We start from the raw sequence: 56,718 nt of genomic DNA, 5'->3' as shown, positions 1-56,718 counted from the left end.
CCGGCGCACGCATCGCCTGTGCAACTGCATCAACCGCCGCTTCTGCCTGAATTGCGCGCCCCAGGTTGGTATGCAGCACCGTGCCGGTGAGATTGAACACCGGGCGCAGCGCGCTTTGCAGCGTTTGCGCCAGCCGTCGCCCGGTTTCCTGCGGCCAGTCATCGCACCAGGCCGGCAGCGCCTGCTGCTGACGAATATATTCCCGCGCCTCCTCCAGCATCTGGCGCAGCAGCGCCACCACCTGAGCATGGCCATAGCGGGCCAGCACAGCAGAAAAAGCGGGATCGCGAAGCAAACGGTCGGTGGCCGGCAGCCGGGTGTAAAGCGCACGAATATCGGTAGTCATGAATGGACCTGGCGGTAAGTTATTTACCCCCCTCCCGACGGGAGAGGGAGTCAACAAATCAGCGGTGATTGTAACGTCTCCGGGAGGAAACTGTTACCTGCCTGGGTCAAGTCCTTGGCGGTTCGGTACGGGCAAAACTGGCGCGCTGGAAAAGCGCATCGACCAGCTTAATCAGCTGATGCCGCGTCGCGCACCAGCCGGGCGCAACCCGCCGAAAGTTGAGATAGGCAATCGCGCACGCCGCTGAAATCGTGGCCAGATTGACCTCGTCGATACGCAGACTGCCATCGGCGACATAGGCTTCCAGCGCATCGAGTCCCCGGGTCACTTTCTCCCGCTGGCGCAGCAGCTCGCTTTCTGACTGCTGCGCAGCCGGACGGCTCTTTTCGCGCACCAGCGCCTGCGCCGCCTCCATTACGCCGTCGGCCAGCGCCTCCAGCTGACGCATTTTCAACGCCGCTTTCGGGTCCGCTGGCACCATTGCCGGCGCAGCGCCGAGCTGATCAAGGTATTGCGCGATAATGGGGGAGTCATACCAGCATTCGCCGCCGTCCGTGACCAGCACCGGCACCTTACCCAAGGGATTGTATTTCCCGACGCCGTTCACGTCCTGGTAGGGAAATTCATTGACGAATTCGAAGGGGAGGTTTTTCTCCAGCAGAATGACGGAGATTTTACGCACAAAGGGACTGGTGTAGCTGCCGATCAGTTTCATTACCTGCTCCTTTCGCCAACAAAAAAGTAGAAGCCTGATGGGACAGGCTCTATAGCCAAAATAATTCGAGTTGCAGGACCACAACGCTTTCGACGTTGTTGAACAGCGTTTACGCTGCCCCCACAGGGGCGAGGCCGAAGGCCGAGTAACGCGGCGACGCAGAGAATCCCCAGTCACTTACTCAAGTAAGTGACTGGGGTGAACGAGGACAAATTCGTCAGGAACGAATTTGAACGCTGTTCGCAGCGCCCGTAGGGCAAGGCCCAGGGATGGGCCGAGTATTGCCAACGACCATGCAACTTGAAGTATGACGGGTATAAGTATGGTTCAGGCGCAGGCAAAAGGCAGGTCAGACTTAACGTCAGCCTGCCTTCATCGCAATTAATGATCCAGGTAGAGGTAGTGCATCCAGCTGGTCATGCGCAGCAGGACCTTTCTCATGACCGATACATGGCTGAAGTGGTCGGAATAGACCGCCACCTGAGCATAAATACCGTCCGGCAGCGAGTCGACATCCGCGTTGGGATCCAGCTCAATTGTCGCCAGTACGCCATCGGTTCCCGGTAAGACCGTCAGCGACTGTAATGCCCCTTGAGCCTGGTAAGATCCACCCGGGACCACCGGAAGAATATTGGTCAGCTTGCCATGGAATACCTGGCCCGGCAGCGCGTTAAAGACCACTTCGGCATCATCGCCTGGCTTCAGTCGCAGCAGCGAGTTTTGGCGGAACTGAGCAACAATCTGCCGTTTTTGTTCCGGGATAAAGACCATCACCGGGCGCAGCGGCAGCGCTGCCGCATAGGTGCCGGGACGGATCAGCACCTGGGTAACATAGCCGTTGCTTGGCGCGCGAATAACGGTCTGGTCGAGGTTATATTTCGCCTCCGCTAACTGCGCGCGCAGACTGACAACCTGCGACTGCTCACCGCCCACCATGCTGTCCAGTTGACTCTGAATCTGTGCCTGCTCGGCAACCGATGCTTTTACTAACGCATCCTGCGCCAGATAGTTTTGCCGGGCATTATCGATATCGCTTTCAGAGAACGGGTTGACCCGCGCCTGGCTGCCTTTCAGGTAGCGTTGGTAGTCTTTGTAGAGCCGATCGCGCTCGGCGGAAACACGCACCGTGTTTGCCTGCGCTTCTGAAAGCTGCGCCTTCAGAGTGTTGATGCTGTGCAGCGCGGTCACCAGATCGGCCTGCAGTCTATCTACCCGGGCCTGATAGCGCACGGGATCAATCGTAAACAGGACATCACCCTTATTAACACGTTGATTCGTTTTATCCGTCACGGTACTGACGATACCGGTCACCTGTGGCGTAATGGGAATCGAAATAACCGCCTTTTGTGCAGTAAATGTATAAGGATGGTTATAGTTCATTAATAAAATAAGGGCGCTGACGAGAAATATACCGCCTAATGCCGCCGTGGCGAGAGTCCACTGGTTAACCGGAATGCGAAATATCTTAAAAACCGCCCATGCAATCGCCACATAGGTCAATACAATTAACAGATCCATGATTAGCGCTCCGGGGTCTCTTTATCTGCGGATGAGGGCACCGCACCCAGTCTTTTTTCCAGCTCGGCAACACGTTGTGAAAGCCGATCGATATCGGGATCGCGTTCAGATGGAGGAATATGAGATTTCATTCCCCACCCGCGCTCAGGCTGGTAGAGAGTGGCCCAGATCCACAGGAATGGCCAGATAACATGCAGCGTAAACAGGCTCACCCACCCGGCGGTATGGATGGCATCAGCGTGGGGATGATTACGTTTTTTAGCCATTAAATAGGGAATATCATGAATCGCGATAATTCCATAAAAGAGAACCAGAAAAACGAAGATCAATACACCCAGCGCAAAATAGTTGAGAAACATATGTGCCTCACTAAACACGACGTCAGCTCATCAATGATATAAAATGGTAAGCAACCAAATTAATTAATGAAATTTAAGTAAAAGGAAAATGCACTTATAATTTAAGGCCGGGGAGTATTGTTTTTAGTTATTCTCCTTGCAAGTTTTTAAGCGTGACAAAATATATCCTGAAGAACTATAGACTTATCTTTACATGTTGAGCTTAAGCCACATTCTGACTTTTTTCCATACGGTACGCCGATGATGTTTTTTCATTCTGCAGCCTGTTTACCGACGCCGGCCGCAGTGCGAGCGAGCAGAGTTTGCCGGCGATCACATCCGCAAAATTCAGCGAATTATTTTTTGTGAACAAAGTCACAATATCGAGACAAACTGAAAACAATATTATGTGATGTAATTCACATTAATTAGCCTAATCAGGCGAATTTTGACCCATTGTCTTTTTTTTGCACACCCATTTTGTGATGCACGTCACTACAAATACCTGCCAGATACCTATATTCATGTGATCAGAATCACACTAAAACCCACCGACTGGACAGTTTAACGATTCAGTGCCAGATTCGCTTTATCAATCAGGGTCCGGCGACCTCTGCCGCCATATTCACAACAAGCCTCGGGCTTTTAGCCTACGCGATAAGCAAAACAGAAGAAGGGGTGTTTTATGTCATCCGATATCAAGATCAAGGTGCAAAGCTTTGGTCGTTTCCTCAGCAATATGGTGATGCCAAACATCGGCGCGTTTATCGCGTGGGGTATCATCACCGCATTATTCATACCGACAGGGTGGTTACCGAATGAGACGCTGGCGAAGTTAGTCGGCCCGATGATCACCTACCTGCTGCCGCTGCTTATCGGCTATACCGGCGGTAAGTTAATTGGCGGTGAGCGTGGCGGCGTCGTCGGTGCCATTACCACCATGGGCGTCATCGTCGGCGCGGACATGCCGATGTTCCTCGGCGCCATGATCGCAGGTCCACTGGGCGGCTGGGCGATTAAACATTTTGATAGCTGGGTAGACGGTAAGATTAAGTCCGGTTTCGAGATGCTGGTGAACAACTTCTCCGCCGGTATTATCGGGATGATCCTCGCCATTCTGGCATTCCTCGGCATTGGCCCGGCGGTTGAAGTCCTGTCCAAAATTCTGGCGGCGGGCGTTAACTTCATGGTTGTCCATGACATGCTGCCGCTGGCATCTATCTTCGTTGAACCGGCGAAAATCCTGTTCCTGAACAATGCTATCAACCACGGCATCTTCTCGCCGCTGGGTATTCAGCAGTCTCATGAGCTGGGCAAATCAATCTTCTTCCTGATTGAAGCCAACCCGGGCCCGGGGATGGGCGTACTGCTGGCATACATGTTCTTTGGTCGCGGTAACGCGAAGCAGTCTGCAGGCGGTGCGGCAATCATCCACTTCCTGGGCGGTATCCACGAAATCTACTTCCCGTACGTACTGATGAACCCGCGTCTGATCCTTGCCGTTATTCTCGGCGGTATGACCGGCGTGTTCACCCTGACTATCCTCAACGGCGGTCTGGTTTCTCCTGCTTCCCCAGGTTCTATCCTTGCGGTGCTGGCGATGACGCCGAAAGGGGCGTACTTCGCTAACATCGCGGCCATTATTGCCGCAATGGCCGTCTCCTTTGTGGTCTCCGCCATTCTGCTGAAAACCAGCAAAGTGAAAGAAGAAGATGATATCGATGCTGCGACCCGTCGCATGCAGGATATGAAAGCTGAATCCAAAGGCGCGGCTACTCCGCTGTCTGCAGGTGCCGTGGCTAACGATCTGAGCCACGTGCGCAAAATCATCGTGGCCTGCGATGCCGGCATGGGTTCCAGCGCCATGGGTGCCGGGGTGCTGCGTAAAAAAGTGCAGGATGCGGGGCTGGGCAATATCTCCGTCACCAACTGCGCCATTAACAACCTGCCGCCGGATGTCGACCTGGTGATTACCCACCGCGATCTGACCGAGCGGGCGATGCGCCAGGTGCCGCAGGCCCAGCACATTTCGCTGACCAACTTCCTCGACAGCGGCCTGTACACCAGCCTGACCGAGCGTCTGGTTGCGGCGCAGCGCCATACTGACAACGAAGAGAAAGTCCGCGGCAGTCTGAAAGACAGCTTCGAGGCCGCCGACACAAATCTGTTTAAGCTTGGCGCAGAGAATATCTTCCTCGGTCGCAAAGCGGCGACCAAAGAAGAGGCGATCCGCTTCGCGGGCGAGCAGCTGGTGAAAGGCGGCTACGTTGAGCCTGAATATGTCCAGGCGATGCTGGATCGTGAAAAACTGACCTCCACCTATCTGGGCGAGTCCATCGCGGTACCACACGGCACGATTGAAGCTAAAGATCGCGTCCTGAAGACCGGCGTGGTGTTCTGCCAGTATCCGGAAGGGGTTCGCTTTGGCGAAGACGAAGATGACGTAGCCCGTCTGGTTATCGGTATCGCGGCACGCAATAACGAGCACATTCACGTGATTACCAGCCTGACTAACGCGCTGGATGATGAGTCGGTGATTGAACGCCTGACCCGCACCACCAGTGTTGAAGAAGTGCTGGCGCTGCTGAAAGGCACCAAAGCGTAAACGGTTCCGGCCACGCCGGGAGACGAATCACCCTCTCTCTCTGACTGGAGAGAGAGGGTTCGGGTGAGGGGCAAGCCTCACCCGAACCCTCTCAGGTAAAAACATTAATGAAGGTTAATACTATGAATGCATTACATTTTGGCGCAGGTAATATCGGACGTGGCTTCATCGGCAAATTGCTGGCTGACGCGGGGATCGCGTTAACATTCGCCGATGTGAATCAGGTGGTACTTGACGCCCTGAATGCCCGTCATAGCTATCAGGTTCACGTCGTCGGTGAAAACGAGCAGGTCGATACCGTTTCCGGCGTCAATGCCGTCAGCAGCATCGGCGATGAAGTGATTGACTTGATTGCCCGCGTTGACCTGATCACCACCGCCGTCGGCCCGGTTGTGCTGGAGCGCATTGCGCCGGCTATAGCGCAGGGGCTGGCGAAGCGTAAAGCGCAGGGAATCACCGCCCCGCTAAACATCATTGCCTGTGAAAACATGGTGCGCGGAACCACACAGCTTAAAGGCCACGTGTTTAACGCTCTGGCGGAAGAAGACAAAGCCTGGGTAGAAGCCAACGTCGGCTTTGTCGATTCCGCCGTTGACCGTATTGTTCCCCCGTCCGCCTCTGCGACGCATGACCCGCTGGAAGTGACCGTGGAAACCTTCAGCGAGTGGATCGTCGATAAAACTCAGTTTAAAGGCACTTTGCCGGCGATCCCTGGCATGGAATTAACCGACAACCTGATGGCATTTGTCGAACGTAAGCTATTCACCTTAAACACCGGACATGCTATAACCGCCTACCTCGGAAAACTGGCCGGGCACCAGACGATCCGCGACGCGATTCTCGATGAGAACATTCGCGCCGTGGTGAAAGGGGCGATGGAAGAGAGCGGCGCGGTACTGATCAAACGCTACAGCTTTGATGCACAGAAGCACGCCGCCTACATCCAGAAAATCCTCGGCCGTTTCGAGAATCCGTACCTGAAAGATGACGTTGAGCGCGTAGGTCGTCAGCCGCTGCGTAAACTGAGCGCGGGCGATCGTCTGATTAAGCCGCTGCTTGGTACGCTGGAATATGCTCTGCCGCACGTCAATCTGGTCAAAGGGATCGCTGCGGCAATGCACTTCCGCAGCGAAGAAGACCCGCAGGCGCAGGAGCTGGCAGCCTTGATTAACGAGAAGGGCCCCCAGGCTGCGCTGGCACAGATTTCTGGTCTGGATGCAGCAAGTGCCGTGGTGACCGAGGCCGTTAACGACTACAACGCCACCAAATGAGGCAAGACCTGGCGCGGTACGAACCGCGCCCATTACTACTCCTGTCAGATATGCAGGCAATAATGGAAGAAACACAGGCATTTGAAAACCGCGTGCTTGAGCGTCTGAATGCTGGCAAAACCGTACGAAGCTTCCTGATCGCCACCGTCGAGCTACTCACGGAAGCGGTCAATATTCTGGTGCTTCAGGTGTTCCGTAAAGACGACTACGCGGTGAAATACGCAGTGGAGCCATTGCTGGATGGCGATGGGCCGCTGGGGGACCTTTCTGTACGCCTGAAGCTGATTTACGGCCTTGGGGTGATTAGCCGCGCCGAATACGAAGACGCCGAGCTGCTGATGGCCCTGCGTGAAGAGTTGAATCACGACGGAAATGAGTACAGTTTTACCGATGATGAGATTCTTGGGCCTTTTGGCGAACTGCATTGTGTGACCGCCCTGCCGCCGACGCCGCTGTTTGATGACAGCGACGAAGAACTGCTGGCAATGCAGAAGCTGCGCTACCAGCAGGTTGTACGTTCAACAATGATGCTGTCTCTGACCGAGCTGATTTCCCGAATCAGCTTGAAAAAAGCCTTTCAGAAATCAACGCTCTGACCCGGATTCCACCTGGTCACAAGCCGGCCGGTAAAGCTGCCTGTAATACTCCAGACGACTCAGATACAGCGCCTCTTTGTTCTGCGGAATTTCCCGCGGCACGTTCTGCAAACGCGGGGATTTTTTCAGATACTCCATAAAAGCCTGGCTTGAAGCCATAAAATCAACTGTCTTGTCGATAATACGCGGTACGCCGTCACCGATTTTTGCCATCTCGCCCTCCAGTTTTCAGGGATCATCCTGTAAAGGATTAGCGACAAGCGAGGTCAGGGTTGAGGAAAACGTGCGGTATAGACGACAGACTTCACAGAGATGAAAAACAGGCCACTCTTAGTCATAATATTATTAACATTCATATAATTAGAAATCATTACCTCTGAGACTTCCGCGGAAAAAACGCCGGATTGTGGATAAATGACTACCCACAACAGAAGTCACAGCACATACTATATGTTGTCGAAATCCCTTTATTAATAGATCAAGTCATCATGAAAGAAGTCGAAAAGAATGAAATCAAGCGTTTGAGCGACCGCCTCGACGCCATCCGCCACCAGCAGGCAGACCTGTCTCTGGTGGAAGCTGCGGACAAATACGCCGAGCTGGAAAAAGAAAAAACGACCCTCGAAGCCGAAATTATTCGCCTGCGCGAAGTTCAGGGCCAGAAACTGAGCAAAGAAGCGCAGAAGCTGATGAGCCTGCCGCATCGCCGCGCGATTACGAAAAAAGAGCAGGCCGATATGGGCAAGCTGAAGAAAAGCGTTCGCGGACTGGTGATTGTTCATCCGATGACCGCCCTCGGTCGCGAGATGAACCTCAAAGAAATGACCGGCTTCGCTAAAACCGAGTTCTAATCTTTTAGTCCCGAGGCCTCCCCGGTGGCGCTGCGCTGACCGGGGCTACGGAAACACATTCGCTGCCAGTCGCTGGCCGGACAGGCGTATCAGGCGCCGTGTCCGGGAATCCCCCTCCCTCCCGTGTAGTGCTACGCTCACCGGGGCTACGGAAACACATTCGCTGCCAGTCGCTGGCCGGACAGGCGTATCAGGCGCCGTGTCCGGGAATCCCCCTCCCTCCCGTGTAGTGCTACGCTAACCGGGGCTACGGGAATACATTCGCTGCCAGTCGCTGGCCGGACAGGCGTATCAGGCGCCGTGTCCGGGAATCCCCCTCCCTCCCGTGTAGTGCTACGCTAACCGGGGCTACGGGAATACATTCGCTGCCAGCCGCTGGCCGGACAGGCGTATCAGGCGCCATGTCCGGGAATCCCCCCTCCCTCCCGTGTAGTGCTACGCTCACCGGGGCTACGGAAACACATTCGCTGCCAGTCGCTGGCCGGACAGGCGCTGATTCACCTGTCATTCACATCCATGATCTTTCTCCCTGTCCTATTGGCCCTACCAATTATTTCTTAAACCACTCAACGGTTCACATATCCATCATTTTTAGTCACAGATATATTGCCTGCCAATAACATTTGGTTAACCATTCGTTGTCGTTAACCCTACAACTCAATTTTGGCTGGGCCAGTTTTACAAAAGATGTGATCTGCAAGGAGCGCAGACTCAGCACCACATCTTTGCGGCCCGATGGAGACCTGCATGAACCTCTGGCAACAAAATTACGATCCGGCCGGTAATATCTGGCTCTCAAGTCTTATCGCCTCGTTACCGATTCTGTTTTTCTTTTTTGCCCTGATAAAGCTCAAGCTCAAAGGGTACCTGGCGGCGACATGGACCGTAGCCATTGCGCTGTCGGTCGCGCTGCTGTTCTATAAGATGCCCGTTGACCGCGCGCTGACTTCCGTGGTCTACGGCTTCTTTTACGGCCTGTGGCCCATCGCATGGATTATTATCGCCGCGGTTTTCGTCTATAAAATTTCGGTCAAGACCGGACAGTTCGACATTATTCGCTCGTCGATTCTCTCGATTACCCCTGACCAGCGCCTGCAGATGCTGATTGTCGGCTTCTCCTTCGGGGCTTTCCTCGAAGGTGCGGCCGGCTTTGGCGCTCCGGTGGCGATTACCGCCGCGCTGCTGGTCGGCCTGGGCTTTAACCCGCTGTATGCGGCGGGGCTGTGTCTGATTGTCAACACCGCGCCGGTGGCCTTTGGTGCGATGGGCATTCCGATTCTGGTCGCCGGCCAGGTCACCGGTATCGACAGCTTTGCCATCGGCCAGATGGTCGGTCGTCAACTGCCGTTCCTGACCATCATCGTCCTGTTCTGGATTATGGCGATTATGGACGGCTGGCGCGGTATCAAAGAGACCTGGCCGGCGGTCATGGTCGCCGGTGGCTCGTTCGCCATCGCGCAGTACCTCAGCTCTAACTTCCTTGGCCCGGAACTGCCGGACATCATCTCCTCTCTGGTGTCGCTGGTTTGCCTGACCCTGTTCCTCAAACGCTGGCAGCCGGTCCGTATCTTCCGCTTCGGCGATATGGGCGCCGCCCAGGTCGATCAAACGCTGGCGCGCACCCATTACAGCGCCGGGCAGGTCGTCCGCGCCTGGTCGCCGTTCCTGTTCCTGACCGCCACCGTGACTTTGTGGAGCATCCCGCCGTTTAAGGCCCTGTTTGCTCCCGGCGGGGCGATGTATGACTTCGTCATCAATATCTCCGTGCCATTCCTCGATAAAATGGTGGCCCGCATGCCGCCGGTTGTCAGCGCAGCCACCCCTTACGCTGCGGTGTATAAGTTCGACTGGCTGTCTGCCACCGGCACCGCCATCCTGTTTGCGGCTATACTTTCCATCGTCTGGCTGCGTATGAAGCCAAAAGATGCGCTGGTCACCTTTGGCAGCACGTTAAAAGAACTGGCTCTGCCGATTTACTCCATCGGCATGGTGCTGGCGTTCGCCTTTATCTCAAACTATTCCGGGCTATCGTCGACGCTGGCCCTCGCGCTGGCGCACACCGGCCACGCGTTTACCTTCTTCTCGCCGTTCCTCGGCTGGCTGGGGGTGTTCCTGACCGGTTCAGACACTTCGTCTAACGCGCTGTTCGCCGCGCTGCAGGCAACCGCGGCACAGCAGATCGGCGTCTCCGATATTCTGCTGGTCGCGGCCAACACCACCGGCGGCGTCACCGGCAAAATGATTTCGCCGCAGTCCATTGCCATCGCCTGTGCGGCGGTAGGCCTGGTGGGGAAAGAGTCGGACCTGTTCCGCTTTACCGTAAAACACAGCCTGATCTTTACCTGCATGGTTGGCGTTATTACCACGCTACAGGCCTATGTCTTAACCTGGATGATCCCATGATAGTGATGCCCCGGCGCCTTGCAGACGATGTAGCCCGTCGTGTGCGGGCGCTGATTGAAGAACAGAAGCTGGAGGCGGGCATGCGACTGCCCGCCGAGCGCCAGCTGGCCGCCCTGCTTGGCGTATCGCGCAACTCGCTGCGCGAAGCGCTGGCGATGCTGGTGAACGAAGGCCTGCTGGTCAGCCGCCGCGGCGGCGGGACTTTCGTGCGCTGGCAGCACGAAGCGTGGTCGGAACAGAATATCGTTCAGCCGCTAAAAACGCTGCTTGCCGACGATCCCGATTACAGCTTTGATATTCTGGAAGCCCGCCACGCCATCGAAGCCAGCACGGCCTGGCATGCGGCGATGCGCGCCACCGACGCCGAAAAAGAGCGCATTCGCCTGTGCTTTGAAGCGACCCAGAGCGAAGACCCGGACCTGGCCTCGCAGGCTGATGTTCGCTTTCATCTGGCGATTGCCGAAGCCTCGCATAATGTGGTGCTGCTACAAACCATGCGCGGCTTTTTCGATCTCCTGCAATCCTCGGTCAAACAGAGCCGCCAGCGGATGTACCTTGTCCCGCCGGTATTCGCCCGTCTGACTGAGCAGCACCAGGCCGTGATGGAAGCCATTTTCGCCGGTGACGCCGAAGGCGCGCGTCAGGCGATGATGGCGCATTTAGGCTTTGTCCACGCCACGATTAAACACTTTGATGAAGACCAGGCCCGCCAGGCGCGAATTACCCGCCTGCCCGGTGACCACAATGAAAATGCCAGGGAGAACCCGTGATGATTATTTCAGCCGCCAGCGACTATCGCGCAGCCGCACAGCGAATCCTGCCACCGTTCCTGTTCCACTATATCGACGGCGGCGCCTATGCCGAGCACACGCTGCGCCGCAACGTTGAAGACCTGTCTGATGTGGCGCTCCGCCAGCGGGTGCTGAAGAATATGTCGGACCTGAGCCTGGAGACGACGCTGTTCAAAGAAAAGCTCTCCATGCCGGTGGCGCTGGCACCGGTCGGGCTATGCGGGATGTACGCTCGCCGCGGTGAAGTACAGGCGGCAGGCGCCGCGGATGATAAAGGCATTCCGTTTACCCTCTCCACCGTTTCCGTGTGCCCGATTGAAGAGGTCGCTCCGACCATCAAGCGCCCGATGTGGTTCCAGCTGTATGTCCTGCGCGATCGCGGCTTTATGCGCAATGCGCTGGAGCGCGCCAAGGCTGCGGGCTGTTCAACTCTGGTCTTCACCGTTGATATGCCGACGCCGGGCGCCCGCTATCGCGATGCCCATTCCGGCATGAGCGGCCCGAATGCGGCGATGCGCCGCTACTGGCAGGCGATGACCCACCCGCAGTGGGCATGGGACGTTGGCTTAAACGGCCGCCCGCATGACCTCGGCAATATTTCCGCCTATCTGGGTAAGCCGACCGGACTTGAGGACTACATTGGCTGGCTGGCCAACAACTTCGATCCGTCCATTTCCTGGAAAGACCTTGAGTGGATCCGCGAATTCTGGGACGGCCCGATGGTGATCAAGGGGATCCTCGATCCGCAGGATGCGCGGGATGCGGTGCGCTTCGGCGCCGACGGGATCGTGGTCTCCAACCACGGCGGCCGCCAGCTTGACGGCGTTCTCTCCTCAGCCCGTGCGCTGCCGGCCATCGCCGATGCGGTAAAAGGCGATATCACCATCCTCGCCGACAGTGGTATTCGTAACGGTCTCGATGTGGTGCGCATGATCGCGTTGGGCGCCGATAGCGTGCTGCTGGGCCGCGCCTATCTGTACGCGCTGGCTACCCACGGTAAGCAGGGCGTAGCCAACCTGCTGAATCTGATCGAGAAAGAGATGAAGGTGGCGATGACCCTGACCGGAACCAAAACCATTGGTGAAATCAGCCGCGACTCTCTGGTTCAGAACGCCGACGCGCTGCAAACCTTCAATGCGATTAAGCAGGGTAACGCTGCGTAATCCCCCCGCCCGGCGCTCACCCACAGGGATGAGGGCCGGGCAAATATCTGCTATTCTGCCCGCGCGATTAAGAGCCTAATGAGACAGGGCAGCATGCTGAACATTGTACTATTCGAACCTGAGATCCCGCCAAATACCGGGAACATCATCCGCCTGTGCGCCAACACCGGCTTCAATCTGCATATTATTGAGCCGATGGGTTTCACCTGGGACGATAAACGCCTGCGTCGCGCCGGGCTGGATTACCATGAATTTACCGCCGTTCAGCGCCATCGTGATTATGCTGCCTTCGTGGAAAGCGCCAGGCCGCAGCGCCTGTTCGCCCTGACCACGAAAGGCACACCGGCTCACAGCGCGGTCAGCTATCAGGATGGCGATTTTTTGATGTTTGGCCCGGAAACGCGCGGCCTGCCGGCCAGCATTCTTGATGCCCTGCCGGCACAGCAGAAAATCCGTATTCCGATGATGCCGGACAGCCGCAGTATGAACCTGTCAAATGCGGTGTCGGTGGTGGTGTACGAGGCCTGGCGCCAGCTGGGGTATCCGGGCGCGCTATTGCGCAGTTAGCCTGAGTCATTCCCGGATTGCGGCGCGCTGCGCCTTATCCGGGCGACCCGATGTCACGGGTCCGTAGCCCGGCTAAGCGCCAGCCGGGGGAAAGCAGTAGGGCAGCGGATTCCGCGATAGCGGCGCAGGCGTCCGATCCTCGCTACGCAGGCAGCGCGTTATCGGGATAGCCCGCTTCTAGATACCATCGCCGTACTCAAAGGTATGGTGAATACCATTAAAGTGCTGATCCATATCCATCGCCGGCTTGTCGCTCTCTGGTTTACCGACGATACGCGCCGGTACGCCGGCAGCGGTGGTGTGCGGCGGTACGGGCTGTAGCACCACGGAACCGGCGCCAATTTTCGCCCCCCGACCCACTTCGATATTGCCGAGGATCTTCGCGCCGGCGCCAATCATCACGCCTTCACGGATTTTCGGGTGACGATCGCCGCTGGTTTTACCGGTACCGCCGAGGGTCACGGACTGCAGAATCGACACGTCGTCCTCAATCACCGCCGTTTCGCCAACCACAATACCGGTAGCGTGATCGAGCATAATCCCACGGCCAATTTTCGCCGCCGGATGGATATCCACCTGGAAAGAAACGGAAACCTGATTTTGCAGGAAAATCGCCAGCGCCCGGCGCCCCTGATTCCACAGCCAGTGGCCAATGCGATAGGCCTGCAGCGCGTGGAAACCTTTCAGGTACAGCAGCGGCGTGGAGTACTTATCGACCGCCGGGTCGCGGGTGCGCACGGCCTGAATATCGCAGGCGGCGGAGGCGATCATCTCCGGATCGGCGGCATAGGCCTCTTCCACCACCTCACGAATGGCGATGGCGGGCATAATCGGCGACGCCAGCTTATTCGCCAGCATATAGCTCAGGGCGCTGCCCAGATTTTCGTGCTTGAGGAGCGTTGCGTGGTAAAAACTGGCGAGCATAGGCTCACAGTCGGCCAGAGCCCGGGCTTCGGCTTTAATATTGTTCCAGACGATATCCAGTTCTTCACACGGCATTGCTGACTCCAGGCGATAGCAGAATGACCGGCCAGTTCTACGCTGACCGGGTCATCGAGGTGACAAAGGTTCCTTTAAGCTTAATTGCTGCGCTCGTCCTTGCGTGCGCGGCCTAATAAAGTCAATGCTGCCTCGCGCGCAATTTTTCCGCAATACAATACCTGATAAATTTCCTCGGTTATTGGCATTTCGACACCTAAACGCTGTGCCAGAACGCGAACTTCCTTGGTATTGCGATAGCCTTCAACCACCTGTCCAATCTTATCCTGCGCGCTTTGCACATCCATACCCTGGCCGAGCATCATGCCAAAACGGCGGTTACGCGATTGGTTATCGGTACAGGTCAGCACCAGATCGCCCAGCCCCGCCATCCCCATAAAGGTTTCCGGATCGGCGCCCAGCGCGGTACCGAGACGCGACATTTCAACCAGACCACGGGTTATCAGGGCCGTACGCGCATTGGCGCCAAAGCCGATGCCGTCAGACATCCCGGCGCCAATGGCGATGACGTTTTTCACCGCCCCGCCAAGCTGCACGCCGATAAAATCAGGGTTGATATAGACGCGGAAGCTTTTACCGCAGTGCAGCAAGCGCTGCAGGTCGTCGGCAAATTGCGGCTCCGTGGATGCCAGCGAAATGGCCGTCGGCAGCCCTGCCGCCAGCTCTTTGGCGAAGGTCGGGCCGGAAATAACCGCCAGCGGGATCGTGTCGCCCAGCGCTTCGCGCGCGACATCCTGCAGCAGGCGACCGGTTTCAGCCTCAAGGCCTTTCGTCGCCCAGACCAGGCGCGCATCCGGACGCATCAGCGGTTTAATCTGTCGCAGAACCTCACCAAAGACGTGGCTTGGCACCACAACCAGAATGTCGCGGCTGGCAGCCAGCGCGGCAGACAGATCGCTTTCAAGATGCAGCGTGTCAGGGAAAGGGACGTCAGGAAGGAAAGCGGCATTGCAGCGGTCATGTTGCAGCGTCGCGATATGTTTCGGGTCATGGCCCCAGAGCACAACATCGTGGCCATTTCTTGCCAGCGTGATGGCAAGAGCGGTGCCGTATGAGCCGGCACCGATCACAGTCATTGCAGCATTAAGTGCGTTCATCAGGCATCCTGATGTTGTTCGGCACCTTCGCCAGCTTGCTGCTGCAGATAGTTCATGAACAGCGCATCGAAGTTCACTGGCGCAAGGTTCAGTTGCGGGAAGGTACCGCGAGACACCAGGCTGGTAATGCACTCACGAGCATACGGGAACAGAATGTTCGGGCAGTATGCGCCGAGGCAATGCGCCATCTGGTTGCCGTCAATGCCGTCGATAGAGAAGATGCCGCCCTGCTGTACTTCACACAGGAACGCGGTTTCTTCGCCCAGCGCAGCGGTTACGGTTACGCGCAGCACCACTTCGTAGACGCCTTCAGCCAGCTGGCTGGAAGCGGTGTCCAGATCAAGTTTAACTTCCGGCTGCCAGTCTTTCTGGAAAACTTGCGGCGCATTTGGCGCTTCAAAGGAAATATCCTTGGTATAGATACGCTGGATCTGGAAAGTCATTTCGGTGCTGTTTTGTTCTGACATAGTAAAACCCTTTCGTGTTGTCCTTAAATACGCCTACCCGGCCTGGGTGGACGCAAAATTAGCGCAGCAGGGGATCAAGTCCACCACGTGAATCAAGCGCATACAAGTCGTCACAGCCGCCAATGTGCTGCTCATCAATAAAAATCTGCGGAACCGTCGTGCGACCGCTGCGTTGAATCATCTCTTCACGCTTCGCGGCATTGCCATCAATCGGCAGTTCATTGAACGTTACGCCTTTGCTGTTCAGCAGTGCTTTCGCACGGATACAGAACGGACAGGTCGCTTTGGTGTAGATATCAATATTGGCCATGACTTCACTCCTGTTTTTACCCGCAGGATGTTACGCCGCAGACAAGGCTGCCCCCAACGGATCGCCGCAGCGGGGGAAACCTGACTACGTCATAAAGACGTGGGTAAATTTATTTGCCGCGTACCAGCGGAAGGTTTTCGCCGCTCCAGCCAGCGATGCCTTCTTTCAGTACAAAGACCTTTTCGAATCCGGCTTTATTCAGCGCGCTGGCAGGCTCTTGCGCCTGCATACCGGAACCGTCTACCACTATAATGGGTTGTGCTTTGTGTTTTTCCAACTCACCAACGTTATTTGCCTTGATTTCGGTCGGCAGCAGGTTGATGGAGCCCGCGATATGGCCTTTACGGAAGTCGTCACGCTGACGCAGGTCGACAACCACGGCATCTTCTTTGTTGATCAGACGCGTCGCTTCACCACGGGTAATGACTTTAACTTTCGACATCAGCCCCTTAAAGGTGGTGAACAGCACCGCCACCAGCAGCGCGATCCACGCGATGCTCAGGACGGGGTGACGGCCGACGAATTGCATAATTTCTTGCATGGGGGGTTACAACTCCCGACTAAGTGATAAAAAAACCAGGGAAGGAGTATACCTGTGCATTGCGGCAAATACAGCCAGTGAGCGCGATGTAATGTATTTTCTGCGGCCCGTCACGAAAAAATCCCCTTCCGACGACTTTCGTGCGGGCCCGACGCTCTCTTTCTTTGATCTTTTACGGTGCTTTGAACGATTCAGCTGTAGTAAAATTACGCAAATTTTCTGTCTTTGAGCATGAGGTTGTCGCAATGTCGAATTCTAAAAAGCCGATGGTACTGGTCATTCTGGATGGCTATGGCTATCGTGAAGACCAGCAGGATAACGCGATTTATAGCGCGAAAACGCCAGTCATGGACGCATTGTGGGCGAAACGTCCCCATACGCTGATTGATGCTTCTGGCCTGGAGGTTGGTCTGCCGGATCGCCAGATGGGCAACTCTGAAGTGGGTCACGTTAACCTCGGCGCCGGTCGTATCGTTTACCAGGATCTGACCCGTCTTGATGTCGAAATCAAAGAACGCACGTTCTTTGCAAACCCGGTGCTGACCGCCGCGGTCGACAAAGCCGTTGCTGCGGGTAAAGCCGTGCACATTATGGGCCTGATGTCCCCTGGCGGCGTTCACAGCCACGAAGACCACATTATGGCGATGGTAGAGCTGGCCGCCGAGCGCGGAGCAGAAAAAATCTACCTGCACGCTTTCCTCGATGGCCGCGACACGCCGCCGCGCAGCGCTGAAAACTCACTGGCGAAATTTGAAGAAAAATTTGCCGCTCTCGGTAAAGGCCGCGTGGCTTCCATTATTGGCCGCTACTACGCCATGGACCGCGACAATCGCTGGGACCGCGTTGAGCAGGCATATGATCTGATGACCCTGGCGAAGGGCGAGTTCCAGGCCGACACCGCCGTTGCCGGTCTGCAGGCCGCTTACGCTCGCGATGAAAACGATGAATTCGTGAAGGCGACCGTGATCCGTGCCGAAGGCCAGGCCGATGCCGCGATGGAAGACGGCGACGCGCTGATTTTCATGAACTTCCGTGCTGACCGCGCCCGTGAAATCACCCGCGCCTTCGTCAACGCCGATTTCGACGGTTTCGCCCGTAAGAAAGAGGTCAAACTCGACTTCGTGATGCTGACCGAATATGCCGCCGACATTAAAGTCGCCTGCGCATACCCGCCGGCGTCCCTGGCCAATACCTTCGGCGAGTGGATGGCAAAGAACGACAAGACTCAGCTGCGCATCTCCGAAACCGAGAAATACGCGCACGTGACCTTCTTCTTTAACGGCGGCGTTGAAGAGCCGTTCAAAGGCGAAGATCGTATTCTGATTAACTCGCCGAAAGTCGCAACCTACGACCTGCAGCCGGAAATGAGCTCCGCCGAGCTGACCGAAAAACTGGTTGCTGCTATCAAGGGCGGTCAGTACGACACCATCATCTGTAACTATCCGAACGGCGATATGGTCGGTCATACCGGCGTCATGGAAGCGGCAATTAAAGCCGTTGAAACGCTGGACAACTGCATCGATCAGGTTGCCAAAGCGGTAGAATCCGTCGGCGGCCAGCTGCTGATTACCGCCGATCACGGTAACGCTGAACAGATGCGCGATCCGGCAACCGGCCAGGCCCACACGGCCCATACCAACCTGCCGGTACCGCTGATCTACGTTGGCGATAAAGCCGTGAAAGTCGCCGAAGGTGGCAAGCTTTCCGATATCGCGCCAACCATGTTGTCGCTGATGGGAATGGAAATCCCGCAAGAGATGACTGGCAAGCCGCTGTTCATCGTGGAATAATCCTTCCCCATGAGGGGAAAGGCGACTTATTCAAATACATGGATCGCAACGGCTGTTCGATCCGTCCTTTACGCCAGCGCACTCAGCGCTGGCGTATTGCTGTGCGCCGCACCTGCTCAGGCGGATGACCGCGACCAGCTCAAATCTATTCAGGCCGATATCGCCGCAAAGCAGCGGGCGATCAAGCAACAGCAACAGCAACGCGCCTCCCTGCTTGCCCAGCTCAAAGCACAGGAAGAGGCCATCTCTGCCGCCGCCCGCAAACTGCGTGAAACCCAGGATACCCTGAACCAGCTGAATAAGCAGATTGACGAAATGAACGCTTCAATCGCAAAGCTGGAACGTCAGCGCGCCACTCAGGAGCGTAACCTGTCGGCGCAGCTTGATGCCGCGTTCCGTCAGGGGCCGCATACCGGGATGCAAATGATCCTCAGCGGTGAAGAGGGTCAGCGTAACCAGCGCATGCAGGTTTACTACGGTTATCTTAACCAGGCCCGCCAGGAGACCATCGCCCAGCTGAAACAGACGCGTGAAGAGGTCGCCGCGCAAAAGGCGGAGCTGGAAGAAAAGCAGAGCCAACAGCAGACGCTGGTTTACGAGCAGCGCGCACAGCAGGCAAAACTGGAACAGGCGCGGAACGAACGTAAGAAAACCCTTTCAGGCCTTGAATCGTCTATTCAGCAAGGTCAGCAGCAGCTGGGCGAAATGCGGGCCAACGAATCGCGCCTGCGCGGTCGGATCGCGCAAGCAGAAGCCGCAGCGAAGGCCCGCGCAGAGCGAGAAGCTCGCGAGGCTCAGGCCGTGCGCGATCGTCAGCAGGATGCATCCCGTAAAGGTACCACCTACAAACCGACCGAAAGCGAGCGTTCGCTGATGTCCCGCACCGGCGGTCTGGGCTCTCCGCGCGGTCAGGCCTACTGGCCGGTTCGCGGAACGTTGCTTCATCGTTATGGCGAACAGCTGCAAGGTGAACTACGTTGGAAAGGGATGGTTATCGCTGCGTCTGAAGGTACCGAGGTCAAGGCAATTGCCGATGGCCGGGTGATTCTCGCCGACTGGCTACAGGGCTACGGCCTGGTTGTGGTCGTTGAACACGGTAAAGGCGATATGAGCCTTTACGGCTATAACCAAAGCGCGCTGGTCAGCGTCGGCACTCAGGTCCGGGCGGGCCAGCCGATTGCTCTCGTAGGCAGCAGCGGCGGTCAGGGCCGTCCGTCGCTCTATTTCGAAATTCGTCGCCAGGGTCAGGCGGTCAATCCACAGCCGTGGTTGGGAAGATAAGTTTTGCTTCAATTTCGCAGAATTGCATTCGCGGTAGCCGGTACGCTGGCTATGGCATCGCCGGCATTTGCCGGTAAACTCTCCATTGTTATTGACGACTTTGGCTATCGTCCACAGACTGAAAATCAGGTACTGGCGCTGCCAGCGACCATCTCCGTCGCCGTCTTACCCAACGCGCCACACGCCCGTGAAATGGCGACTAAAGCGCACAATCTCGGCCACGAGGTGCTTATTCACCTGCCGATGGCGCCGCTCAGCAAGCAACCGCTGGAAAAAGATACGCTGCGCCCGGATATGAGCAGCGACGAGATCGAGCGCATCATCCGCGACGCCTATGGCAAAGTGCCGTACGCCGTGGGCCTGAACAATCATATGGGCAGCGCGATGACCTCCAGCCTGTTCGGAATGCAAAAGGTGATGCAGGCGCTGGAGCGCTACAATCTCTATTTCCTCGACAGCGTTACTATCGGCAACACCCAGGCCATGCGCGCGGCGCAGGGTACCGGGGTGAAGGTGATCAAGCGTAAGGTGTTCCTCGATGACACGCAGAATGAGGCCGATATTCGCGTGCAGTTCAACCGTGCCATCGCGCTGGCGCGCCGCAACGGTTCCGCCATTGCTATTGGTCATCCGCACCCCACCACGGTGCGCGTCCTGCAGCAAATGGTCTATAACCTGCCGCCGGATATCACCCTGGTGCGTCCGAGCAACCTGCTGAACGAGCCGCAGGTCGATACCTCAAGGCCCGACAGCGGGCTACCGCCGTCGAAAACGACGCCGCCAACATCGCCGCGTAACCCGTTCCGCGGCGTGAAGTTCTGTAAACCGAAGCATCCGCCGGAGCAGGTATACGCCAGCCGCTTCTTCAGCATCCTGAGCGAAAGTATCCGCCAGAGCCCTCTGGTGCAGTACTACCAGCTGAAATGGCAGGGCTGGGACAACCCAACGAACTAAGCGGATCGGGAATCTGTTCGTTTTTCAGCGGCAGATTCCCGTTTATCTTCAAAGGCATACCAGGCTTTAAAATACTTCATAAAACTGTACAGGGTTGCATATAGCCCGGTCACGGCCCCCACCTTCCCATTCCGCCATGCCCCGCTAAACAGATACCACTTAAAAAAGGCGCCAATCGCGCTGATGATCCCGCGGCCCAGAGAGGGCCTGATCTTCTGATGTTTCACCAGCCGGGTGGTATAACTATTGAGCTTACTAAAGACTTCGTGCAGCGAATAAAAGGTATCGTGACGCACCCGACCCGGGAGTTTGAGGGATCGGGCGTGACCAACCACCTGATCGTCAACCGCGCGGTTGTTAAAGGCCGCCGTAGTACGATTGAATAAGCGAACCGGATAATCCGGCGATGAGACGGGATAAATAGTCCTGACGGGTTCGCCAAGCACATACCAGTAGCGCGGCAGGCGCCAGGCACAGGCGGGGTCGAGATCCTCGCCGGCTTTAAGCCTCAGAATCTCAGCGACAACCTCATTATCGAGAATTTCATCGCTATCCATGCACAGCACCCAGTCATGGCTGGCCAGCGTCGTCGCGTAGTTCATCTGCGCCCCGTGAGCGGTATAGGGGTGATGATGTACCGTCAGCCCAAACTGGCGACAGATATCCAGCGTCGCATCGGTGCTGCCTGAATCCACAACAATGCACTCATCCGCCACCTTCAGGAGCGGAGGTAAAACCTGGCCTAGCAGGCGGGCAGAATTACAGGTCAGTAAGCATACAGAGAGTTTAAGCATGGTGTTTATAAAATTAAACGGTAGTTAAACGAACTGTATAAACGAATAGGCCAAAAATCGATTTAGAAAAAGTGCGTTCACGATGAAGGATCTGTGAAATGTTATCCAAATCTAAATAAAAAAAAGCGCCCGCAGGCGCTCAGCGTATCTCAGCATAAAACCCGGCCGCAGCCGGGCTGCCGTTTTATCAGATTTAATCCCAGCTCAGCACCACTTTTCCGGACTGGCCGGAGCGCATCGCATCAAAGCCCTGCTGGAACTCATCGATGCCAAAACGGTGGGTAATGATCGGTGACAAATCCAGCCCGGACTGGATCAGTGCGGCCATCTTGTACCAGGTCTCGAACATTTCCCGGCCATAAATCCCTTTGATAAACAGCCCCTTGAAAATAACTTTTGTCCAGTCGATGGACATATCCGACGGCGGAATACCGAGCATCGCAATACGACCGCCGTGGTTCATGGTATCCAGCATGGTGCGGAATGCCGGCGGCGCGCCGGACATTTCCAGGCCCACGTCGAACCCTTCGGTCATCCCCAGTTCGGCCATCACATCGGTCAGGCTCTCTTGCGCAACATTCACAGCACGCGTCACGCCCATTTTACGCGCCAGACCCAGTCGATATTCGTTCACGTCAGTAATAACCACATTACGTGCGCCGACGTGTTTCGCGACCGCAGCCGCCATGATCCCAATCGGGCCTGCGCCGGATACCAGTACATCTTCGCCAACCAGATCGAACGAGAGCGCCGTGTGGACCGCGTTGCCAAACGGGTCAAAAATCGACGCCAGATCGTCAGAAATATTGTCCGGGATTTTGAAGGCATTGAAAGCCGGAATGACCAGATATTCCGCGAAACAGCCCGGACGGTTCACGCCTACGCCGATCGTGTTACGACACAGATGTGTACGGCCAGCACGGCAGTTGCGGCAGTGGCCGCAGGTAATATGCCCTTCGCCGGAAACGCGATCGCCAATCTTAAAGCCGCGTACTTCCTGGCCGATACCCACGACTTCACCCACGTACTCATGCCCTACTACCATCGGCACCGGGATGGTTTTTTGCGACCACTCATCCCAGTTATAAATGTGTACGTCGGTACCGCAAATCGCGGTCTTGCGGATTTTGATCAGCAGATCGTTATGGCCGACTTCCGGTTCCGGTACGTCGGTCATCCAGATGCCTTCTTCCGCTTTCAGTTTGGATAACGCTTTCATCTCACGCCCTCAGGCAATCACGCCCAGTTGTTTACCGATGCGGGTAAAGGCTTCTACCGCACGTTCAATTTGTTCAGGGGTATGCGCCGCAGACATCTGGGTGCGAATACGCGCCTGGCCTTTTGGTACCACCGGATAGAAGAACCCGGTGACGTAAATCCCTTCTTTTTGCAGCTCGCGCGCAAAGTTTTGCGCAATCACGGCTTCGCCCAGCATAACCGGGATAATCGCGTGGTCGGCACCGGCCAACGTAAAGCCCGCGGCGGTCATTTTTTCGCGGAACAGGCGCGCGTTGGACCACAGGCGATCGCGCAGTTCAGCACCGGACTCCACCATCTCCAGCACTTTGATAGAGGCAGCAACAATCGCCGGGGCCAGCGAGTTGGAGAACAGATACGGACGCGAACGCTGACGCAGCCATTCAACGACCTCTTTACGTGCAGCGGTATAGCCGCCGGATGCGCCGCCCAGCGCTTTACCTAATGTCCCGGTGATGATATCGACACGGCCCATCACATCGCAGTATTCATGAGAGCCGCGGCCGTTTTCACCGACAAAGCCGACGGCGTGGGAATCGTCGACCATCACCAGCGCATCGAACTGATCCGCCAGATCGCAGACGCCTTTCAGGTTGGCGATCACGCCGTCCATGGAGAATACGCCGTCGGTGGCGATCAGCACGTGGCGTGCGCCGGCTTCACGGGCCTCTTTCAGACGTGCTTCCAGCTCCTGCATATCGTTGTTGGCATAACGGTAGCGTTTTGCTTTGCACAAACGCACGCCATCAATGATGGAAGCGTGGTTCAGGGCATCAGAAATAATGGCATCTTCCGGGCCCAACAAGGTTTCAAACAGGCCGCCGTTGGCATCGAAACAGGAGGAGTAGAGAATCGCATCTTCCATGCCGAGGAACTCAGCCAGCTTCTTCTCAAGCGCTTTGTGGCTATCCTGCGTACCGCAAATAAAGCGCACGGAAGCCATACCAAAACCGTGGCTGTCCATCCCCGCTTTCGCGGCGGCAATCAGCTCCGGATGGTTAGCCAGACCCAGATAGTTATTGGCGCAGAAGTTAATCACGTTGCTGCCGCCGACGGTAATATCCGCCTGCTGCGCCGACGTAATAATGCGTTCTTCTTTAAATAACCCTTCCGCGCGAGCGGTCTCGAGGCTATTGGTCAACTGTTCGTAAAAATCACCACGCATTGCAACTCTCCAGATTTGGCAAAATTTGGCACATATTACCCAAAGCTATACGCTGATACGAGATGATGCATGCCTGGATGAATTATTTGCAGCATAAATCACGCTCGCCAACCGCTTTTCGGCGAATGGCTGAAGCCTGCTCCATGTGGTGATATGATATGAGTATTCATGTCCGGATTGTCTCTGGACTCCATACTTCAAAGGTTACAGTTATGATCATCGTTACCGGCGGCGCAGGGTTTATCGGCAGCAACATCGTTAAGGCCCTGAATGACAAAGGCATTACCGACATTTTGGTCGTAGATAATCTGAAAGACGGCACCAAGTTTGCTAACCTGGTAGACCTGGATATCGCTGATTACATGGATAAAGAAGACTTCCTGATTCAGGTGATGGCCGGGGAAGAGTTCGGCGAAATTGAAGCCATATTCCACGAAGGCGCCTGCTCCTCCACCACGGAGTGGGACGGCAAGTACATGATGGATAACAACTATCAGTACTCCAAAGAGGTGCTGCATTACTGCCTGGAGCGTCAGATTCCGTTCCTGTACGCCTCGTCGGCGGCAACCTACGGCGGCCGCACCAGCGACTTTATCGAATCCCGTGAATATGAGCAGCCGCTGAACGTTTATGGCTACTCCAAATTCCTGTTCGACGAATACGTCCGCCAGATCCTGCCGGAAGCCGACTCGCAGATCGTTGGCTTCCGCTATTTCAACGTCTACGGGCCGCGCGAAGGGCACAAAGGCAGCATGGCGAGCGTGGCTTTCCACCTCAACACCCAGTTGAATAACGGCGAAAGCCCGAAACTGTTCGAAGGCAGCGATGGCTTCAAACGCGATTTCGTCTACGTAGGCGACGTGGCCGCGGTAAACCTGTGGTTCTGGGAAAACGGCGTATCCGGCATTTTCAACCTCGGCACAGGCCGTGCGGAATCTTTCCAGGCGGTAGCCGATGCCACGCTGGCATACCATAAGAAAGGCAGCATCGAATACATCCCGTTCCCGGAAAAGCTGAAAGGCCGCTACCAGGCATTTACCCAGGCGGATCTGACCAACCTGCGCGCTGCGGGCTACGACAAGCCGTTCAAGACCGTTGCCGAAGGCGTAACGGAATATATGGCCTGGCTCAATCGCGAAACTGACGCCGGTTCACAAAATCATTCAAGCGATAGCAAGGCGGCAACGAAGTAAATCTCCGGGGGCTTACTAAAGTCAGTGACCGGGCTGAACGCAGGCAGCCAACGCAGAGATGGCTTGAAGGATGAAGTGAATGAAAATATTGGTGGTTGGCCCGTCATGGGTGGGCGACATGATGATGTCGCAAAGTCTCTATCGCACGCTCAGAGCGCGCTATCCCCAGGCAATCATCGACGTGATGGCACCCGCATGGTGCCGTCCGTTGCTGTCACGAATGCCGGAAGTCAACGAAGCCATCCCGATGCCGCTCGGCCATGGCGCGCTGGCGATAGGCGAGCGCCGTAAGCTCGGACACAGTCTGCGCGAACGACGCTACGACCGCGCCTACGTGCTGCCGAACTCATTTAAATCGGCGCTGGTTCCCTTCTTCGCCAACATCCCGCACCGCACCGGCTGGCGCGGTGAGATGCGCTACGGTCTGCTGAACGACGCGCGGGTGCTGGATAAAGACGCCTGGCCGCTGATGGTTGAACGCTATGTCGCGCTGGCCTATGACAAAGGGGTCATGCTCAGCGCCAAAGACCTGCCGCAGCCGCTGCTGTGGCCGCAGCTGCAGGTTTTTGACGGGGAAAAATCGCAGGTCTGCAACGCATTCAACATCTCTGCCGACCGTCCGATCATCGGCTTCTGCCCCGGAGCGGAGTTTGGCCCGGCAAAACGCTGGCCGCACTACCACTACGCCGAGCTGGCAAAGCAGCTTATCGACGAGGGGTATCAGGTGGTTCTGTTCGGTTCGGCCAAAGACCATGACGCCGGCAACGATATCCTTGCCGCGCTGAATACCCGGCAGCAGGCATGGTGTCGCAATCTGGCCGGAGAAACCCAGCTTGAACAGGCGGTCGTCCTGATTGCCGCCTGTACGGCCGTCGTCAGTAACGATTCCGGTCTGATGCATGTTGCCGCGGCATTGAACCGCCCGCTGGTGGCGCTGTATGGCCCAAGCAGCCCCGACTTCACCCCGCCGCTGTCCCACAAAGCGCGGGTGATTCGCCTGATTAGCGGCTACCACAAAGTCCGTAAGGGCGATGCCGCGGAAGGTTATCATCAGAGCCTGATCGATATTACGCCACAGCGCGTACAGGAAGAGCTAAACGCGCTCCTGCAGGAAAAAACCGATAAAGAGGAAGCGTAGCGGATGCGGGTATTGATCGTAAAAACCTCGTCCATGGGCGACGTCCTGCATACGCTGCCCGCGCTGACCGATGCTGTGCAAGCTTTTCCCGGCATTCGCTTTGACTGGGTCGTCGAGGAGGGGTTCGCACAGATCCCGTCCTGGCATGAAGCGGTCGATCGGGTGATTCCCGTCGCCATTCGTCGCTGGCGTAAAGCCTGGTTTTCTGCCCCCATCAGGGGCGAACGCCAGGCCTTTCGCGATGCCGTACGGGCACAGAAATATGACGCGATTATCGATGCTCAGGGTCTGGTCAAAAGCGCCGCGCTGGTCACCCGGCTGGCGCACGGCGTGAAGCACGGTATGGACTGGCAAACCGCCCGCGAGCCGCTGGCCAGCTTGTTCTACAATCGCCGTCACCATATCGCGAAGCAGCAGCATGCCGTTGAGCGCACCCGCGAACTGTTCGCCAAAAGCCTGGGCTACACCCGGCCGGAGAGTCAGGGAGATTATGCCATCGCCCGCCACTTTACCCGCCAGGATGCCGCCTCTGCGGTGCCGTATCTCGTCTTCCTCCATGCCACGACCCGCGATGACAAACACTGGCCAGAAAGCCACTGGCAGGCGCTTATCGCTCTGCTGGCCGACAGCGGCCTGCAGATTAAGTTGCCGTGGGGCGCCCCGCATGAAGAAGCGCGGGCCAAACGGCTGGCGGATGGCCACGACTTTGTCGAAGTACTGCCGCGCATGAGTCTGGAGCAGGTCGCTCAGGTTCTGGCGGGCGCCAGAGGCGTGGTTTCCGTTGATACCGGCCTGAGCCATCTGACCGCCGCGCTCGATAAAGCCAATTTTACGTTATATGGTCCCACCGACCCGGGGTTGATTGGCGGTTACGGTAAAAATCAGTATGTCGTACGTCCGGAAAGCGGCAACAGTACCGAGGATATTTCCGCCGCCCGCATCGCGCAGCTGCTGCAATCTCAGGGGCTGATTTAATGGGTTCACTGTACAAGCAAATTTACCGCTACACGCGTCCGCGGGCTTTTCGCCATAACGAAAATCTCTGGCCGTATACCAAAATCACCCGTGCCGAAAGCGGTGAAATCCGCACGCTGCAGTACAAAGGTCAACACGTTCCGCTGGTCAGCCTGAGCGCGTTAAAAAACAGCGCGCATGGCGAGGTTTTGTTGACGGCGACCGGCCCCTCCACCCGCCGTATTGATTTTTCACGGCTGCCGGAGAGCGTGCCGGTGATGGGTGTCAACGGCGCCTGGTTTCTCTCTGATACGCTCAGGTTTTCGTTCTACACCATTGTCGATATGGAGTTTTACGACAAGCAACCCGACATTATTCGCTCGGTGATCGGCCAGCCCGATCTTGTGCTGTTTACCACCATGCACGGGATCGCCAAAATCTACGATCGCTATCCGGCCGATCTGCGCTGCCGCCTGGCGCTGATTGAAGACGGCTGCTATAAAATTTACCAGCCTAAAGTCGCCAGCAGCATGATGCGGCAAACCTATCAGCATATCGAAGCGCTGCGCTTCCACCCTGAGCGCCAGGATATCTGCTTTAGCACCGATATCCGCCACGGGGTCTTTGATGCCGGCACCGTGGTCTACTGGTCCTTACAGATCCTCGCCTGGCTGGGGTTCGACACTATTCTTATCAGCGGGCTGGACATGAATAATTTCCACGAACCGCGGTTCTACGAAACACAACAGAATAAACTGCCTTCCTACCTGGCAAACAAAGTGGATGACCTGGTCATGCCGTCCTTTTCGCACGCCGCTTGTGTGCTACAACAAAACCATATTCGGGTCATCAATTTCTCTCAGGAGAGCGCGGTGCCGGAATCGATTTTTGCAAAGGTTTCTTTTGATGCGTACTTTAAAAATAAGTAACTATGCCATTCAGGGTTACTCCATTTTCTTTCCCTTATTTTTATTTTTCAGCGCTATTTTTTGCATCTCCACCCGGACGAATAACCTGCTCCACCTGTCGATTCTGCTGTTCCTGCTGTCTTTACTGAACAAAGACCATCGCCAGGCGCTGGCGGAGAGCACCCGCCAGCAATGGCTGACCTATGCGCTGCTGGTGGTCTTCTTTGTCTACTATGCGCTCAGCAATCTCTGGGGGCATACGCCGCAACATATTGACTCGCCGCTGACTCACGGCACCTACCTCATCTTCTACCTGCTGCTGCTCACTACCCTGATGGACCATCCCCGCACCCGGCATCTGGCGCTGCTCAGCGTGGTTGCCGGAGTCACCGTGCTGTCTGTCTGGACGCTGGCGATAGACCATACGCTGGTTCTGACCTTACGCGAAGTCTCAGCGGAAAACCCAGGCCCGACCAACGTTATCGACCTGGCAGGATACTGTGGCATCGCCATCTTAATTTGCTGCCTGCTGTTGCAAGAGAAAGCCAGCCATTATCTCTATGTGCCGATCGCTATCCTGCTGGTGATGATGGTCTTTACCCAGAGTCGCGGGCCGATTATCGCCCTGGCGCTGGCCTTCTGCTGCACGCTGCATCTGCAGGTGTTTACGCGCCGTAATTTAGCGATCGTCGCCACGCTGGCGGTGGTGCTCGGGCTGGTCTTCTTCCTGACGCCGGTTGGCGACCTGCTGTTAGCCCGCTTTGAGGAGATGGGGACACAGAGTGGTCTACGTTTCAGTATCTGGCGCCATACGCTGGCGGAAATCGCGGACCATCCCTGGCTGGGTCGGGGGTTCGATTATGGACTCGAATTCATTAACTACAGCGGTGAACACATCACCACCACCCACAGCGTCTATCTCGGCTCGCTGCTGAAAGGCGGCATCATTGGCCTGCTGCTGCTGCTGGCGGTCATCGCCAGCGGATTATGGCGGGCATGGTGCAAACGCCGCGGCGACAGCCGATACAGCCTGGCGATTTTCATGTATGCATTGATTTTTATGGCGTCGCAGGGGATGTTTATCGTCAGCAACCCGCGAGAAACCTGGGTGCTGTTCTGGCTACCGCTCGGGATTGCGTTGAGCAACAGCCTGACGGCGAAACGGCCGTAAGGCCGTCGTGAAAGCGTAACCGAAAAGGGCCCGTCCGGGCCCTTTTTTATTACCGCAAACGCGTGGCAACCAGACTATCAGCCTGCTCCTGGATCATCGGCCATATGGCGTCAATCGGGACATCCGCCACGTTCTCTTCCTCGCAGACAATCTGCCTGGCCTTAGCATAACCCGGAGCCCAAATGGTATAACCCGGCAGGCCAGTATCCTTGAGCTTGCGCTTGTTATAGACCGCCACCATCGGCTTATCAAACACCCTGGCAATATGCACAATGGAAGTGTCAGCGGTAATCACCAGATCGCAGCAGCGGATAACTTCTACCGCCGAGTTGATATTGCTGTCAGCCAGATACAGGGCCATATCCAGCCCAAGCTGACGGATTTTCTCGCTGCGACCGACCATCACCACGCTCACTTTATAGGGGAGCTGACGGAGCCGTTCAATGAGCGCGGCGACCTGATGACGGCAGAAATCCTTATCTGTTGAGGCGGTAAAAGGATTGATGGCCACGCATAGCTGTCTGTCACTTTCTGTCGCCAGTAACTTTTCCACTCGCTGGCGCTCGCGTATATCGCCGGGAACGTGATAATGATAGTGCTCATCTCTCACGCCAAAAAGCTTAACCACCTGTTTATAACGGGCGGAAATATGGCTTTTGCTATCATAAAAGGTGATTGACTGGTCATACAGCTTATATTTCTCTTTATTAAAACCAATGACGCAGGGCGCGCGTAAATCAGAGAGAAACTTAAACCGTTCATAGGTTTTCACGTCATCAAAATCTATAACCGCATCAAAATTAAGTGCGCGTAACGCCGCGAGTGACATGCGCGGTTTATACAAATATACATTCTCAAGAAATATTGAGCCTGCTAATATTTGCATGCATACAGGACCGGTGAGGACAGAAACTTTATAGCCGTGCTCGGCGAGAAGTCTGGCACAGCCGGTGGTTACCACCATGTCGCCGACTTTATCATCCAGACGCAGTAATAAAATGCGCTTCACCTGAGCGGGATTGAACGGCTGGCGCTCAGCTTTATTTCTATAACGAAAATTAATTAAATTAAATTTAATGTCGCGGAAAAAAGCATTTTTCTTCCGCGTCAGTTGTTTAAGGATACGCATACGGTACCTTAGGGTGCCTTTTATCGCTGTGTGTGTTTCCGCTGGTAATATTCTGCCAACGTCATCCCCTTCACCTGCGGCGCCAGCCAGTTAAAAAATGCTTCCAGGTCGACATATAACTGCTCGATATCCTGTTTATTTTTAAATGTTGGGCTGCCGCCAGGCATATACTCAGAAGAGTGCAGCATATATTCGACGTAATCATTACCCTGAGTCAATGTCTGCTGCACCACTTTCTTCATGGTGTCGACATTTCCCCCCATCGGGCGCAGCCAGTGAACGGAAGGCGAACGCACTTTGCCGCGCAAGCGATCGTAGCCCTGCTTCACGCTGTTCATCCAGCCGGAGTGCTTATATTGAATGCTCATCGGCACTTCCAGCAGCGAAGAGCCGCCTTCGCGACTGATATCGTTCTCGTCAAGGAAATAGGCATGCTGCGGGAAACGACGGTAATCGGTACCACCGTCCCCCTGCGGGGCGCCTTTCGCCGTCTTCCAGTTGACCCGCGGCGTGACCGAGCAGTCAACCAGATAGCCATGCTCCACCAGCAGGCGGGCGTAGCGCTCATCAAACGCCCAGCGTCCGGCGCGATGGCTGACCATTTTCGTCTGGAAAGTGTCTTCCAGCAGATGCGTCATGTAAGCGACTTTTTCGCGCATCGCCGCATCGGAATATTCAATCAGATAGGGTTTATGACGCCAGTCGTCATCGGTCAACGGGTCCGTCGGCGGGCTGTTCCAGGCATGGAGGTGCATGCCGATTTCCGCCGTCCCGCGGGCAATCACATCTTTGGCGAATTCGATATAAAAGGGATCGATCGCCATTTCATAGTTGGTCAAATAGACCGGTTTAAAACCATACTTTTCGCAAAGCTGCTGAAAACGCGGTAAATAGCGCGCATTCTCGGTGGTAATGCTGTCATGTTTTTGCCAGAGGTTATCGCCCTCTGTATCAATCGTGATGAGAAATGCGGGATTGTGCACGAAAACGTCCTCAGAGCATACGTATCGGGTCATGGTAGAGCAATACAACGCTTCTCTCAATCAGTCTGATCCCCTAGAATCGGAAACCTGATATTGAATGAAGAACAGAGAATGACGCCTGAAACCCGCTCTTCCGGCCCTGTGACCCCGACGCGAATCCTGGTTATTAAGCTGCGCCATCATGGCGATATGCTGCTGATCACGCCGCTCATTCACGCCCTCAAACAGCAATATCCCGCGGCCAGCGTTGATGTCCTGCTGTATGAAGAAACCCGGGATATGCTCGCCGCCAATCCTGATATCAATCAGATTTTCGCCATTGATCGGCGCTGGAAAAAACAGGGCACCGGCCACCAGCTCAAGATGGAGTGGCAGCTGATTCGTGCGCTGCGCCAGCAGCGCTACGATATGGTGCTCAATCTTGCCGATCAGTGGCCAAGCGCAATTATCACGAAACTGACCGGCGCGCCAATCCGCATCGGCTTTGACTTCCCGAAGCGTCGTCACCCGGCATGGCGTTTTTGTCATACCGCTCTCGCCTCAACACAGCAGCATAACCAGCAGCACACCGTGCAGCAGAATCTGTCGATTCTGGCGCCGCTTGGGCTGGAGATGAATGACGCGCCGGCGAAAATGGGCTACAGCGAGCAGGACTGGCACGTCAGCCGCGCGCTGCTGCCGGAAGGATTTCAGGACAACTATATCGTCATTCAACCGACCTCCCGCTGGTTCTTTAAGTGCTGGCGCGAAGAGCGAATGAGCGCCCTGATTAACGCCCTCTCTGACGCAGGCTACCCGGTCGTGCTGACCTCCGGTCCCGATGCCAAAGAGAAGCAGATGATCGACACCATTATGGCGGGCTGCCCCAATGCTCGTTTGCACTCCCTCGCCGGTCAGCTGACTCTGCGCCAGCTGGCATCCGTCATCGATCATGGCCGCCTGTTTATCGGCGTCGACTCCGTACCGATGCATATGGCCGCCGCGCTGGGTACGCCGCTGGTGGCGCTGTTCGGCCCCTCCAAACTCACCTTCTGGCGTCCATGGCAGGCTAAAGGTGAGGAGATCTGGGCAGGTGATTTCGGCGCTATTCCCGACCCGGATGATATCGACACCGGCACAGACGAACGTTATCTCGATTTAATTCCCACCGACGCGGTTATCGCGGCGGCGAAAAAGGTACTGGCATGAGCAAATTCAGGCTGGCCCTGGTGCGACAGAAATATCGCCCGGACGGCGGCGCGGAGCGCTTTGTCTCCCGCGCGCTGGAAGCCCTTGATAGCAGCAATCTTGAACTGAACGTCATTACTCGCGAATGGCAAGGGCCGGTGAAACCCGACTGGAATATTCATATCTGCAACCCGCGTAAGTGGGGGCGGATCAGCCGCGAACGTGGTTTCGCCGACGCCGCCCGCCGGCTGTGGCAGAGCGAACATTTCGATCTGGTGCAGAGCCACGAACGCATTCCCGGCTGCGACCTGTACCGCGCCGGGGACGGCGTGCACCGCCGCTGGCTACAGCAGCGCTCGCGCATTTTGCCCGGCTGGAAAAGCCGCCTGCTGTTTGCCGACCGCTACCATCGCTATGTCATGCAGGCTGAGCGCGAAATGTACCAGGACTCGCACCTGCGCGGCGTCATCTGCAACGCGGAGATGATAAAACGCGAGATTATTGAAGACTTCGGCCTGCCGGCGGAGAAAATCCACGTTATCTATAACGCCATTGATAACCAGCGTTTTCTGCCGCCTACGGAAGCGGCCTTTGTTGCGCTACGTCACCAATGGAATCTGCCGCTGCAGGCGACCTGCCTGATCTACGTCGGCTCCGGCTTTGAGCGCAAGGGGCTGGATGCGGCGATCCGCGCCATCGCCCCCACCGATCGCTATCTGCTGGTCGTCGGTAAAGACAAAGATCAGAATCGCTATCAGTCGCTGGCGAAAACCCTCAACTGCGAGGAGCGGGTCCGCTTTTTCGGCATGCAGTCGGAAACCCTGCCGTTCTATCAGATGGCCGACGGCCTGCTGCTGCCGACGCTGTACGATCCGTTCCCCAACGTTATTCTCGAAGCGATGGCCTGCGGCCTGCCGGTCATTACCACCACCGGCTGCGGCGGCGCGGAGTTTATCGTTCAGGGCAGCAATGGCTACGTTTGCGATGCGCTGGATATCCCGGCCCTGCAGGAGTCGGTTAGCGCCCTGCCCGCCCGGGCGTTAGGCTCTGCGGAAGGGGAACGCGCCCGCGAGCGCATCATGTCCTGCACCAGCGAACGACTCTCGACGCAGCTGCTCTCCCTCTATCAGGATCTGGTGAAATAACGATGCGTATACTGTTTGTGATCGACGGCCTGCCCGGCGGCGGGGCGGAGAAGGTCGTGCTGACCCTGGCTGAGCATTTTCTGCGCCAGGGCGAACGGGTCTCACTGTTTTCCCTGCGCGACGTCTGCGATTATGCGCTGCCGGAAGGGCTGGATTATCAGGTTGTGAGTGACCGCAGCCGGACACCCTGGCGCAAAATCACCGAACTTTCGCGCCGCGCCCGCCAGCTGGATGCCGCCATCGTCACAGCCGAACAGCAGGGTGAATTCGATCTGGTGCTCTCCAACCTGCATAAAACCGATCGCATTGTCGCCCGCAGCCGGTCGCTGAAAAACCGGAACGTCTGGTTCTGCCTGCATGGCGTCTTTTCCACATCATATCTGGGCCATCGCACCGGATTTGATCGCTGGATGAAACAGCAGAAGATTAAGCGTGTCTATCAGGGACGCAACGTCATTACCGTCTCCGATGCGGTAGGTCAGGATCTGGTCGAACAGTTCGCCATCCGCCCGGCACAGTTAAAAACCATTTATAACCCGTTCGATATTCCCGCTCTGCGCGCCGCCGCCGATGCGCCTGGCGAGCAGCCCGCGGGGGATTATATTATTCACGTCGGTCGGTTCCACCCGGGGAAACGTCACGATCGCCTGATCGAAGCCTATGCGCAAAGCGGAATCACCGCGCCGCTGGTGCTGCTGGGTCAGGGTAAACCGGAGCAGGAACAGCGCCTGCGCCAGCTGGCGCAGCAGCTACAGGTTGCCGATCGTGTTCTGTTTAAAGGCTTTCAGAAAAACCCGCTGCCGTGGATTAAGCATGCGCGGATGCTGGTGCTCAGCTCCGACAGCGAAGGCTTTGGTAACGTGGTGGTTGAGGCGCTGCTGCTAAATACCCCGGTGGCCAGCACCCGCTGTCCTGGCGGGGTGACGGAAATTCTCACCGGCGAATTAGCCAGCGGCCTGGCCGATCTGAACAGCCCGGCGCTGGCCCGGACGATGCAAAGCATTTACCATAACCCACCAGCTATCGAACCTTCCGCACTGGAAAAATTCAGCGTGGATACGATTTGTCAGCAGTACCGTCAGCTGCGTCGCGGCTGACGCCGCTATTTAACCAGGATCGAATGATTTATGAGTCAAACGCCTTTACTGAGCATTGTGGCTGCCGTTTATAACGGCGAAAAATTCCTTGCGCAATTCTTTGAGTGCATTGAACAACAGCAGCTGGAAAGCTATGAGCTGATCCTGGTCAACGACGGTTCGACGGACGGTAGCCTGGCGGTTATCGACGAATGGAAAGCGCGCTTACCCCATATTATCGTGCTGGAACAGGAAAACCAGGGCGTCTCGGTCGCGCGTAATACCGGCCTGGCGGTGGCAACCGGCAAGTACCTGGCCTTCCCGGATATTGACGATAAGCTTTATCCCGGGATGTACCGTACGCTGCTGGAGATGGCCGAAAAGGGCCGCCTTGATGTCGCCACCTGTAACGGCCGCTACGTTTACGAAACCCGCAAAGATATCCACCCTATTCTTCCACCGGACCGTCTGCCGTCGACCGGCATCCTGCCAGGCCACGTCTGGCTTAAACAGGCGCTGGATTCGCGCAAGTTCCTGCACGTGACCTGGCTGAATATCTATCGCCGCGAATTTATCATGCAGCACAAGTTCCACTTCGAGCCCGGATTACGTCATCAGGACATTCCGTGGACCACCGAAGCGCTGCTGGCGGCTGAACGCGTGCAGTACACCAGCGAACAGTTCTACGATTACTATATTCACTCGGAATCGGTGTCGCACAAACCGGACAATGACGATACGTTGATGCGCTCGGCGCGCCACTACATGAAAATTCTGGAGATGCTGGAGGCCATCAACCAACGCTATCCTGATAAGGTGCGTCATATTTCCGCCTGCCGCTGGCAAATTGCCAAAGAGGGGCTGGGAATTATTCATACCTTTGATAGCATGAAAGATGAGTCAAAAAAGCATATTATCATTAAAGAATTCTTTGACCGCGGCATCTGGCGTCTGATCTGGAAAAATGCGCGTACCTTCCGTTTACGCTGGCGCCTTGGCCGACGCTATTTGCGCATTAAACGCTATCGCGACGCGACCTGACTCTGAATCCCGTTGTTTCCGCCAAAGAGATAGCTTTACGCGGGCTAAATGCTTAGAATTTGCCCGCTAAAACATAAATCGGATAAATCGCTTGGAATTGCTTTATACCACCCTACTCTATCTTATTCAGCCGCTGGTATGGCTGCGACTGCTGCTGCGCAGCCGTAAGGCCCCTGCCTACCGAAAGCGCTGGGCTGAACGTTATGGCTTCTGTCAGAACAAGGTAGCGCCGGATGGGATTCTGCTGCATTCCGTTTCCGTGGGTGAGACGCTTGCTGCTATCCCGCTCGTGCGCGCGCTGCGCCACCGCTACCCCTCGCTGCCTATCACCGTCACCACCATGACGCCGACCGGCTCAGAACGCGCCATGTCCGCCTTCGGCAAAGATGTTCATCATGTCTATCTGCCTTACGATTTGCCCTGCGCAATGAACCGCTTCCTCAACACGGTGCAACCGAAGCTGGTTATCGTGATGGAAACCGAGCTGTGGCCAAATATGGTCGCCGCGCTGCACAAACGTAAAATCCCCTTGGTCATCGCCAACGCCCGTCTGTCGGAGCGTTCCGCCAAAGGCTACGCGAAACTGGGGAAATTTATGCGTCGGCTGCTCAGTCGCATCACGCTGATTGCGGCGCAGAATGAAGAAGACGGCAATCGCTTTCTGGCTCTGGGCCTGAAGCGCAACCAGCTGGCGGTCACCGGCAGCCTCAAATTTGATATTTCCGTGACGCCAGAGCTGGCCGCGCGCGCAATTACCCTCCGCCGCCAGTGGGCGCCGCACCGCAAAGTCTGGATCGCCACCAGCACCCACGACGGTGAAGAACAAATTATCCTGCAGGCGCACAGGAAGCTGCTCGATACTTTCCCGGATCTGCTGTTGATTCTCGTCCCTCGTCACCCGGAGCGCTTCGCCGATGCACGAGAAATGGTGCAGAAAGCGGGGATGAGCTTCACGCTACGCAGCACCGGCGAAATCCCGTCGAACAGTACCCAGGTGGTGATCGGCGATACCATGGGCGAGCTGATGCTGCTGTACGGCATTGCCGACCTCGCCTTCGTCGGCGGCAGCCTGGTCGAACGCGGCGGTCACAACCCGCTGGAGCCGGCGGCACACGCCATCCCGGTACTGATGGGCCCGCACACGTTCAACTTCAAAGATATTTGCGCCAAGTTGCAGCAGGACGATGGCCTGATTACGGTCACCGACGTCAGTTCGCTGGTCACCCAGGTCTCCAATCTGCTCACCGATGAAGACTATCGTCTGTGGTACGGCCGCCACGCGGTGGAAGTGTTGCATCAAAACCAGGGCGCGCTCTCGCGTCTGCTACATTTACTGCAACCCTATCTGCCGCAGCGGAGCCACTAATGTCGACCCGACTGTCCGTCGTAATGATCGCCAAAAATGCGGCGGATCTGCTGGCTGATTGCCTGGCCTCGGTAGCGTGGGCCGATGAAATCGTGCTGCTGGACTCCGGCAGTAGCGATAACACCGTCGAACTGGCCCGTCGCCTCGGTGCAACGGTCTACATCAACAGCGACTGGCAAGGCTACGGTATTCAGCGCCAGCGCGCCCAGGACTACGCGACCGGCGACTATGTGTTGATGATTGATACCGATGAACGCGTGACGCCGGAGCTGGCCTGCTCACTTCGCCGTGTACTGGAGGCGCCCCAAAAAGGTGCCGTCTACAGCATCGCCCGGCGTAACTATTTCCTTGGCCGCTTTATGCGCCATAGCGGCTGGTATCCCGACCGCGTCATGCGTTTGTACGAACGCAGCCGTTTCCGCTATAACAATAATCTGGTGCACGAATCGCTCGATGCCAAAGGCGCGCAGGTTATCGAACTGTCGGGCGATTTACTGCATCTGACCTGCCGCGACTTCTCCGGCTTCCAGCAAAAGCAGCTGGCCTATGCCTCTGCCTGGGCACGGGAGCGCCACCAGAAGGGGAAGAAGACCTCTCTGGCGAGCATTTTCGGCCATACGCTGGGGGCTTTTGTGAAAACGCTGCTGCTACGCGGCGGCGTGCTGGATGGTAAACAGGGCTGGCTACTTGCCGTGGTCAACGCGCAGTATACGTTTAATAAATACACCGAGCTGTGGGCGCTGAGCCGCGGCTACTCAGAGAAAGTGTAATTATGAGCACAAAAGCGATCTATCCGGGCACCTTCGACCCCATTACCAACGGGCATATCGATATCGTCACGCGTGCCGCCAGCATGTTTGACAAGGTGCTGCTGGCCATTGCCGCCAGCCCGAGCAAAAAACCGATGTTCACGCTCGACGAGCGTATTGCGCTGGCGGAGCAGGCAACGGCGCATCTGGTCAACGTCGAGGTGGTTGGTTTCAGCGATCTGATGGCGAATTTTGCCCGCGCGCAGCAGGCGAATATCCTCATTCGCGGTTTACGTGCGGTGGCGGACTTCGAATATGAGATGCAGCTGGCACATATGAACCGCCACCTGATGCCAACCCTGGAAAGCGTCTTCCTGATGCCCTGCAAAGAGTGGTCGTTTATCTCTTCATCGCTGGTGAAGGAAGTGGCGCGCCACCAGGGCGATGTTTCCCACTTCCTGCCGGCCAACGTACACCAGGCGCTGCTGAAAAAGCTGTAATCTTGCGCCGCCCGGAGACCCGTCCGGGCTACCCGCCAGCAATCGCGTGAACCCGTACCCGGCTGGCGAGGCGTCACCGGGATCGTGGCGACATCAGCACCTTACTTCTGACACTGGCGGCAATAAAATGTTGCCCGCTGAGCATGTTTGCTGGCTGTAATCGGCGTGCCGCAAACGCGACAAAGTTCGCCCTTGCGGCCATAAACCTGCAGCTCCTGGGCGAAGTAGCCCGGTTTGCCATCACTTTGCAGGAAATCCTTCAGCGTCGTGCCCCCCTGCTCAATCGAGCGTAGCAGCACCGCTTTAATCACTTTTACCAGCCGTTCACACTCTTCGCGTGAAAGCGAAGACGCCAGCCGATCGGGATGGATCCCGGCCGAAAACAGCGATTCGCTGGCGTAGATATTGCCGACCCCGACCACCAGTTTGTTATCCATCAGCCAGGGCTTAATAGCGGTTTTCTTTTTCGCGCACTTCTGCTGCAAATAGTCGGCATTAAAATCATCGCTCAAGGGCTCTGGGCCAAGATGTGCCAGCGCAGGATGCCCTTCCAGCGAGCGGGTCCACAGCCAGGCGCCAAAGCGGCGTGGGTCGGTGTAGCGCAGGACCTTGCCATTACTCATCACGAGGTCAACATGATCGTGCTTTTCTGCAGGCAGCTCTTCACTCAGAATTCGCAGACTTCCCGACATCCCAAGGTGGACGATAATCCAGCCGCCGGGCAGCTCAAGCAGCAGATATTTGGCACGGCGCTGCACGCTCAGCACCGGTATGTCGCTCAAACGATAGATTTCTTCACTGACCGGCCAGCGCAGACGCCCGTTGCGAATAACGGCGTGCAGAATGGTTGCGCCCACCAGGTATGGTTCGATGCCACGCCGGCTGGTTTCTACCTCAGGTAATTCAGGCATTCGTTTTCCTCCGTTAACCCAGAGTATTGTGCTGCAGCAACAGACGACAGGGAAGCAAATTCCCGGCAGGGTTTATCCGACGGGGTCTGCCGGACAAAAAACAAAAAACCCCGCCGGAGCGGGGTTTTCTTTACAAGGAAACTAAAATTATTTGATTTTAGCTTCTTTGTATAAAACGTGCTGACGGACAACTGGATCGAATTTTTTCAGTTCCAGTTTTTCCGGCTTAGTACGTTTGTTCTTCGTGGTGGTATAGAAGTGACCAGTACCAGCAGAAGAAACCAGCTTGATTTTCTCACGAATACCTTTAGCCATGATTTATTTCCTCTTAGTACTTAGTACTTTTCGCCACGGGCACGCAGTTCAGACAGAACTGTATCGATGCCTTTCTTATCAATAACACGCATACCTTTAGCAGATACACGCAGGGTGACAAAACGCTTTTCGCTCTCAACCCAGAAACGGTGAGAGTGCAGGTTCGGCAGGAAACGGCGTTTGGTCGCGTTCAGTGCGTGGGAACGGTTGTTACCGGTCACCGGACGCTTGCCAGTAACTTGGCAGACTCGGGACATGTCTATTCTCCAAAAATCAAATTAGCTCGAGCTTCGTATGGGGTATCGGCGCCTCGTCAGGCTTTACAGCCCGGTCATCGCAGTTCTAAGTGAACCATCGATTGCCAGGCCCAAATGCCAAACCCGAGATTCTCAAAGGTGGCGTAGTATACGCTGACTCGGCGATGTGCTCAAGTCCCGAACAGACAAAGATCCCGCTGGATCGCGTGATCGGGGCTAAATCCAGCCGCGTTCGGCAAAAGATACGTACGCACCGCGGCCGATTACAAGATGATCGAGTACTCGTATATCCATGAAACCACAACACTTTACCACACGTTCGGTCATCAGTCTGTCGGCCTTACTCGGCTCGGGACTACCGGACGGATGATTATGTGCAAGGATCACCGCAGCGGCGTTCACTTTGATGGCTTCGCGTACAATTTCTCGCGGATGCACCTCTACGTGGCTAAGAGTACCAGAAAAAAGCCGGCTATGTTTCAATACCCGGTTCTGATTATCTAAAAAGATCACGATGAAGATCTCCCGCTCTTCATCGGAGAGATGGCTTTGCAAAAACTCCAGCGTCATCATCGGCGTGACCAGAGAGGGCTCTTCAACCAGCCGCAGGCTAAAATAGCGCCGCGCCAGCTCAGCCACTCCTTTTAGCTGAGCATATTTCGCCAGGCCAATCCCGTCGACCGTCTCAAACTGTGCTTTATTCGCTGACAGCAGGCCATACAGCGAACCAAAACGCTGTAACAGGTCATGCGAGTACGCCATGACATCTTTGTCCCGCGTCCCGGTGCGTAAAAACAGCGCCAGCAGCTCAACGTCCGACAACGTTTCAATGCCGTAAAGCCACATTTTTTCCCGTGGCATCAGGGGTTCCGGTGCATCCATAGGGCCTCTCCTTTCTCGTGCCCCTATCCTGGCACAGCCCGACGGTGCTGCCGACTGCCGTATCTACCTGTTGCGTAGCGCCTCGCAAAGTGAATGCCTGGCAGTCACGCGACGGCGACGGGATTGTGGTAATATGCGCGGATTCTGGTGTACTGCAACAGGAAAGAATCATGATGAGTCTGGCTGGTAAAAAGATCGTTCTTGGCGTGAGCGGCGGCATTGCTGCTTATAAAACGCCGGAACTGGTGCGCCGCCTGCGTGACCGTGGCGCGGATGTGCGTGTTGCCATGACGGAAGCCGCCAAAGCCTTCATTACGCCACTGAGCCTGCAGGCGGTGTCTGGCTATCCGGTCTCCGATAGTCTGCTCGATCCGGCAGCGGAAGCGGCGATGGGTCACATAGAGCTGGGCAAATGGGCGGACCTGGTTATCCTCGCCCCGGCAACCGCCGATCTGATTGCCCGCGTTGCGGCCGGTATGGCCAACGATCTGGTTTCTACTATCTGCCTCGCGACCCCCTCTCCGGTTGCCGTTGTCCCGGCGATGAATCAGCAAATGTACCGCGCAGCGGCCACGCAGCATAACCTCGAGGTACTCGCCTCACGCGGCCTGCTGCTCTGGGGGCCGGACAGCGGTAGCCAGGCCTGTGGCGACATTGGCCCTGGCCGCATGCTGGATCCGATGACGATTGTTGATTTAGCCGCTGCGCATTTTTCGCCTGTCAAAGATTTGCAACATCTCAACATCATGATTACCGCGGGCCCCACGCGTGAACCTCTGGATCCGGTGCGTTATATTACTAACCACAGCTCCGGCAAGATGGGGTTTGCCATTGCCGCCGCGGCCGCAAGCCGCGGGGCAAACGTCACGCTGGTGAGCGGGCCGGTTGCATTGCCGACGCCGCCGTTAGTACAGCGAATCGATGTAACGACCGCACTGGAAATGGAAGCTGCGGTCCAGCAAAACGCCCAGCAGCAGCAGATTTTTATTGGTTGTGCCGCCGTAGCCGACTATCGTGCCGTCGCCATCGCTGAAGAAAAAATTAAAAAGCAAGGTGATGAACTCACCCTCAAAATGGTCAAAAATCCGGATATTGTTGCCGGGGTGGCAGCACTCGCGGCTAATCGGCCTTTTGTCGTAGGGTTTGCCGCCGAAACGAATAATGTGGAAGAATACGCGAAGCAAAAACGCGCGCGCAAAAATCTCGACCTGATTTGCGCTAACGATGTTTCGCAGCCTGATCAAGGCTTTAACAGCGACAGCAACGCATTACACCTTTTCTGGCAGGATGGAGATAAGCGCTTGCCACTTGAGCGTAAAGAACTCCTTGGCCAATTATTACTCGACGAGATCGTGACCCGTTATGATGAAAAAAATCGACGTTAAGATTCTGGACCCGCGCGTTGGCCAGCAATTTCCGCTGCCGACCTATGCCACCTCCGGCTCCGCCGGACTTGACCTGCGAGCCTGTCTCGACGACGCCGTAGAGCTGGCGCCGGGTGCAACCACGCTGTTGCCGACCGGTCTGGCTATTCATATCGCCGATCCCTCTCTGGCGGCGGTGATTTTGCCGCGCTCCGGGCTGGGCCATAAGCACGGCGTGGTTCTGGGCAACCTGGTTGGTCTTATCGACTCCGACTATCAGGGGCAGCTGATGGTTTCCGTCTGGAACCGCGGCCAGCAGAGCTTTACGATTGAACCTGGCGAGCGCATCGCTCAAATGGTCTTTGTACCCGTCGTACAGGCGGAATTTAACCTGGTGGAAGATTTTGACGCCACCGAACGTGGCGAAGGTGGCTTTGGTCACTCAGGGCGCGCATAAGCCCGACCACATCGAATCCGCATCCCAAAGTGCACTAATGCAATAACATCGCCGCAAACGACCGTTTGCGGTCACTTTGTGGATGTCTGCCTGACAAGTGCTTATTTTCAGGGGTATTTTAAAACATGGCAGAAAAACAAACTGCGAAAAGGAATCGTCGCGAAGAAATACTTCAGTCTCTGGCCCTGATGCTTGAATCCAGCGATGGAAGTCAGCGCATTACCACAGCGAAACTGGCGGCGTCTGTCGGGGTATCCGAAGCGGCGTTGTACCGCCATTTCCCCAGTAAAACCCGCATGTTCGATAGCCTGATCGAGTTTATCGAAGACAGTCTGATTACGCGCATCAATTTGATTTTAAAAGATGAAAAAGACACGTCGGCGCGCCTGCGCCTGATTGTGCTGCTGATTCTTGGGTTTGGTGAGCGTAATCCTGGGCTGACGCGAATTCTGACCGGCCATGCGCTGATGTTCGAACAGGATCGTCTCCAGGGGCGGATTAACCAGCTGTTTGAGCGTATCGAGGTTCAGCTGCGCCAGGTCATGCGTGAGAAGAAAATGCGGGAAGGTGAAGGTTACACCATCGATGAGGCGCTGCTGGCCAGCCAGCTGCTGGCATTTTGCGAAGGCATGCTGTCGCGTTTTGTTCGCAGCGAGTTTAAATATCGTCCGACGGATGATTTTGACGCCCGCTGGCCGCTGGTCGCCGCTCAGCTGCAGTAGCGGAAATCCCGGAGGCATATCGCCTCCGGGGCTTTCGACTTATACACCAAACTCTTCGCGGTAAGCACGTACCGTCGCCAGATGTTCAGCCATCTCCGGCTTCTCTTCCAGATAGGCAATCAGGTCTTTCAGCGTCACGATAGAAATCACTTTGCAGCCGTAGTCACGCTCGACCTCCTGAATCGCCGAGATTTCGCCGCGGCCGCGCTCCTGACGGTCCAGAGAGATCAGCACGCCGGCCAGTTCCGCGCCGTGCGCCTGGATAATTTCCATCGACTCGCGAATCGCGGTACCTGCGGTAATGACATCATCAACCAGCATGACGCGCCCCTGCAGCGGGCTGCCGACCAGATTGCCCCCCTCACCGTGGGTTTTTGCTTCTTTGCGGTTAAAGCAGTAAGGCAAATCCAGGTCATGGTGCTCCGCCAGCGCAACCGCGGTAGTCGTCGCGATAGGAATCCCTTTATAAGCCGGCCCAAACAGCAGATCGAAATCAATTCCGGAATCGACCAGCGCTTCGGCGTAGAAACGGCCTAACAGTGCCAGATCGCGCCCGGTATTAAACAGGCCGGCGTTGAAGAAATAGGGGCTCTTACGCCCGGATTTCAGCGTAAATTCGCCAAACTTAAGTACCTGCTTGTTAAGCGCAAACTCAATAAACTGGCGCTGATACGGTTTCATGGATTCGCTCCTTATCTTACTTTTCATCATTTAGGTTTACGCCAAATTCTTCACGCGTCATCAGGCGGCACAGATACGTCGATAACGCTGTGAGCCGGTCGCGTGCGGCAGCCGAGAAAGACCGCATGAAGAATAAAACGTAAAAAAAAGGGCGACTCATCAGCCGCCCTTAAAATTAATTTTCTAATGCCGCTTTCTGCGTCGCGACAATGGATTCGATACCCCCGCGGGCCAGCGCCAGCAAGGTGAGTAGCTCTTCGTGGGTAAACGGCTCGCCTTCCGCGGTGCCCTGTACCTCAATGATGCGACCATCTTCGGTCATCACCACGTTCATATCGGTTTCCGCCGCTGAATCCTCGACATATTCCAGATCGCACAGCGCTTCGCCATTGACGATACCAACGGAAACCGCGGCGACCATCCCTTTCATTGGATTGCTTTTCAGCTTGCCGGCCGCCACCAGCTTATTCAGCGCATCGGCCAGCGCCACGCAGGCCCCGGTAATGGATGCGGTACGGGTGCCACCGTCAGCCTGCAAAACATCACAATCGAGAGTAATGGTGAATTCGCCCAACGCTTTCAGATCGACCGCCGCACGCAGCGCACGGGCAATCAGACGCTGGATTTCCATAGTACGGCCGCCCTGTTTCCCTTTCGCGGCTTCACGCGCGTTACGGGTATGCGTTGCGCGCGGCAGCATGCCATATTCTGCCGTGATCCAACCCTGGCCCTGGCCTTTCAGGAAGCGCGGCACGCCTTCATCGATCGATGCGGTGCACAACACTTTAGTGTCACCAAATTCGACCAGCACGGAGCCTTCTGCGTGTATTGTATAGTTACGGGTCAGGGTGACGGGACGCACCTGATTAGCGCTACGACCTGCTGGACGCATAATGATCTCTCCGGCTTGAAACGAATGTGGCGCGCATTATACACAAAATCATGCGGGATGCATGAGGTGACGCGCCTCTGACGGCGTAGATAACTGGCGCTCAGGGCTGAGCGATGCCGCCAACAGAGGGGCTGCCAGAAGGATAACGTGTATATACGGATAATGCTCGCTTATTCCTATCCTGATAAGGCCCTGAAAGCTATAATCCACCTCACTCTCCTTTAAAAACAGGAACGTCTATGATCCGCAGTATGACCGCCTATGCCCGGCGTGAAATCAAGGGTGAATGGGGCAGCGCCGCATGGGAACTGCGCTCGGTAAACCAACGATATCTGGAAACTTATTTCCGTCTGCCGGAGCAGTTCCGTAGCCTGGAGCCTGTCGTGCGCGAGCGCATCCGTTCTCGCCTGACCCGTGGCAAAGTTGAATGTACCTTACGTTTTGATCAGGATCCCAGCGCCCAGGGCGAGCTGATTCTGAACGAAAGCCTTGCAAAACAGCTGGTCAATGCCGCCAACTGGGTCAAGATGCAGAGCGACGAAGGCGAAATCAACCCGGTTGATATTCTGCGCTGGCCTGGCGTAATGGCTGCTCAGGAACAGGATCTCGATGCGATTGCCGCCGATATTCTGTCGGCCCTGAACGGTGCGCTGGATGATTTTATCGTTGCCCGCGAGACCGAAGGTCAGGCGCTGAAAGCGCTTATTGAGCAGCGTCTGGAAGGCGTCACCGCCGAAGTCGCCAAAGTGCGCGCCCATATGCCGGAAATCTTACAGTGGCAGCGCGAGCGCCTGGTTTCCCGACTGGAAGATGCGGAAGTGCAGCTGGAAAACAACCGTCTCGAACAAGAGCTGGTGCTGATGGCGCAGCGTATCGACGTCGCCGAAGAGCTGGATCGTCTGGAAGCGCACGTAAAAGAGACCTGGAACATCCTGAAGAAGAAAGAAGCCGTTGGCCGCCGTCTTGACTTTATGATGCAGGAATTTAACCGCGAGTCGAACACGCTGGCATCGAAATCCATTAATGCCGAAGTGACCAATTCCGCCATCGAACTGAAAGTCCTGATCGAGCAAATGCGCGAGCAGATCCAGAACATCGAGTAATCTCTTTTGCTGGCTCCTCTTGTTGTGAGCCAGCATTACTTTTACTTATCTGTTTTTATCATCCGTCGATCAACATCTCCCTGCACTACTGCTCATAAAACACCTCTCACATTAGTTTTTCCTGGGGAAAATGATTCACCTTAGAAAATCTCAATCGTGATCTTACGCACAAATCGCTAATCTGCCCGACATCATTGTGGGGGATTTATGCTGCTTCATATTCTGTATTTAATCGGTATTACTGCGGAAGCGATGACCGGCGCTCTGGCGGCCGGTCGCCGCCGGATGGACACTTTTGGAGTCATCATCATTGCTACCGCCACCGCGCTGGGCGGCGGCTCAGTCCGGGATATTCTGCTGGGCCACTACCCGCTGGGGTGGGTAAAACATCCGGAATACGTCATTATCGTCGCCGTCGCGGCAGTGTTAACGACTATTGCTGCGCCGGTCATGCCCCATCTACGCCGTCTGTTTCTGGTTCTGGATGCCCTGGGGCTGGTGGTGTTCTCAATTATCGGCGCGCAAATCGCGCTGGATATGGGAGAAGGACCGGTGATCGCCTCTATCGCCGCCGTGATTACCGGCGTATTTGGCGGCGTACTGCGGGATATGTTCTGCAAGCGCATTCCGCTGGTTTTCCAGAAGGAGCTGTATGCCGGCATCTCGTTTGCGGCCGCAATTCTCTATATTGCCCTGCAGCATTACGTCAGCAGCCACGACGTGGTGGTGATCTCCACCTTGCTGTTTGGCTTCACCGCTCGCATGCTGGCGCTGCGCTGGAAGCTGGGGCTGCCCGTCTTCCACTACAACCATAACGCCCACTGATCCTCTCAAAACCCGGGTATATGTTGCCCGCTGAGCCACTGCGCCAGCGCGGCAACATCCGGGTGCTGGAGAAAGGCAACCAGCTGCCTCGCTCTCCCTGCCCCCATGCCCGGCAGACGCTGCCACTGTTCTTCAGAACGTTCTCGTAGCTGCTGCCAGTTTTCCCTCGCCAGACCGGCAAGCGCCGCCCGGGGAATCGGTACGCCAATCGCCTGGACCCAGCGCAGAAAGGGCTGCTCGCGCGCCAGGTTAAACTGGTGCCAAAGCCGCTGCCCGCGCCCGGAGGTTATCCCCGGAATCCCCTGCAGCTGCGCTGGCGTCAATGCCAGCCACGAGAACAGATGCGCCAGCGGGCGCGCATGTTGCACCGTGCGCCATACTGATTCACCCACGCCATCAAGATTCAGAACCGGTTTTGACGATAACCAGATAAGCCTTGAGAGAAACTGCGCATCACACCCCGGCGTGGTGAAATAGCAGGTCAACGGGGTAAACCGTTCCGGGGGAGGCTGCGGTTTCGTACGCTGCGCCGATCGCCATACTACGCTGTCGAGGCGCGGAATGCCCTGGCCCGCCAGACTGATTTGCAGCTGATCGCCGAGGCCAATATCCAGGCGCTTCCAGCGAGAAAGCGAGCCAATACTGACTTGCTTAACCCGTTTGTCGTCAAGGCGCTGCGGCTCCAGCAGAGCGACGACGGAAATTTTGCCGCTGCGCCCGACCCGAAAGCGAATGCCGCGCACTTCCATTAACCGCGATGCCGGCGGATATTTCCACGCAACGACCCACTCACCCTGTCCTGGCGACCACAATCGCCCGCCGGGTTCGTGGCCGCGGCGCACGACCACGCCGTCGGTAGTAAAAGGCAGAGGCGAGGTTAACCAGCGCTCTCGCCACCGTGCCACCTGCCGCGCATCCGTAACGGGCTGCGTAAAAGAGGCGCTGTGGAGAAATCCACTCTTGCGCAACAGAGCCAGACGCTGGCGCATGTCCTGAGGGCCATCTGGCCATGCCCAGATAAAGATCCCCAGTTCCGCAAGCTGCGCCGGGGTATCGAGGCGCATCAGAGTACCGGCCACTTTCGCCCGGGCATTCATTCCCCCCATTTGCTTCTGCACATGCCCGTCGCGCTGCAGAAAAATCTCTCCCTGCAGCACGCTGTTCGCCAGCTCGCCCTCCGTCATCTTCGGCACGGCCGGAATCAGCCTCACCCTGGCGGTCCAATCCTCCCCGGCTCGACCATCGCCACGGCTAATGGCCTGTGCCAGCCGCCCGTGGCGATACACCAGCGTCACGGCGACACCGTCCACTTTCGGCTGCACCCAGAGATCCGTTTTATCGCGCATCCACCGCGCAATATCCGATTTATCGGCCAGTTTACGCACGCCGGTATGGGCAACCGGATGCCTGACCTCTCCGGTAGCGGGCGGCACATCATCGTTATCCGCAGGCGATAGCAGCGAAAAACAGCGCCGCCACTGCATAAGTCGCGCCGAAAGCTGGTCGTATACTTCATCACTGACCCCACTGCTTCCCTGTCGCCAGTACGCATTGTTCCAGGCCGTCACCTGTTGATTGAGACGATGTACCTCCTGCCGGGCCTGTGCCTGCGGCCATTCAGGACAGGTAGCCTGTCCGTATCCAGCCACCGCCCACGCGCCAATCATCCAGATCCATTTATGCATGACTCCACCTCCTGTTTACCCGCAAACATTCTGCAGGAGAGCGGTTTTATTCGGCGACGAGGGATTTATCACGCTGCGATCGGACATCCAGACTTTGTTTGCCTGCTGCGCAATACACGGCGAAATCAGGGAAACGGCTGGCAAAATGAAAGAAACAGAAGCAAAAAGTGTGACAGGGACTGCGTCACGGTGCGGCGCCGTGTATAATAGGCTCGTATGTAGTATCTCTTTCGACAATCACATACAAAAGACTCTCATGGCTCAAGGCACGCTTTATATTGTTTCCGCCCCAAGTGGCGCGGGTAAATCCAGCCTGATTCAGGCTTTATTGAAAACCCAACCGCTGTACGACACCCAGGTCTCTGTTTCACATACCACGCGCGCGCCGCGTCCGGGTGAAGTGCACGGCGAACACTATTTCTTCGTTAATCACGACGATTTCAGGGCGATGATTAGCAGAGACGCATTTCTTGAGCACGCGGAAGTTTTTGGCAACTATTACGGCACCTCGCGCGAAACCATCGAGCAGGTACTGGCAACCGGCGTCGACGTCTTCCTGGATATCGACTGGCAGGGCGCTCAGCAAATCCGTCAAAAAATGGCTGGCGCGCGCAGCATCTTTATTCTGCCGCCGTCAAAAGATGAGCTTGACCGTCGCCTGCGTGGCCGCGGCCAGGACAGCGAAGAGGTGATCGCAAAACGTATGGCTCAGGCTGTTGCAGAAATGAGTCATTACGCGGAATATGATTACCTTATTGTGAATGATGATTTTGATACCGCCCTGAGCGATCTGAAAAACATTATTCGCGCCGAACGTCTGCGCATGAGCCGCCAAAAGCAGCGACATGGCGCTTTAATCACCAAACTGTTGGCAGACTGAACCCACATTCAGTATCATGCCCAGTCATTTCTTCATCTGTGGAGCATTTTAAGTATGGCACGCGTAACTGTTCAGGACGCTGTAGAGAAAATTGGTAACCGTTTTGACCTGGTACTGGTCGCCGCGCGTCGCGCTCGTCAGATGCAGGTTGGCGGAAAAGATCCGCTGGTACCGGAAGAAAACGATAAAACTACCGTTATTGCACTGCGCGAAATCGAAGAAGGTCTGATCAACAATCAGATCCTCGACGTCCGCGATCGTCAAGAGCAGCAAGAGCAGGAAGCCGCTGAATTACAAGCCGTTACCGCTATTGCCGAAGGCCGTCGTTAATCACGCAGTGGGTAGCCCTTGTATCTGTTTGAAAGCCTGAATCAGCTGATTCAAAATTACCTGCCGGAAGAGCAAATCAAGCGTCTTCGGCAGGCATATCTCGTTGCACGTGACGCTCACGAGGGCCAGACACGTTCAAGCGGTGAACCTTATATCACGCACCCGGTAGCGGTAGCCTGCATTCTGGCCGAGATGAAACTCGACCATGAAACGCTGATGGCTGCGCTACTGCATGACGTGATTGAAGATACCCCTGCCACCTACCAGGATATGGAGCAGCTCTTTGGCAAAAGCGTTGCTGAGCTGGTAGAGGGGGTATCGAAACTTGATAAACTCAAGTTCCGCGATAAGAAAGAGGCGCAGGCCGAAAACTTTCGCAAAATGATTATGGCGATGGTGCAGGATATCCGCGTCATCCTGATCAAACTTGCCGACCGCACGCACAACATGCGCACCCTGGGCTCACTCCGCCCGGATAAACGCCGCCGCATTGCCCGCGAAACGCTGGAGATCTACAGCCCGCTGGCCCACCGTTTAGGTATCCACCACATCAAAACCGAGCTCGAAGAGCTGGGCTTTGAAGCGCTGTATCCCAACCGCTATCGCGTCATCAAAGAAGTCGTCAAAGCAGCGCGCGGCAACCGTAAAGAGATGATTCAAAAGATCCTCTCTGAAATCGAAGGGCGTTTACAGGAAGCGGGAATCCCCTGTCGCGTCAGCGGTCGCGAGAAGCATCTGTACTCCATCTACTGCAAAATGGTGCTGAAAGAGCAGCGTTTTCACTCGATTATGGATATCTACGCCTTCCGCGTGATTGTGCATGATGCTGACACCTGCTACCGCGTGCTTGGCCAGATGCATAGCCTTTACAAGCCTCGTCCTGGCAGGATGAAAGATTACATCGCCATTCCCAAGGCGAACGGCTATCAATCTTTGCACACCTCGATGATCGGCCCTCACGGCGTCCCGGTTGAAGTACAAATTCGTACCGAAGACATGGACCAGATGGCAGAAATGGGGGTTGCGGCGCACTGGGCCTATAAAGAGCACGGCGGCGAAAGCAGCACCACCGCACAAATCCGCGCCCAGCGCTGGATGCAGAGCCTGCTGGAGCTGCAGCAAAGCGCAGGCAGCTCGTTTGAATTTATCGAGAGCGTCAAATCCGATCTGTTCCCGGATGAGATTTACGTTTTCACCCCGGAAGGGCGCATTGTCGAACTCCCCGCTGGCGCCACGCCGGTGGACTTCGCCTACGCGGTACATACCGATATCGGCCATGCCTGCGTTGGCGCACGCGTCGACCGCCAGCCGTATCCATTGTCCCAGTCGCTTTCCAGCGGCCAGACGGTGGAAATCATCACCGCACCGGGCGCACGTCCGAATGCCGCGTGGCTGAACTTTGTCGTCAGCTCAAAAGCGCGCGCCAAAATTCGCCAGCTGTTGAAAAACCTTAAGCGCGATGACTCCGTCAGCCTGGGTCGCCGTCTGCTCAACCACGCCCTCGGCGGTAGCCGTAAACTGGCTGAAATCCCGCAGGAGAGCATTCAGCGTGAACTGGAACGCATGAAGCTGGCCAGCCTTGACGATCTGCTGGCGGAAATTGGCCTCGGCAACGCGATGAGCGTGGTGGTAGCCAAAAACCTGCAACAGGGCGAGACCGTCACCGCACCGGCGCAAGGCGCCTCTTCAGGCCATGGTCATCTGCCGATTAAAGGCGCTGACGGCGTTCTGATTACCTTTGCGAAGTGCTGCCGTCCGATTCCCGGCGACCCGATTATCGCCCATGTCAGCCCTGGCAAAGGCCTGGTCATTCACCATGAGTCCTGCCGTAACATTCGTGGCTATCAGAAAGAGCCAGAGAAGTTTATGGCCGTCGAGTGGGATAAAGAGACCGCGCAGGAATTTATCACCGAAATTAAGGTGGATATGTTTAACCACCAGGGTGCACTGGCGAACCTCACCGCGGCCATTAATACCGCCTCTTCTAATATTCAGAGTCTGAATACCGAAGAAAAAGATGGTCGCGTGTACAGCGCGTTTATCCGCCTGACGGCGCGCGATCGCGTACATCTGGCGAATATTATGCGCAAAATTCGCGTTATGCCGGATGTAATAAAAGTCACCCGTAACCGAAACTAGCCTTGCGCACAAAATCATTCGCGTTTTGCACCGCACGGGTACCGACCCCGAAGGGCCGGGCGGTCAGCCGGATCGCGCGGCGAGCGAATGAATTACCCGTCCCGTACAGGAGTACGTAACCGGGGTTAATGAGTACGGCTAACGCCGAGGCAATTTGAAGGATGAAGTGTTTATGAATCCACAGCGTTATGCGCGTATCTGCGAGATGCTCGCCAGGCGCCAGCCTGACCTGACGGTCTGCATGGAGCAGGTCCATAAACCTCATAACGTCTCTGCGGTGATTCGTACCGCAGACGCCGTTGGCGTACATGAAGTCCACGCCATCTGGCCCAGCAGCCGCATGCGCACGATGGCCTCAGCCGCCGCCGGCAGCAATAGCTGGGTGCAGGTTAAAACCCACCGCTCAATTGACGATGCCGTCAGCCATTTAAAGGGCCAGGGCATGCAGATCCTGGCCACTCACCTCTCTGACAAAGCCGTCGATTTCCGTGAAATCGATTATACCCGTCCTACCTGCATCCTGATGGGGCAGGAAAAAACCGGCATTACCCGGCAAGCTCTGGCGCTGGCCGATCGGGACATCATCATTCCGATGACTGGCATGGTGCAGTCGCTGAATGTCTCCGTCGCCTCGGCTCTGATTCTGTATGAAGCCCAGCGCCAGCGGCAAAATGCGGGGATGTATAAGCGTGAGAACAGCATGCTGCCGGAAGAAGAACAGCAGCGCCTGCTGTTTGAAGGCGGGTATCCGGTACTGGCCAGAGTGGCAAAACAAAAAGGTCTGCCTTACCCCTACGTGAATGCGCAGGGCGAAGTCGAAGCCGATGACGCGTGGTGGGCAACCATGCAGGCTTCCGGTACCGCTCACGGTAGCAGGCGCGACAATCGTGCCGAAGCAGGCCAGACAAGATGCAGTCTGAAGGATGAAGGGTAAATGGCCGGTCGCCTGTTAGATGCCGTCCCGCTCAATTCGCTCACCGGCGTTGGAGCGGCGCAAAGCAACAAACTGGCGAAAATCGGCCTGCATACCGTGCAGGATCTCCTTCTGCACCTGCCGCTACGCTATGAAGACCGCACCCATCTTTATCAGATAGGCGAGCTGCTACCGGGCGTTTACGCCACCGTTGAAGGTGAAGTTCTCAGCAGCAACATCACCTTCGGCGGCCGCCGAATGATGACCTGCCAGATCAGCGACGGTTCCGGTATTCTCACCATGCGCTTTTTCAACTTCAACGCCGCCATGAAAAACAGCCTGGCGACCGGCCGGCGCGTGCTGGCCTATGGAGAAGCCAAACGGGGGAAATACGGGGCGGAGATGATTCACCCGGAATACCGCGTGCAGGGTGACATGAGCACCCCCGATCTCCAGGAAACGCTGACGCCGGTTTATCCCACCACCGAAGGCATCAAGCAGGCGACGTTGCGCAAGCTCACCGATCAGGCGCTGGAATTACTGGATACCTGTGCCATCGCCGAGCTGTTGCCGCCCGAACTGGCGCAGGGAATGATGAGCCTGCCGGAGGCGCTACGCACATTACACCGTCCGCCGCCGTCGCTGCAGCTCAGTGACCTGGAAAGCGGTAAGCATCCGGCGCAACAGCGCTTAATTCTGGAAGAACTGCTGGCGCATAACCTGAGCATGCTGGCGCTACGCGCCGGCGCCCAGCGTTATCATGCCCTGGCACTCGGTGCGAACGACATATTCAAAAACCAGCTGCTGGCCTCCCTGCCCTTTAAGCCAACCGGCGCACAACAGCGAGTCACCGCCGAAATTGAACGCGATATGGCGCTTGATGTGCCGATGATGCGTCTGGTACAGGGCGACGTCGGCTCCGGTAAAACGCTGGTTGCCGCCCTCGCAGCGCTGCGGGCGATCGCTCACGGCAAGCAGGTAGCGCTGATGGCGCCGACCGAACTGCTGGCGGAACAACACGCCAATAACTTCCGCCAGTGGTTCGCGCCGCTGGGCATCGAAGTAGGCTGGCTGGCCGGCAAACAGAAAGGGAAAGCCCGCCAGGCGCAGCAGGAGGCCATCGCCAGTGGCCAGGTACAGATGATCGTCGGCACTCACGCCATTTTTCAGGAACAGGTGCAGTTCAACGGTCTGGCGCTGGTCATTATTGATGAGCAGCACCGCTTCGGCGTTCACCAGCGTCTGGCGCTGTGGGAAAAAGGCCAGCAGCAGGGCTTCCATCCCCATCAGCTGATCATGACCGCGACCCCGATTCCACGAACCCTGGCGATGACGGCTTATGCCGATCTTGATACCTCGGTTATCGACGAACTGCCGCCGGGCCGGACGCCGGTCACCACGGTCGCCATCCCCGATACTCGTCGCCACGATATTATTGATAGGGTTCGCAACGCCTGTACTCAGGAAGGGCGTCAGGCCTACTGGGTCTGCACCCTGATTGAAGAGTCCGATCTGCTGGAAGCGCAGGCGGCAGAGGCGACATGGGAAGAGCTTAAGCTCGCGCTGCCGGAGCTGAATATCGGCCTCGTACATGGCCGGATGAAACCGGCAGATAAACAGGCGGTTATGCAGGCCTTCAAGCAGGGCGAACTGCACCTGCTGATCGCCACCACGGTTATTGAGGTTGGGGTCGACGTACCGAATGCCAGCCTGATGATTATCGAAAACCCGGAACGTCTGGGGCTGGCGCAGCTGCATCAGCTCAGAGGACGCGTCGGGCGCGGCGCGGTCGCCTCCCACTGCGTGCTACTCTATAAATCACCGCTGTCAAAAACGGCGCAGAAACGCCTGCAGGTTCTGCGCGACAGCAACGACGGTTTCGTTATTGCCCAGAAAGACCTGGAAATCCGCGGCCCCGGCGAGCTGCTCGGCACCCGACAAACCGGCACCGCCGAGTTTAAAGTCGCCGATCTGCTGCGCGATCAGGCCATGATCCCTGACGTTCAGCGCATTGCTCGCCATATTCACGAACGTTATTCTCAGCAGGCCCAGGCGCTTATTGAACGCTGGATGCCGGAAACCGAACGCTATTCCAACGCCTAGCGTCGACTCTGTCCCGCAGGGCCAGACCAGGACGCTTCGCGCAATTTATCTTCACAACGAGTGGATTATGAAACGAGAACTGGCCATCGAATTTTCGCGTGTCACCGAGGCTGCCGCGCTGGCGGGCTATAAATGGCTGGGCCGCGGCGATAAAAATACCGCCGACGGCGCCGCCGTCAATGCCATGCGCATTATGCTCAACCTGATTAATATCGACGGTACCATCGTCATTGGCGAAGGTGAAATCGATGAAGCGCCGATGCTGTATATCGGTGAGAAGGTCGGCACCGGCAACGGCGATGCGGTGGATATCGCCGTTGACCCTATCGAAGGGACGCGCATGACGGCCATGGGCCAGGCCAATGCGCTGGCGGTGATGGCGGTCGGCGATAAAGGCTGCTTCCTGAACGCGCCGGATATGTACATGGAAAAACTGATTGTCGGCCCAGGGGCAAAAGGGGCGATTGACCTCAATCTGCCGCTGGCGGAGAACCTGCGTAATGTCGCCGCGGCGCTGAATAAACCGCTGGCCGAGCTGACCGTCACCATTCTGGCCAAACCGCGTCACGACGCGGTGATTGCCGAACTCCAGCAGTCGGGCGTTCGCGTCTTCGCCATTCCGGATGGCGACGTAGCGGCGTCGATTCTGACCTGCATGCCGGACAGCGAAGTAGACGTCCTGTACGGCATCGGCGGCGCGCCGGAAGGGGTAGTTTCTGCCGCAGTGATCCGCGCTCTGGACGGCGACATGCAGGGTCGCCTGCTGGCTCGTCACGATGTAAAAGGCGATACCGCAGAAAACCGTCGTATCGGCGAGAACGAACTGGCGCGCTGCAAAGAGATGGGCATCGAAGCAGGCAAAGTGCTGCGCCTGGACGAAATGGCCCGCAGCGATAATGTGGTGTTCTCCGCAACCGGGATCACCAAAGGCGATCTGCTGGATGGCATTACCCGTAAGGGCAATATGGCCACCACCGAAACGCTGCTGATCCGCGGTAAATCCCGTACGATTCGCCGCATTCAGACCATTCATTATCTCGACCGTAAAGACCCGGATATTCAGCTGCATATTCTGTAAGCCTCCGATCGCGCGTGCGGATTGCACGCTGGCGCCAGGCCCAGGGACGGGCCGAAAACGGCTGCCGCCAACGCACAGGCAATTGAAGTATGACGAGAATATTTGATCAATAGAGCTTTTCGGCGCCGTCAGGCTGGAAATCTTTGCCGCGTGCAACGAAGATAAGGCAACGCTTTGCGCAACGGGAGAAGATGATGGCGGACTGGGTTAACGGTAAAGTAAAAAAAATAGAGTTCTGGACCGATACGCTGTTCAGTTTGTACGTCCACGCGCCGGTTCACCCGTTTACCGCCGGGCAATTTACCAAGCTCGGGCTGGAAATTGACGGGGAACGCGTTCAGCGCGCCTATTCCTACGTTAACGCACCGGGCAATCCCGATCTGGAGTTCTATCTGGTCACCGTCCCGGACGGTAAGCTCAGCCCACGCCTTGCGGCGCTCAAACCGGGCGATGACGTTCAGCTGGTCAGCGAGGCCGCGGGATTCTTCGTTCTGGAAGAGGTACCTGACTGCGAGACCTTATGGATGCTGGCGACCGGCACCGCGCTCGGCCCGTATCTGTCAATTCTGCAGGAAGGTAAAGACCTTGAGCGCTTCAAAAATCTGGTGCTGGTCCACGCCGTGCGCTATGAGGCCGATTTAAGCTACCTGCCGCTGATGCGCGAATTAGCGCAGCGCTATGGCGGCAAGCTGCGGATTCAGACCGTCGTGAGCCGTGAAACCGCCGCCGGTTCGCTGACCGGACGGATTCCGTTTCTTATCGACACCGGCGCCCTGGAAGAGGCCGTTGGCCTGCCGATGAACGCCGATAATAGCCACGTGATGCTGTGTGGAAACCCGCAG

At 56.4% G+C, this 56,718-nt stretch carries 57 protein-coding genes (2 of these 57 cut by a window edge); 35 read left to right on the top strand and 22 right to left on the bottom strand.

Annotated elements, in window-relative coordinates; all coding sequences use genetic code 11:
• From selA to AC236I_RS00805, 4 genes are all read right to left on the bottom strand, one after another.
• Positions 1–346: the beginning of an L-seryl-tRNA(Sec) selenium transferase gene (gene selA, locus AC236I_RS00820; protein ID WP_032718387.1), read on the bottom strand. Its footprint begins 1,043 nt before the window's first position; the window shows 346 of its 1,389 coding nt (coding positions 1–346); the start codon lies at positions 344–346; the stop codon falls past the left edge of the window.
• A 106-nt stretch (positions 347–452) separates the two neighbouring features.
• Entirely contained in the window at positions 453–1,061 is a 609-nt protein-coding gene (locus tag AC236I_RS00815) for a glutathione S-transferase (RefSeq protein WP_487608667.1), read from the bottom strand.
• 381 nt (positions 1,062–1,442) lie between these two features.
• On the bottom strand, positions 1,443–2,579 hold the full coding sequence (locus AC236I_RS00810) for an HlyD family secretion protein (RefSeq protein WP_004868880.1): 1,137 nt from the start codon (positions 2,577–2,579) through the stop codon (positions 1,443–1,445).
• Positions 2,580–2,581: 2 nt separating this feature from the next.
• Positions 2,582–2,938: a DUF3302 domain-containing protein gene (locus AC236I_RS00805; RefSeq protein WP_075808153.1), complete on the bottom strand. Its 357-nt coding sequence runs from the start codon at positions 2,936–2,938 to the stop codon at positions 2,582–2,584.
• Between the two features lie 664 nt (positions 2,939–3,602).
• Here AC236I_RS00805 and AC236I_RS00800 point away from each other — a divergent pair.
• The 3 genes from AC236I_RS00800 (at position 3,603) to mtlR (ending at position 7,389) form a co-directional block, all read left to right on the top strand.
• The gene (locus AC236I_RS00800; protein ID WP_004868884.1) at positions 3,603–5,522 is read left to right on the top strand and encodes a PTS mannitol transporter subunit IICBA; all 1,920 of its coding nucleotides are present in this window, start codon (positions 3,603–3,605) and stop codon (positions 5,520–5,522) included.
• A 122-nt stretch (positions 5,523–5,644) separates the two neighbouring features.
• The gene (gene mtlD / locus AC236I_RS00795) at positions 5,645–6,793 is read left to right on the top strand and encodes a mannitol-1-phosphate 5-dehydrogenase (protein ID WP_099844447.1); all 1,149 of its coding nucleotides are present in this window, start codon (positions 5,645–5,647) and stop codon (positions 6,791–6,793) included.
• Positions 6,790–7,389, top strand: coding sequence for a mannitol operon repressor MtlR (mtlR, locus tag AC236I_RS00790; protein ID WP_015585526.1), 600 nt, complete (start codon positions 6,790–6,792; stop codon positions 7,387–7,389). Before mtlD ends, mtlR begins: the two co-directional genes overlap by 4 nt.
• Here mtlR and AC236I_RS00785 read toward each other — a convergent pair.
• A complete protein-coding gene (locus AC236I_RS00785) occupies positions 7,378–7,602 on the bottom strand; it encodes a hypothetical protein (protein WP_004868890.1) in 225 nt (74 codons plus the stop codon). The two genes, mtlR and AC236I_RS00785, sit on opposite strands and share 12 nt — an antisense overlap.
• Before the next feature lie 275 nt (positions 7,603–7,877).
• On the opposite strand from AC236I_RS00785, the gene AC236I_RS00780 reads away from it, so the two are divergent.
• From AC236I_RS00780 to trmL, 5 genes are all read left to right on the top strand, one after another.
• Positions 7,878–8,240 carry a YibL family ribosome-associated protein gene (locus tag AC236I_RS00780; RefSeq protein WP_004868892.1) on the top strand — a complete coding sequence of 121 codons (363 nt, stop codon included), beginning with the start codon at positions 7,878–7,880 and terminating at the stop codon, positions 8,238–8,240.
• 747 nt (positions 8,241–8,987) lie between these two features.
• The gene (lldP, locus tag AC236I_RS00775; protein ID WP_004868894.1) at positions 8,988–10,643 is read left to right on the top strand and encodes an L-lactate permease; all 1,656 of its coding nucleotides are present in this window, start codon (positions 8,988–8,990) and stop codon (positions 10,641–10,643) included.
• Positions 10,640–11,413, top strand: coding sequence for a transcriptional regulator LldR (gene lldR / locus AC236I_RS00770; protein WP_004868896.1), 774 nt, complete (start codon positions 10,640–10,642; stop codon positions 11,411–11,413). The genes lldP and lldR overlap by 4 nt, the downstream gene beginning before the upstream one ends.
• Positions 11,413–12,597 (top strand): FMN-dependent L-lactate dehydrogenase LldD, encoded by a 1,185-nt coding sequence (lldD, locus tag AC236I_RS00765; RefSeq protein ID WP_004868899.1) that lies wholly within the window; start codon positions 11,413–11,415, stop codon positions 12,595–12,597. Before lldR ends, lldD begins: the two co-directional genes overlap by 1 nt.
• A 93-nt stretch (positions 12,598–12,690) precedes the next feature.
• Positions 12,691–13,164 (top strand): tRNA (uridine(34)/cytosine(34)/5-carboxymethylaminomethyluridine(34)-2'-O)-methyltransferase TrmL, encoded by a 474-nt coding sequence (gene trmL / locus AC236I_RS00760; RefSeq protein WP_004868901.1) that lies wholly within the window; start codon positions 12,691–12,693, stop codon positions 13,162–13,164.
• A gap of 177 nt (positions 13,165–13,341) precedes the next feature.
• Here the strand turns inward: trmL and cysE are convergent, their stop codons facing one another.
• From cysE to AC236I_RS00735, 5 genes are all read right to left on the bottom strand, one after another.
• Positions 13,342–14,163 (bottom strand): serine O-acetyltransferase, encoded by an 822-nt coding sequence (gene cysE, locus AC236I_RS00755; protein WP_004106845.1) that lies wholly within the window; start codon positions 14,161–14,163, stop codon positions 13,342–13,344.
• 80 nt (positions 14,164–14,243) lie between these two features.
• A complete protein-coding gene (gene gpsA / locus AC236I_RS00750) occupies positions 14,244–15,260 on the bottom strand; it encodes an NAD(P)H-dependent glycerol-3-phosphate dehydrogenase (RefSeq protein WP_004868903.1) in 1,017 nt (338 codons plus the stop codon).
• Positions 15,260–15,727 carry a protein-export chaperone SecB gene (secB, locus tag AC236I_RS00745; RefSeq protein ID WP_004868904.1) on the bottom strand — a complete coding sequence of 156 codons (468 nt, stop codon included), beginning with the start codon at positions 15,725–15,727 and terminating at the stop codon, positions 15,260–15,262. Before secB ends, gpsA begins: the two co-directional genes overlap by 1 nt.
• Before the next feature lie 58 nt (positions 15,728–15,785).
• Positions 15,786–16,037: a glutaredoxin 3 gene (gene grxC, locus AC236I_RS00740; protein WP_004868906.1), complete on the bottom strand. Its 252-nt coding sequence runs from the start codon at positions 16,035–16,037 to the stop codon at positions 15,786–15,788.
• Between the two features lie 109 nt (positions 16,038–16,146).
• Positions 16,147–16,578, bottom strand: coding sequence for a rhodanese-like domain-containing protein (locus AC236I_RS00735; protein WP_004868909.1), 432 nt, complete (start codon positions 16,576–16,578; stop codon positions 16,147–16,149).
• Positions 16,579–16,823: 245 nt separating this feature from the next.
• Here AC236I_RS00735 and gpmM point away from each other — a divergent pair, with 245 nt between their 5' ends.
• Genes gpmM through AC236I_RS00720 form a run of 3 tightly spaced genes read left to right on the top strand, consistent with a single transcriptional unit; the run spans position 16,824 to position 20,603 of the window.
• A complete protein-coding gene (gene gpmM, locus AC236I_RS00730) occupies positions 16,824–18,368 on the top strand; it encodes a 2,3-bisphosphoglycerate-independent phosphoglycerate mutase (RefSeq protein WP_032718389.1) in 1,545 nt (514 codons plus the stop codon).
• Positions 18,369–18,377: 9 nt separating this feature from the next.
• The gene (envC, locus tag AC236I_RS00725) at positions 18,378–19,649 is read left to right on the top strand and encodes a murein hydrolase activator EnvC (RefSeq protein ID WP_015585524.1); all 1,272 of its coding nucleotides are present in this window, start codon (positions 18,378–18,380) and stop codon (positions 19,647–19,649) included.
• 3 nt (positions 19,650–19,652) lie between these two features.
• Positions 19,653–20,603: a divergent polysaccharide deacetylase family protein gene (locus tag AC236I_RS00720; protein ID WP_032725003.1), complete on the top strand. Its 951-nt coding sequence runs from the start codon at positions 19,653–19,655 to the stop codon at positions 20,601–20,603.
• Here AC236I_RS00720 and AC236I_RS00715 read toward each other — a convergent pair.
• The 3 genes from AC236I_RS00715 to kbl all read right to left on the bottom strand — a co-directional run bounded on the left by AC236I_RS00715 (position 20,600) and on the right by kbl (position 23,819).
• Positions 20,600–21,397, bottom strand: a complete 798-nt coding sequence (locus AC236I_RS00715; RefSeq protein ID WP_004868916.1) for a glycosyltransferase family 2 protein — start codon at positions 21,395–21,397, stop codon at positions 20,600–20,602. The two genes, AC236I_RS00720 and AC236I_RS00715, sit on opposite strands and share 4 nt — an antisense overlap.
• A gap of 193 nt (positions 21,398–21,590) precedes the next feature.
• Entirely contained in the window at positions 21,591–22,616 is a 1,026-nt protein-coding gene (tdh, locus tag AC236I_RS00710; RefSeq protein ID WP_004868917.1) for an L-threonine 3-dehydrogenase, read from the bottom strand.
• 9 nt (positions 22,617–22,625) lie between these two features.
• Complete coding sequence (gene kbl, locus AC236I_RS00705) at positions 22,626–23,819, bottom strand: glycine C-acetyltransferase (RefSeq protein WP_004868920.1); 1,194 nt, start codon at positions 23,817–23,819, stop codon at positions 22,626–22,628.
• A gap of 212 nt (positions 23,820–24,031) precedes the next feature.
• Here kbl and rfaD point away from each other — a divergent pair, with 212 nt between their 5' ends.
• From rfaD to AC236I_RS00680, 5 genes are all read left to right on the top strand, one after another.
• Complete coding sequence (gene rfaD / locus AC236I_RS00700) at positions 24,032–25,012, top strand: ADP-glyceromanno-heptose 6-epimerase (RefSeq protein WP_004868921.1); 981 nt, start codon at positions 24,032–24,034, stop codon at positions 25,010–25,012.
• Between the two features lie 79 nt (positions 25,013–25,091).
• Positions 25,092–26,150, top strand: a complete 1,059-nt coding sequence (gene rfaF / locus AC236I_RS00695; protein ID WP_004868923.1) for an ADP-heptose--LPS heptosyltransferase RfaF — start codon at positions 25,092–25,094, stop codon at positions 26,148–26,150.
• Between the two features lie 3 nt (positions 26,151–26,153).
• Positions 26,154–27,125, top strand: a complete 972-nt coding sequence (rfaC, locus tag AC236I_RS00690) for a lipopolysaccharide heptosyltransferase RfaC (RefSeq protein WP_015585522.1) — start codon at positions 26,154–26,156, stop codon at positions 27,123–27,125.
• Positions 27,125–28,033: a hypothetical protein gene (locus AC236I_RS00685; protein ID WP_004868927.1), complete on the top strand. Its 909-nt coding sequence runs from the start codon at positions 27,125–27,127 to the stop codon at positions 28,031–28,033. The genes rfaC and AC236I_RS00685 overlap by 1 nt, the downstream gene beginning before the upstream one ends.
• Positions 28,011–29,183 carry an O-antigen ligase family protein gene (locus tag AC236I_RS00680; protein ID WP_015585521.1) on the top strand — a complete coding sequence of 391 codons (1,173 nt, stop codon included), beginning with the start codon at positions 28,011–28,013 and terminating at the stop codon, positions 29,181–29,183. The genes AC236I_RS00685 and AC236I_RS00680 overlap by 23 nt, the downstream gene beginning before the upstream one ends.
• 49 nt (positions 29,184–29,232) lie before the next feature.
• Here AC236I_RS00680 and AC236I_RS00675 read toward each other — a convergent pair whose 3' ends face one another.
• Both AC236I_RS00675 and AC236I_RS00670 read right to left on the bottom strand, forming a co-directional pair.
• Positions 29,233–30,312, bottom strand: a complete 1,080-nt coding sequence (locus tag AC236I_RS00675; protein ID WP_032718395.1) for a glycosyltransferase family 9 protein — start codon at positions 30,310–30,312, stop codon at positions 29,233–29,235.
• A gap of 20 nt (positions 30,313–30,332) precedes the next feature.
• Entirely contained in the window at positions 30,333–31,295 is a 963-nt protein-coding gene (locus AC236I_RS00670; RefSeq protein ID WP_004868934.1) for a polysaccharide deacetylase family protein, read from the bottom strand.
• 111 nt (positions 31,296–31,406) lie between these two features.
• Here AC236I_RS00670 and rfaQ point away from each other — a divergent pair, with 111 nt between their 5' ends.
• The 7 genes from rfaQ to coaD all read left to right on the top strand — a co-directional run bounded on the left by rfaQ (position 31,407) and on the right by coaD (position 38,339).
• On the top strand, positions 31,407–32,483 hold the full coding sequence (gene rfaQ / locus AC236I_RS00665; RefSeq protein WP_213894193.1) for a putative lipopolysaccharide heptosyltransferase III: 1,077 nt from the start codon (positions 31,407–31,409) through the stop codon (positions 32,481–32,483).
• Positions 32,480–33,607 (top strand): glycosyltransferase family 4 protein, encoded by a 1,128-nt coding sequence (locus tag AC236I_RS00660; RefSeq protein ID WP_048022800.1) that lies wholly within the window; start codon positions 32,480–32,482, stop codon positions 33,605–33,607. The genes rfaQ and AC236I_RS00660 overlap by 4 nt, the downstream gene beginning before the upstream one ends.
• A gap of 2 nt (positions 33,608–33,609) precedes the next feature.
• Positions 33,610–34,704 carry a glycosyltransferase gene (locus AC236I_RS00655; RefSeq protein ID WP_004868939.1) on the top strand — a complete coding sequence of 365 codons (1,095 nt, stop codon included), beginning with the start codon at positions 33,610–33,612 and terminating at the stop codon, positions 34,702–34,704.
• Positions 34,705–34,734: 30 nt separating this feature from the next.
• The gene (locus AC236I_RS00650) at positions 34,735–35,724 is read left to right on the top strand and encodes a glycosyltransferase (RefSeq protein WP_004868941.1); all 990 of its coding nucleotides are present in this window, start codon (positions 34,735–34,737) and stop codon (positions 35,722–35,724) included.
• A 91-nt stretch (positions 35,725–35,815) separates the two neighbouring features.
• Positions 35,816–37,090 carry a lipid IV(A) 3-deoxy-D-manno-octulosonic acid transferase gene (waaA, locus tag AC236I_RS00645; protein WP_004868944.1) on the top strand — a complete coding sequence of 425 codons (1,275 nt, stop codon included), beginning with the start codon at positions 35,816–35,818 and terminating at the stop codon, positions 37,088–37,090.
• Positions 37,090–37,860: a glycosyltransferase family 2 protein gene (locus AC236I_RS00640; RefSeq protein ID WP_004868946.1), complete on the top strand. Its 771-nt coding sequence runs from the start codon at positions 37,090–37,092 to the stop codon at positions 37,858–37,860. Before waaA ends, AC236I_RS00640 begins: the two co-directional genes overlap by 1 nt.
• Positions 37,861–37,862: 2 nt before the next feature.
• On the top strand, positions 37,863–38,339 hold the full coding sequence (gene coaD, locus AC236I_RS00635) for a pantetheine-phosphate adenylyltransferase (RefSeq protein ID WP_004868947.1): 477 nt from the start codon (positions 37,863–37,865) through the stop codon (positions 38,337–38,339).
• Between the two features lie 101 nt (positions 38,340–38,440).
• Here coaD and mutM read toward each other — a convergent pair whose 3' ends face one another.
• The 4 genes from mutM to radC form a co-directional block, all read right to left on the bottom strand.
• Positions 38,441–39,250 (bottom strand): bifunctional DNA-formamidopyrimidine glycosylase/DNA-(apurinic or apyrimidinic site) lyase, encoded by an 810-nt coding sequence (mutM, locus tag AC236I_RS00630; RefSeq protein WP_004868948.1) that lies wholly within the window; start codon positions 39,248–39,250, stop codon positions 38,441–38,443.
• A gap of 147 nt (positions 39,251–39,397) precedes the next feature.
• The gene (rpmG, locus tag AC236I_RS00625; protein WP_003024094.1) at positions 39,398–39,565 is read right to left on the bottom strand and encodes a 50S ribosomal protein L33; all 168 of its coding nucleotides are present in this window, start codon (positions 39,563–39,565) and stop codon (positions 39,398–39,400) included.
• Between the two features lie 20 nt (positions 39,566–39,585).
• Positions 39,586–39,822, bottom strand: coding sequence for a 50S ribosomal protein L28 (gene rpmB, locus AC236I_RS00620; RefSeq protein WP_002436699.1), 237 nt, complete (start codon positions 39,820–39,822; stop codon positions 39,586–39,588).
• A 216-nt stretch (positions 39,823–40,038) separates the two neighbouring features.
• The gene (gene radC, locus AC236I_RS00615; RefSeq protein ID WP_004868949.1) at positions 40,039–40,704 is read right to left on the bottom strand and encodes a RadC family protein; all 666 of its coding nucleotides are present in this window, start codon (positions 40,702–40,704) and stop codon (positions 40,039–40,041) included.
• A gap of 173 nt (positions 40,705–40,877) precedes the next feature.
• Between radC and coaBC the strand changes: the two genes are divergently transcribed.
• The 3 genes from coaBC (at position 40,878) to slmA (ending at position 43,247) form a co-directional block, all read left to right on the top strand.
• Positions 40,878–42,089 carry a bifunctional phosphopantothenoylcysteine decarboxylase/phosphopantothenate--cysteine ligase CoaBC gene (gene coaBC, locus AC236I_RS00610; RefSeq protein ID WP_487608840.1) on the top strand — a complete coding sequence of 404 codons (1,212 nt, stop codon included), beginning with the start codon at positions 40,878–40,880 and terminating at the stop codon, positions 42,087–42,089.
• Entirely contained in the window at positions 42,067–42,525 is a 459-nt protein-coding gene (dut, locus tag AC236I_RS00605; RefSeq protein ID WP_004868951.1) for a dUTP diphosphatase, read from the top strand. Before coaBC ends, dut begins: the two co-directional genes overlap by 23 nt.
• 125 nt (positions 42,526–42,650) lie before the next feature.
• Positions 42,651–43,247 (top strand): nucleoid occlusion factor SlmA, encoded by a 597-nt coding sequence (gene slmA, locus AC236I_RS00600; protein ID WP_004868952.1) that lies wholly within the window; start codon positions 42,651–42,653, stop codon positions 43,245–43,247.
• Between the two features lie 39 nt (positions 43,248–43,286).
• Here slmA and pyrE read toward each other — a convergent pair whose 3' ends face one another.
• Entirely contained in the window at positions 43,287–43,928 is a 642-nt protein-coding gene (gene pyrE / locus AC236I_RS00595) for an orotate phosphoribosyltransferase (RefSeq protein WP_004868953.1), read from the bottom strand.
• 175 nt (positions 43,929–44,103) lie between these two features.
• Entirely contained in the window at positions 44,104–44,820 is a 717-nt protein-coding gene (gene rph / locus AC236I_RS00590) for a ribonuclease PH (RefSeq protein ID WP_004868954.1), read from the bottom strand.
• A gap of 239 nt (positions 44,821–45,059) precedes the next feature.
• Here rph and AC236I_RS00585 point away from each other — a divergent pair, with 239 nt between their 5' ends.
• On the top strand, positions 45,060–45,923 hold the full coding sequence (locus AC236I_RS00585) for a YicC/YloC family endoribonuclease (protein ID WP_004868955.1): 864 nt from the start codon (positions 45,060–45,062) through the stop codon (positions 45,921–45,923).
• Positions 45,924–46,130: 207 nt separating this feature from the next.
• A complete protein-coding gene (locus tag AC236I_RS00580) occupies positions 46,131–46,748 on the top strand; it encodes a trimeric intracellular cation channel family protein (protein WP_004868959.1) in 618 nt (205 codons plus the stop codon).
• 5 nt (positions 46,749–46,753) lie between these two features.
• On the opposite strand, the gene ligB is transcribed toward AC236I_RS00580, so the two are convergent.
• A complete protein-coding gene (ligB, locus tag AC236I_RS00575; protein WP_048022788.1) occupies positions 46,754–48,433 on the bottom strand; it encodes an NAD-dependent DNA ligase LigB in 1,680 nt (559 codons plus the stop codon).
• 256 nt (positions 48,434–48,689) lie between these two features.
• On the opposite strand from ligB, the gene gmk reads away from it, so the two are divergent.
• The 7 genes from gmk to fpr all read left to right on the top strand — a co-directional run.
• The gene (gene gmk, locus AC236I_RS00570; protein WP_004868963.1) at positions 48,690–49,313 is read left to right on the top strand and encodes a guanylate kinase; all 624 of its coding nucleotides are present in this window, start codon (positions 48,690–48,692) and stop codon (positions 49,311–49,313) included.
• Positions 49,314–49,367: 54 nt separating this feature from the next.
• Positions 49,368–49,643, top strand: coding sequence for a DNA-directed RNA polymerase subunit omega (gene rpoZ, locus AC236I_RS00565; RefSeq protein WP_004868966.1), 276 nt, complete (start codon positions 49,368–49,370; stop codon positions 49,641–49,643).
• An 18-nt stretch (positions 49,644–49,661) separates the two neighbouring features.
• On the top strand, positions 49,662–51,782 hold the full coding sequence (gene spoT, locus AC236I_RS00560) for a bifunctional GTP diphosphokinase/guanosine-3',5'-bis pyrophosphate 3'-pyrophosphohydrolase (RefSeq protein ID WP_004868967.1): 2,121 nt from the start codon (positions 49,662–49,664) through the stop codon (positions 51,780–51,782).
• A 172-nt stretch (positions 51,783–51,954) separates the two neighbouring features.
• On the top strand, positions 51,955–52,716 hold the full coding sequence (gene trmH / locus AC236I_RS00555) for a tRNA (guanosine(18)-2'-O)-methyltransferase TrmH (RefSeq protein ID WP_015585515.1): 762 nt from the start codon (positions 51,955–51,957) through the stop codon (positions 52,714–52,716).
• A complete protein-coding gene (gene recG, locus AC236I_RS00550) occupies positions 52,717–54,798 on the top strand; it encodes an ATP-dependent DNA helicase RecG (protein WP_143959087.1) in 2,082 nt (693 codons plus the stop codon).
• A gap of 67 nt (positions 54,799–54,865) precedes the next feature.
• On the top strand, positions 54,866–55,876 hold the full coding sequence (gene glpX, locus AC236I_RS00545; protein ID WP_487608666.1) for a class II fructose-bisphosphatase: 1,011 nt from the start codon (positions 54,866–54,868) through the stop codon (positions 55,874–55,876).
• Positions 55,877–56,070: 194 nt separating this feature from the next.
• On the top strand, positions 56,071–56,718 hold the 5' portion of the coding sequence (gene fpr / locus AC236I_RS00540) for a ferredoxin--NADP(+) reductase (protein ID WP_004868977.1). It continues 99 nt past the right edge of the window; only the first 648 of its 747 coding nucleotides appear in the window; the start codon lies at positions 56,071–56,073; its stop codon lies off the right edge, out of view.

Source organism: Klebsiella sp. Sb-30, assembly GCF_057652795.1.
The sequence above is the reverse complement of the archived record's forward strand: the minus strand, read 5'-3'. Positions and strand labels throughout refer to the sequence as shown.

Coding starts and splice junctions, on each gene's coding strand:
- AC236I_RS00815 (WP_487608667.1), bottom strand. CDS start 1,061: ATGAAACTGATCGGCAGCTACACCAGTCCCTTTGTGCGTAAAATCTCC.
- AC236I_RS00810 (WP_004868880.1), bottom strand. CDS start 2,579: ATGGATCTGTTAATTGTATTGACCTATGTGGCGATTGCATGGGCGGTT.
- AC236I_RS00805 (WP_075808153.1), bottom strand. CDS start 2,938: ATGTTTCTCAACTATTTTGCGCTGGGTGTATTGATCTTCGTTTTTCTG.
- AC236I_RS00800 (WP_004868884.1), top strand. CDS start 3,603: ATGTCATCCGATATCAAGATCAAGGTGCAAAGCTTTGGTCGTTTCCTC.
- mtlD (WP_099844447.1), top strand. CDS start 5,645: ATGAATGCATTACATTTTGGCGCAGGTAATATCGGACGTGGCTTCATC.
- mtlR (WP_015585526.1), top strand. CDS start 6,790: ATGAGGCAAGACCTGGCGCGGTACGAACCGCGCCCATTACTACTCCTG.
- AC236I_RS00785 (WP_004868890.1), bottom strand. CDS start 7,602: ATGGCAAAAATCGGTGACGGCGTACCGCGTATTATCGACAAGACAGTT.
- AC236I_RS00780 (WP_004868892.1), top strand. CDS start 7,878: ATGAAAGAAGTCGAAAAGAATGAAATCAAGCGTTTGAGCGACCGCCTC.
- lldP (WP_004868894.1), top strand. CDS start 8,988: ATGAACCTCTGGCAACAAAATTACGATCCGGCCGGTAATATCTGGCTC.
- lldR (WP_004868896.1), top strand. CDS start 10,640: ATGATAGTGATGCCCCGGCGCCTTGCAGACGATGTAGCCCGTCGTGTG.
- lldD (WP_004868899.1), top strand. CDS start 11,413: ATGATTATTTCAGCCGCCAGCGACTATCGCGCAGCCGCACAGCGAATC.
- trmL (WP_004868901.1), top strand. CDS start 12,691: ATGCTGAACATTGTACTATTCGAACCTGAGATCCCGCCAAATACCGGG.
- cysE (WP_004106845.1), bottom strand. CDS start 14,163: ATGCCGTGTGAAGAACTGGATATCGTCTGGAACAATATTAAAGCCGAA.
- gpsA (WP_004868903.1), bottom strand. CDS start 15,260: ATGAACGCACTTAATGCTGCAATGACTGTGATCGGTGCCGGCTCATAC.
- secB (WP_004868904.1), bottom strand. CDS start 15,727: ATGTCAGAACAAAACAGCACCGAAATGACTTTCCAGATCCAGCGTATC.
- grxC (WP_004868906.1), bottom strand. CDS start 16,037: ATGGCCAATATTGATATCTACACCAAAGCGACCTGTCCGTTCTGTATC.
- AC236I_RS00735 (WP_004868909.1), bottom strand. CDS start 16,578: ATGCAAGAAATTATGCAATTCGTCGGCCGTCACCCCGTCCTGAGCATC.
- gpmM (WP_032718389.1), top strand. CDS start 16,824: ATGTCGAATTCTAAAAAGCCGATGGTACTGGTCATTCTGGATGGCTAT.
- envC (WP_015585524.1), top strand. CDS start 18,378: ATGAGGGGAAAGGCGACTTATTCAAATACATGGATCGCAACGGCTGTT.
- AC236I_RS00715 (WP_004868916.1), bottom strand. CDS start 21,397: ATGCTTAAACTCTCTGTATGCTTACTGACCTGTAATTCTGCCCGCCTG.
- tdh (WP_004868917.1), bottom strand. CDS start 22,616: ATGAAAGCGTTATCCAAACTGAAAGCGGAAGAAGGCATCTGGATGACC.
- kbl (WP_004868920.1), bottom strand. CDS start 23,819: ATGCGTGGTGATTTTTACGAACAGTTGACCAATAGCCTCGAGACCGCT.
- rfaD (WP_004868921.1), top strand. CDS start 24,032: ATGATCATCGTTACCGGCGGCGCAGGGTTTATCGGCAGCAACATCGTT.
- rfaF (WP_004868923.1), top strand. CDS start 25,092: ATGAAAATATTGGTGGTTGGCCCGTCATGGGTGGGCGACATGATGATG.
- rfaC (WP_015585522.1), top strand. CDS start 26,154: ATGCGGGTATTGATCGTAAAAACCTCGTCCATGGGCGACGTCCTGCAT.
- AC236I_RS00685 (WP_004868927.1), top strand. CDS start 27,125: ATGGGTTCACTGTACAAGCAAATTTACCGCTACACGCGTCCGCGGGCT.
- AC236I_RS00680 (WP_015585521.1), top strand. CDS start 28,011: ATGCGTACTTTAAAAATAAGTAACTATGCCATTCAGGGTTACTCCATT.
- AC236I_RS00675 (WP_032718395.1), bottom strand. CDS start 30,312: ATGCGTATCCTTAAACAACTGACGCGGAAGAAAAATGCTTTTTTCCGC.
- rfaQ (WP_213894193.1), top strand. CDS start 31,407: ATGACGCCTGAAACCCGCTCTTCCGGCCCTGTGACCCCGACGCGAATC.
- AC236I_RS00660 (WP_048022800.1), top strand. CDS start 32,480: ATGAGCAAATTCAGGCTGGCCCTGGTGCGACAGAAATATCGCCCGGAC.
- AC236I_RS00655 (WP_004868939.1), top strand. CDS start 33,610: ATGCGTATACTGTTTGTGATCGACGGCCTGCCCGGCGGCGGGGCGGAG.
- AC236I_RS00650 (WP_004868941.1), top strand. CDS start 34,735: ATGAGTCAAACGCCTTTACTGAGCATTGTGGCTGCCGTTTATAACGGC.
- AC236I_RS00640 (WP_004868946.1), top strand. CDS start 37,090: ATGTCGACCCGACTGTCCGTCGTAATGATCGCCAAAAATGCGGCGGAT.
- coaD (WP_004868947.1), top strand. CDS start 37,863: ATGAGCACAAAAGCGATCTATCCGGGCACCTTCGACCCCATTACCAAC.
- mutM (WP_004868948.1), bottom strand. CDS start 39,250: ATGCCTGAATTACCTGAGGTAGAAACCAGCCGGCGTGGCATCGAACCA.
- rpmG (WP_003024094.1), bottom strand. CDS start 39,565: ATGGCTAAAGGTATTCGTGAGAAAATCAAGCTGGTTTCTTCTGCTGGT.
- rpmB (WP_002436699.1), bottom strand. CDS start 39,822: ATGTCCCGAGTCTGCCAAGTTACTGGCAAGCGTCCGGTGACCGGTAAC.
- radC (WP_004868949.1), bottom strand. CDS start 40,704: ATGGATGCACCGGAACCCCTGATGCCACGGGAAAAAATGTGGCTTTAC.
- coaBC (WP_487608840.1), top strand. CDS start 40,878: ATGAGTCTGGCTGGTAAAAAGATCGTTCTTGGCGTGAGCGGCGGCATT.
- dut (WP_004868951.1), top strand. CDS start 42,067: ATGATGAAAAAAATCGACGTTAAGATTCTGGACCCGCGCGTTGGCCAG.
- slmA (WP_004868952.1), top strand. CDS start 42,651: ATGGCAGAAAAACAAACTGCGAAAAGGAATCGTCGCGAAGAAATACTT.
- pyrE (WP_004868953.1), bottom strand. CDS start 43,928: ATGAAACCGTATCAGCGCCAGTTTATTGAGTTTGCGCTTAACAAGCAG.
- rph (WP_004868954.1), bottom strand. CDS start 44,820: ATGCGTCCAGCAGGTCGTAGCGCTAATCAGGTGCGTCCCGTCACCCTG.
- AC236I_RS00585 (WP_004868955.1), top strand. CDS start 45,060: ATGATCCGCAGTATGACCGCCTATGCCCGGCGTGAAATCAAGGGTGAA.
- AC236I_RS00580 (WP_004868959.1), top strand. CDS start 46,131: ATGCTGCTTCATATTCTGTATTTAATCGGTATTACTGCGGAAGCGATG.
- ligB (WP_048022788.1), bottom strand. CDS start 48,433: ATGCATAAATGGATCTGGATGATTGGCGCGTGGGCGGTGGCTGGATAC.
- gmk (WP_004868963.1), top strand. CDS start 48,690: ATGGCTCAAGGCACGCTTTATATTGTTTCCGCCCCAAGTGGCGCGGGT.
- rpoZ (WP_004868966.1), top strand. CDS start 49,368: ATGGCACGCGTAACTGTTCAGGACGCTGTAGAGAAAATTGGTAACCGT.
- trmH (WP_015585515.1), top strand. CDS start 51,955: ATGAATCCACAGCGTTATGCGCGTATCTGCGAGATGCTCGCCAGGCGC.
- recG (WP_143959087.1), top strand. CDS start 52,717: ATGGCCGGTCGCCTGTTAGATGCCGTCCCGCTCAATTCGCTCACCGGC.
- glpX (WP_487608666.1), top strand. CDS start 54,866: ATGAAACGAGAACTGGCCATCGAATTTTCGCGTGTCACCGAGGCTGCC.